At 74.7% G+C, this 56,790-nt stretch carries 47 protein-coding genes (2 of these 47 cut by a window edge); 7 read left to right on the top strand and 40 right to left on the bottom strand.

Going from position 1 to position 56,790, the window contains the following annotated elements; genetic code table 11:
- The 11 genes from IE245_RS07640 to IE245_RS07590 all read right to left on the bottom strand — a co-directional run.
- Positions 1-1,663, bottom strand: the 5' portion of a protein-coding gene (locus IE245_RS07640; protein ID WP_189945984.1) for a non-ribosomal peptide synthetase. Its footprint begins 851 nt before the window's first position; the window shows 1,663 of its 2,514 coding nt (coding positions 1-1,663); it begins with the start codon at positions 1,661-1,663; its stop codon lies off the left edge, out of view.
- Complete coding sequence (locus tag IE245_RS07635; protein WP_189945983.1) at positions 1,660-3,249, bottom strand: AMP-binding protein; 1,590 nt, start codon at positions 3,247-3,249, stop codon at positions 1,660-1,662. Before IE245_RS07635 ends, IE245_RS07640 begins: the two co-directional genes overlap by 4 nt.
- Positions 3,228-4,559, bottom strand: coding sequence for an enoyl-CoA hydratase/isomerase family protein (locus IE245_RS37660; RefSeq protein WP_189945982.1), 1,332 nt, complete (start codon positions 4,557-4,559; stop codon positions 3,228-3,230). Before IE245_RS37660 ends, IE245_RS07635 begins: the two co-directional genes overlap by 22 nt.
- A 12-nt stretch (positions 4,560-4,571) precedes the next feature.
- The gene (locus IE245_RS07625; RefSeq protein ID WP_189945981.1) at positions 4,572-7,772 is read right to left on the bottom strand and encodes a non-ribosomal peptide synthetase; all 3,201 of its coding nucleotides are present in this window, start codon (positions 7,770-7,772) and stop codon (positions 4,572-4,574) included.
- The gene (locus IE245_RS07620; protein WP_189945980.1) at positions 7,769-9,031 is read right to left on the bottom strand and encodes an MFS transporter; all 1,263 of its coding nucleotides are present in this window, start codon (positions 9,029-9,031) and stop codon (positions 7,769-7,771) included. The genes IE245_RS07625 and IE245_RS07620 overlap by 4 nt, the downstream gene beginning before the upstream one ends.
- Complete coding sequence (locus IE245_RS07615) at positions 9,028-13,089, bottom strand: non-ribosomal peptide synthetase (RefSeq protein WP_189945979.1); 4,062 nt, start codon at positions 13,087-13,089, stop codon at positions 9,028-9,030. The genes IE245_RS07620 and IE245_RS07615 overlap by 4 nt, the downstream gene beginning before the upstream one ends.
- Entirely contained in the window at positions 13,086-14,402 is a 1,317-nt protein-coding gene (locus IE245_RS07610; protein ID WP_189945978.1) for a MupA/Atu3671 family FMN-dependent luciferase-like monooxygenase, read from the bottom strand. Before IE245_RS07610 ends, IE245_RS07615 begins: the two co-directional genes overlap by 4 nt.
- Entirely contained in the window at positions 14,395-19,050 is a 4,656-nt protein-coding gene (locus tag IE245_RS07605) for a type I polyketide synthase (protein WP_189945977.1), read from the bottom strand. The genes IE245_RS07610 and IE245_RS07605 overlap by 8 nt, the downstream gene beginning before the upstream one ends.
- On the bottom strand, positions 19,047-20,891 hold the full coding sequence (locus tag IE245_RS07600) for an amino acid adenylation domain-containing protein (RefSeq protein WP_189945976.1): 1,845 nt from the start codon (positions 20,889-20,891) through the stop codon (positions 19,047-19,049). The genes IE245_RS07605 and IE245_RS07600 overlap by 4 nt, the downstream gene beginning before the upstream one ends.
- A complete protein-coding gene (locus IE245_RS07595) occupies positions 20,881-22,530 on the bottom strand; it encodes a condensation domain-containing protein (protein WP_229851145.1) in 1,650 nt (549 codons plus the stop codon). Before IE245_RS07595 ends, IE245_RS07600 begins: the two co-directional genes overlap by 11 nt.
- Before the next feature lie 386 nt (positions 22,531-22,916).
- Positions 22,917-23,693 carry a thioesterase II family protein gene (locus IE245_RS07590; protein ID WP_189945974.1) on the bottom strand — a complete coding sequence of 259 codons (777 nt, stop codon included), beginning with the start codon at positions 23,691-23,693 and terminating at the stop codon, positions 22,917-22,919.
- 130 nt (positions 23,694-23,823) lie between these two features.
- On the opposite strand from IE245_RS07590, the gene IE245_RS07585 reads away from it, so the two are divergent.
- Entirely contained in the window at positions 23,824-24,015 is a 192-nt protein-coding gene (locus IE245_RS07585; protein ID WP_189945973.1) for an MbtH family protein, read from the top strand.
- A 10-nt stretch (positions 24,016-24,025) separates the two neighbouring features.
- Here IE245_RS07585 and IE245_RS07580 read toward each other — a convergent pair whose 3' ends face one another.
- The 7 genes from IE245_RS07580 to IE245_RS07550 form a co-directional block, all read right to left on the bottom strand.
- Entirely contained in the window at positions 24,026-25,039 is a 1,014-nt protein-coding gene (locus tag IE245_RS07580; RefSeq protein ID WP_189945972.1) for a TIGR03842 family LLM class F420-dependent oxidoreductase, read from the bottom strand.
- A 47-nt stretch (positions 25,040-25,086) separates the two neighbouring features.
- Positions 25,087-26,490 carry a dihydropyrimidinase gene (gene hydA / locus IE245_RS07575; protein WP_189945971.1) on the bottom strand — a complete coding sequence of 468 codons (1,404 nt, stop codon included), beginning with the start codon at positions 26,488-26,490 and terminating at the stop codon, positions 25,087-25,089.
- A gap of 19 nt (positions 26,491-26,509) precedes the next feature.
- Positions 26,510-27,790, bottom strand: a complete 1,281-nt coding sequence (locus tag IE245_RS07570; protein ID WP_189945970.1) for an aspartate aminotransferase family protein — start codon at positions 27,788-27,790, stop codon at positions 26,510-26,512.
- Positions 27,787-28,626 (bottom strand): nitrilase-related carbon-nitrogen hydrolase, encoded by an 840-nt coding sequence (locus IE245_RS07565; RefSeq protein WP_189945969.1) that lies wholly within the window; start codon positions 28,624-28,626, stop codon positions 27,787-27,789. Before IE245_RS07565 ends, IE245_RS07570 begins: the two co-directional genes overlap by 4 nt.
- Before the next feature lie 201 nt (positions 28,627-28,827).
- Entirely contained in the window at positions 28,828-30,090 is a 1,263-nt protein-coding gene (locus IE245_RS07560; protein WP_229851129.1) for a UL36 very large tegument protein, read from the bottom strand.
- Positions 30,091-30,282: 192 nt separating this feature from the next.
- Complete coding sequence (locus IE245_RS07555; protein ID WP_189945967.1) at positions 30,283-30,678, bottom strand: PPOX class F420-dependent oxidoreductase; 396 nt, start codon at positions 30,676-30,678, stop codon at positions 30,283-30,285.
- Between the two features lie 69 nt (positions 30,679-30,747).
- Complete coding sequence (locus tag IE245_RS07550) at positions 30,748-31,137, bottom strand: winged helix-turn-helix transcriptional regulator (RefSeq protein ID WP_189945966.1); 390 nt, start codon at positions 31,135-31,137, stop codon at positions 30,748-30,750.
- Positions 31,138-31,203: 66 nt separating this feature from the next.
- On the opposite strand from IE245_RS07550, the gene IE245_RS07545 reads away from it, so the two are divergent.
- Entirely contained in the window at positions 31,204-31,863 is a 660-nt protein-coding gene (locus IE245_RS07545; RefSeq protein ID WP_189945965.1) for an NAD(P)-dependent oxidoreductase, read from the top strand.
- 109 nt (positions 31,864-31,972) lie between these two features.
- Here IE245_RS07545 and IE245_RS07540 read toward each other — a convergent pair whose 3' ends face one another.
- Together IE245_RS07540 and IE245_RS07535 are read right to left on the bottom strand one after the other, a co-directional pair.
- Positions 31,973-32,272 (bottom strand): hypothetical protein, encoded by a 300-nt coding sequence (locus IE245_RS07540; RefSeq protein ID WP_189945964.1) that lies wholly within the window; start codon positions 32,270-32,272, stop codon positions 31,973-31,975.
- Positions 32,273-32,416: 144 nt separating this feature from the next.
- Positions 32,417-32,668 carry a helix-turn-helix domain-containing protein gene (locus IE245_RS07535; RefSeq protein ID WP_189945963.1) on the bottom strand — a complete coding sequence of 84 codons (252 nt, stop codon included), beginning with the start codon at positions 32,666-32,668 and terminating at the stop codon, positions 32,417-32,419.
- Between the two features lie 51 nt (positions 32,669-32,719).
- On the opposite strand from IE245_RS07535, the gene map reads away from it, so the two are divergent.
- Entirely contained in the window at positions 32,720-33,487 is a 768-nt protein-coding gene (gene map / locus IE245_RS07530) for a type I methionyl aminopeptidase (RefSeq protein WP_189945962.1), read from the top strand.
- 120 nt (positions 33,488-33,607) lie between these two features.
- Here map and ggt read toward each other — a convergent pair whose 3' ends face one another.
- Positions 33,608-35,428 carry a gamma-glutamyltransferase gene (ggt, locus tag IE245_RS07525; RefSeq protein WP_189945961.1) on the bottom strand — a complete coding sequence of 607 codons (1,821 nt, stop codon included), beginning with the start codon at positions 35,426-35,428 and terminating at the stop codon, positions 33,608-33,610.
- 116 nt (positions 35,429-35,544) lie between these two features.
- On the opposite strand from ggt, the gene IE245_RS07520 reads away from it, so the two are divergent.
- Positions 35,545-36,279: a hypothetical protein gene (locus IE245_RS07520; protein ID WP_189945960.1), complete on the top strand. Its 735-nt coding sequence runs from the start codon at positions 35,545-35,547 to the stop codon at positions 36,277-36,279.
- On the opposite strand, the gene IE245_RS07515 is transcribed toward IE245_RS07520, so the two are convergent.
- Positions 36,245-37,522, bottom strand: a complete 1,278-nt coding sequence (locus tag IE245_RS07515; protein WP_189945959.1) for a cytochrome P450 — start codon at positions 37,520-37,522, stop codon at positions 36,245-36,247. The two genes, IE245_RS07520 and IE245_RS07515, sit on opposite strands and share 35 nt — an antisense overlap.
- 501 nt (positions 37,523-38,023) lie before the next feature.
- Between IE245_RS07515 and IE245_RS07510 the strand changes: the two genes are divergently transcribed.
- Positions 38,024-39,586, top strand: a complete 1,563-nt coding sequence (locus IE245_RS07510; protein WP_189945958.1) for a CocE/NonD family hydrolase — start codon at positions 38,024-38,026, stop codon at positions 39,584-39,586.
- Between the two features lie 52 nt (positions 39,587-39,638).
- Here the strand turns inward: IE245_RS07510 and IE245_RS07505 are convergent, their stop codons facing one another.
- The 14 genes from IE245_RS07505 to IE245_RS07440 all read right to left on the bottom strand — a co-directional run bounded on the left by IE245_RS07505 (position 39,639) and on the right by IE245_RS07440 (position 52,527).
- Positions 39,639-40,505 (bottom strand): amino acid ABC transporter permease, encoded by an 867-nt coding sequence (locus IE245_RS07505; protein WP_189945957.1) that lies wholly within the window; start codon positions 40,503-40,505, stop codon positions 39,639-39,641.
- Positions 40,502-41,146 (bottom strand): amino acid ABC transporter permease, encoded by a 645-nt coding sequence (locus IE245_RS07500; protein ID WP_189945956.1) that lies wholly within the window; start codon positions 41,144-41,146, stop codon positions 40,502-40,504. The genes IE245_RS07505 and IE245_RS07500 overlap by 4 nt, the downstream gene beginning before the upstream one ends.
- A 31-nt stretch (positions 41,147-41,177) precedes the next feature.
- On the bottom strand, positions 41,178-42,107 hold the full coding sequence (locus IE245_RS07495; RefSeq protein WP_189945955.1) for a glutamate ABC transporter substrate-binding protein: 930 nt from the start codon (positions 42,105-42,107) through the stop codon (positions 41,178-41,180).
- A gap of 14 nt (positions 42,108-42,121) precedes the next feature.
- Positions 42,122-42,865 carry an amino acid ABC transporter ATP-binding protein gene (locus IE245_RS07490; protein WP_189945954.1) on the bottom strand — a complete coding sequence of 248 codons (744 nt, stop codon included), beginning with the start codon at positions 42,863-42,865 and terminating at the stop codon, positions 42,122-42,124.
- A gap of 145 nt (positions 42,866-43,010) precedes the next feature.
- Positions 43,011-43,448, bottom strand: a complete 438-nt coding sequence (locus IE245_RS07485) for a DUF6278 family protein (RefSeq protein WP_189945953.1) — start codon at positions 43,446-43,448, stop codon at positions 43,011-43,013.
- Positions 43,449-43,531: 83 nt separating this feature from the next.
- Entirely contained in the window at positions 43,532-44,311 is a 780-nt protein-coding gene (locus IE245_RS07480; protein WP_189945952.1) for an exodeoxyribonuclease III, read from the bottom strand.
- A gap of 45 nt (positions 44,312-44,356) precedes the next feature.
- Complete coding sequence (locus IE245_RS07475; protein WP_189945951.1) at positions 44,357-44,989, bottom strand: MBL fold metallo-hydrolase; 633 nt, start codon at positions 44,987-44,989, stop codon at positions 44,357-44,359.
- Positions 44,990-45,041: 52 nt separating this feature from the next.
- Positions 45,042-46,310, bottom strand: a complete 1,269-nt coding sequence (gene pcaDC, locus IE245_RS07470; protein WP_189945950.1) for a bifunctional 3-oxoadipate enol-lactonase/4-carboxymuconolactone decarboxylase PcaDC — start codon at positions 46,308-46,310, stop codon at positions 45,042-45,044.
- A 72-nt stretch (positions 46,311-46,382) separates the two neighbouring features.
- On the bottom strand, positions 46,383-47,798 hold the full coding sequence (locus IE245_RS07465) for a DEAD/DEAH box helicase (protein ID WP_189945949.1): 1,416 nt from the start codon (positions 47,796-47,798) through the stop codon (positions 46,383-46,385).
- Positions 47,799-47,833: 35 nt separating this feature from the next.
- On the bottom strand, positions 47,834-48,436 hold the full coding sequence (locus IE245_RS07460) for a hypothetical protein (RefSeq protein WP_189945948.1): 603 nt from the start codon (positions 48,434-48,436) through the stop codon (positions 47,834-47,836).
- Complete coding sequence (locus tag IE245_RS07455; RefSeq protein WP_189945947.1) at positions 48,433-49,596, bottom strand: ROK family glucokinase; 1,164 nt, start codon at positions 49,594-49,596, stop codon at positions 48,433-48,435. Before IE245_RS07455 ends, IE245_RS07460 begins: the two co-directional genes overlap by 4 nt.
- 56 nt (positions 49,597-49,652) lie before the next feature.
- On the bottom strand, positions 49,653-50,450 hold the full coding sequence (locus IE245_RS07450; protein WP_189945946.1) for an ATP-binding cassette domain-containing protein: 798 nt from the start codon (positions 50,448-50,450) through the stop codon (positions 49,653-49,655).
- The gene (locus tag IE245_RS07445) at positions 50,447-51,511 is read right to left on the bottom strand and encodes an ABC transporter permease (RefSeq protein WP_189945945.1); all 1,065 of its coding nucleotides are present in this window, start codon (positions 51,509-51,511) and stop codon (positions 50,447-50,449) included. The genes IE245_RS07450 and IE245_RS07445 overlap by 4 nt, the downstream gene beginning before the upstream one ends.
- Complete coding sequence (locus tag IE245_RS07440) at positions 51,508-52,527, bottom strand: sugar ABC transporter substrate-binding protein (protein ID WP_189945944.1); 1,020 nt, start codon at positions 52,525-52,527, stop codon at positions 51,508-51,510. The genes IE245_RS07445 and IE245_RS07440 overlap by 4 nt, the downstream gene beginning before the upstream one ends.
- Before the next feature lie 161 nt (positions 52,528-52,688).
- Here IE245_RS07440 and IE245_RS07435 point away from each other — a divergent pair, with 161 nt between their 5' ends.
- The gene (locus IE245_RS07435; RefSeq protein ID WP_189945943.1) at positions 52,689-53,681 is read left to right on the top strand and encodes a Gfo/Idh/MocA family protein; all 993 of its coding nucleotides are present in this window, start codon (positions 52,689-52,691) and stop codon (positions 53,679-53,681) included.
- 4 nt (positions 53,682-53,685) lie between these two features.
- On the opposite strand, the gene IE245_RS07430 is transcribed toward IE245_RS07435, so the two are convergent.
- The 3 genes from IE245_RS07430 to IE245_RS07420 are packed head-to-tail and all read right to left on the bottom strand — an operon-like array spanning position 53,686 to position 56,007.
- Positions 53,686-54,102 carry a PaaI family thioesterase gene (locus IE245_RS07430; RefSeq protein WP_189945942.1) on the bottom strand — a complete coding sequence of 139 codons (417 nt, stop codon included), beginning with the start codon at positions 54,100-54,102 and terminating at the stop codon, positions 53,686-53,688.
- Positions 54,103-54,112: 10 nt separating this feature from the next.
- Positions 54,113-54,799 (bottom strand): response regulator transcription factor, encoded by a 687-nt coding sequence (locus tag IE245_RS07425; protein ID WP_189945941.1) that lies wholly within the window; start codon positions 54,797-54,799, stop codon positions 54,113-54,115.
- On the bottom strand, positions 54,796-56,007 hold the full coding sequence (locus IE245_RS07420) for a sensor histidine kinase (protein ID WP_189945940.1): 1,212 nt from the start codon (positions 56,005-56,007) through the stop codon (positions 54,796-54,798). The genes IE245_RS07425 and IE245_RS07420 overlap by 4 nt, the downstream gene beginning before the upstream one ends.
- Before the next feature lie 144 nt (positions 56,008-56,151).
- Between IE245_RS07420 and IE245_RS07415 the strand changes: the two genes are divergently transcribed.
- On the top strand, positions 56,152-56,376 hold the full coding sequence (locus tag IE245_RS07415) for a hypothetical protein (protein WP_189945939.1): 225 nt from the start codon (positions 56,152-56,154) through the stop codon (positions 56,374-56,376).
- A 40-nt stretch (positions 56,377-56,416) separates the two neighbouring features.
- Here IE245_RS07415 and IE245_RS07410 read toward each other — a convergent pair whose 3' ends face one another.
- Positions 56,417-56,790, bottom strand: the 3' end of a protein-coding gene (locus IE245_RS07410) for a DMT family transporter (protein ID WP_189945938.1). 562 nt of this gene lie beyond the right edge of the window; only the last 374 of its 936 coding nucleotides appear in the window; its start codon lies beyond the right edge, outside the window; the stop codon is at positions 56,417-56,419.

Here is a 56,790-nt window from a genome sequence, read left to right as displayed (position 1 = left end):
CGGTCGCGTCGCGGATCTCGGCGACGGTGGCGTAGACGGTGGTCTCGGTCGGTCCGTAGCCGTTGACGACCCGGCGGCCGACCCGCAGCATCCGTTCCGCCAGGTCGGCGGGGAGCGCCTCGCCCGCGGTGAAGACGGTCAGGTCGCGGTCGGCGGCGGGGCGTTCGGCGAGGGCGTCCACGAGCGGCCGCCACGCGGACGGGGTGGCCTGGGCGAGGGTGACCCGGTGCTCGTCGACGAGTGCGGCGAGCGCGTGCGGGGTGTGGACCTGGTCCTTGTCGGCGACGATCAGCCGGCCGCCGGTGACGAGCGGCAGGAAGATCTCGACGTTGGCGATGTCGAAGGTGGCCGAGGTGGCGAAGAGGACGGTGTCGCTCTCCGGCGGCGGGAAGACGGTCCGCATGGCGTGGAGGAGGTCGAGCAGGGCGCCTCGGGTGACGGCCACGCCCTTGGGGGTGCCGGTGGAACCGGAGGTGTGCAGGACGTAGGCGAGGTCCTCGGGTCCGGCCGTGGGCTCCGGGTCGGTCGCCGGGCGGGCGGCGAGGGCCTCGGCGTCGGTGTCGGCGTCCAGGACGACGAGGGTGCGGCCGTCGCCGGGGAGGCGGCCGCGCAGCGCCCGCTGGGTGACGACGACCGGGGCGCCGGTGTCGCGGAGCACGAACTCCATTCGTTCGGCGGGGTGTTCGGGGTCGAGCGGTACGTAGGCTCCGCCGGCCTTGACCACCGCGAGCAGGGCGACGACCAGGGCGGGGCCGCGGTCGAGGCATACTCCGATGGGGACGTCGGGCGCGGCGCCGAGGGCGCGCAGGTGGTGGGCGAGGCGGTTGGCCCGCGCGTTGAGCTCGGCGTAGGTGAGCCGCTCGGTGCCGGACACCAGGGCGATCGCGTCGGGGGTGCGGGCCGCGTGCTCGGCGATGAGCTCGGCCGGCCCCCGGTCGGTGGGGAAGGCGGCCGGGTGGACGCCCCATTCGTGCAGGAGCCGGTGGCGCTCGGCGGGGTCGAGCGGGTCGAGCCCGCCGATCGGGGTGCCGGGCGCGGCGGCCGCGGCGGCGAGCAGGGTGAGGTAGCAGGCGGCGAGCCGCTCGGCGGCCTCGGCGGTGAAGAGGTCGGTGCGGTACGTGAGCCGGGCCGCGAGGGCGCCGTCGCCGTCGGCGACGCGCAGCTCCAGGTCCGGCGGGCGGGTGCCGGCCGGGGCCGGGGCGTCCGCCTCCGTGAACAGGGCCTGGACGAGCGGGTGGTGACGGCCGTCCGGGTGGGGGTCGAGGGCGGCGGCGAGCTCCGCGAAGGGCAGGTCCCGGTGGGGGCGGACCCGCTCCAGGGTCGCCGCGATCCGCCGCACCAGCGCGTCGAAGGGCGGATCGCCGGTCAGGTCGGTGCGGACGACCGCGAGGGTCCCGTCCGGCGCCCGGTGGCCCACGGCGACGTCGCGCCGCCGGCTCCACACGCCCAGCAGCATCTGGTAAGCGGCGAGCAGCGGCACCCGGAGGGTGCCGCCCTGCTCGGCGGCGGTCTTGCGCAGGGCGTCGGCCGTGCCGGCCGGGACGGTGAAGGCGTGGTCGGCCGTGCCGCCGTGCCGCGTCGCGGGCCGGGGCGGGTCGGCCGGCAGCTCCAGCGGTTCGAGGCCGGCCAGTTCGCCGCGCCAGAAGGCGAGCGCTTCGGTCATGATCCCTCCCTGTCACCGAGGATCCGTGCCAGGGCCCTGCGGTCCGTCTTGCCGTTGTCGTTGAGCGGGAGCCCGTCCAGGTGGGTGACGCGGGCGGGCACCATGTGCAGCGGGATCTGCTCGCGCAGCCAGGCGTCGAGCTCCGCCGGGTCGATCCGCCGGCCGGCGTAGGCGGCGATCAGCTCGGTCTCGCCGTCCCGCCGGGCGGGGACGACGGCGGCGTCGACGACGTCCGGGTGGCGGTGCAGGACGGCCTCGACCTCGCCGATCTCGACGCGGTGGCCGCGCAGTTTGACCTGCTGGTCGAGGCGTCCGCGGTGGACGAGGACGCCGTTCTCGCGGCGGACCCGGTCGCCGGTGCGGTACCAGTGCCGCTCGGTGAGGGGCCCGGTGCCGTCGTAGGCCTCGGCCCGACCGCCTTCCTCGTACCGCACGAACCGGCCGGTGTTCTCGTACGGGTCGAGGTAGCCCGCGAAGCGCTGCGGGCCGCGGACGCACAGCTCGCCCTCGTCGGCGGGCCGGCCGTCCTCGTCGAGGAGGACGCCCTCCATGTGCGGGTACAGGGTGCCGATGGGTACCTGGCCGTTGGGGAGTTCCGGCCAGTCGGAGCCGTCGCCGGTCAGGGTGTGGTCGGTGACCGTCAGGGACAGCTCGGTGGGGCCGTACACGTTGTGGATGGCGGTGTGCGGGGCGACCTGCCGCCACAGCCGGGCGTGCTGGAGGGTGACGGGTTCGGCGCCGAAGATGCTGTGGCGGAGGGTGGTGGCCCGGCCCAGGGGCAGGTTGCCGAGCCGCTGTGCCTCGCGGACCACGGAGGGCACGGAGAACCAGTGGGTGAGCCGCCGTTCGACGATGAAGTCGACCGGCGCGTACAGCTCCGCCGGGGTCGGTACGACCAGGGTGGCGCCGCCGCCCCAGGTCGCGAAGAGGTCGAAGGCGTGGGCGTCGAAGGTCAGGCCGAAGACCTGGGAGACCCGGCTGCCGGGACCGATCCCGTACAGCGGGGTGGTGTGGTCCAGGTGGTGCGAGAAGTGGCGCTGGAGGATCGGGACGCCCTTGGGCTGGCCGGTCGACCCGGAGGTGAACAGCAGGTACGCCTCGCGGTCCGGGTCGGCGGGGACCGGCGGGAGCCGCGCGGTGGCCGGCTCCCCGGCGGCGCGCTCGTCCTCGTCGAGCTCCAGGACCGTCGGCCGGTACCGCTCGGGCAGGGCGTGGAAGAGTCCGGCGCTCTTCGGGGCGACGACGGCGGCCTCGACGCCCGCCCGCTGGGCGATGTCGAGGTTGCGCTGCTCCGGGTGGTCCGGGTGGAGCGGGACGATGCCGGCGCCGAGCCGCTGGATCGCCAGGTAGCCGGCGTACGTGGCCACCGTGCGGGAGGCGACGAGCGCCACCCGGTCGGGGACGCCGCCGTGCTTCTCGACGAGGCGCGCCGCGAGGGTGAGGGCGAGGTTCCGCAGCCGGGCGTAGGTGAGGACCTCGTCGCGGAGTTCCAGGGCGGGGTGGTCCGGGAGGCGCAGCGCCGACTCCTCGAACCGCTGGTAGAAGGTGCGGGCGGGGGAGGTGGTCACCGGTTCCTCGCTATCCATGTGCGTTCCAGGTTGTCGACGAGGTCACTGCTGTAGAGGCGTTTGCACTGCTCGACGGCGTACGAGGCGAGGTAGCCGCGGAAGGTGTCCTCGGGCTCCTCGTGCGCGTGGAGGATGCGCCGGTTGCCGACGACGGCCGGGTTGGCGAGCTCGGCGGCCGCGGCGGCGATCGCGTGGTCGAGGCGGGCGGCGGGGACGGTCTCGTCGCAGAGCAGCCGGCCCTCGGGGGTGGCGGCGTCGACGCGGCGGTCGGCGAAGACGGCCTGCCGGGCCAGCCGGGCGCCCGCGGCCCGGGGCATCCGCAGGTTCGCGAGGCCCGGGATGATGCCCTCGCGGAGGGCGGGCAGGGTGAAGTAGGCGTCGTCGGCGGCGATCACCCGGTCGAAGACGAGCAGGATCTGGGCGCCGCCGCCGATGGCGAAGGTGTCCACCGCGCCGATCCACGGCTTCTCGACGGGCTCGGGCAGCCAGGACTCGCCGTCGTCGGGGCGGCTCAGGCCCCGGTAGATCTTGTTGATGTAGCCGAGTTCGCGGGCGAGGAAGAAGTCGAGGAGCGAGATCTCGCCCCGGTGGAGGCGGGTGAGGTTGATGCCGGCGCTGAACACCCGGCGGCCCGCGTAGCGGGGGTGGGTCATCTCGCCGCCGCGCATCACGCCGACGCGGATGCCGTCGTCGAGCAGGACCAGGTCGACGGCGACCTCCAGGGCGGCGACCAGGAGGTCGTCCTCGGCGTTGAGGAAGCGCGTGTTGTGGACGGTGACCTCGCCGATGTCGCCGTGCCGCCGGACGGTGACGATGCCGAGGTCGGCGCTGCCGGTGGCGCGGAAGCCGGGCAGGGCGGCGAGCGCCTCCGGCGTCGGGCGGCGCATCGCCTCGACGAGGTGGCGGCCCGTGCCGGCGGAGCGGAGCAGGTGGGAGAAGAGGATGCCCTGGTCGATCTCCCGGCCTTCCTTGTCCCGCTGCGGCAGCACCCGCTCCTCCTCCAGCTCCTCCTTGGTGGGGACGAGGCCGGGCAGGAGCTCGGAGGCCTGCTGGGCGAGGTCGCCGAGGCGCAGGAACGCCGCGCGGCCGTCGGTCAGTTCGGCGTAGAGCGTCTCCGCGTGCAGGTCGAGGAAGCGCCCGCGGGCCCGGCGGGCCGCCGTGTGCGCGCGCTCGGCCGCGGCCTGCTGCGCCGCGTCCCGCCCGGCCTTCGCCGGCAGGGCGCGGACCGCCTCCGCCGCGCGCGCCAGGAAGGCGACGGTGTCCGCCGCGTCGGCGTCGTACCCCCTGCCCAGCGCGGGGGCGGTCCCCGCGTACCCCTCGTTCCCCATGTCGCCTCCCAGTCAGTTCGTGTGCCTGCGTGCCCGGCCGCGGGCGCGCAGCGCCTCCTGGCGGGCCCGCGCCCGGTCCCCCGCGCCGGTGCCGGGTGCCGTGCCGGTGCCGCCCGCTCCCCCGGCCGTGGTGCCGGCCGCGGCGAGGAAGGCGGCCATGGCCCGCACGGTGGGGTGCCGGAACAGGTCGACGACCCCGACCGGGCGTCCCAGGCCGTCCTCCAGTCGTTCGCGGAGCCGGATCAGCAGCAGCGAGTTGCCGCCGGCGTCGAAGAAGTTCTCGCCGGTGCCGACGGCGCGGCCGAGGACGTGCCGCCAGGCCTCCGCGACGATCCGCTCGGTCTCGCTCGGCGGCCGCTCCTCCGCCGGCCGCGCGGCCGCCTCCGCGAGGGCCCGGGCGACGGCCGCGCGGTCCGGTGCGCCGCCGGGCAGCAGCGGGAGCCGGGGCAGGACCGCGAGCCGGTCGGGCTGGAGGGTGCCGGGGAGCCGCTCCCTCAGGTACGTGCGGAGCGTCTGCTCGTCGGGGTCGGTGCCCGGCCGGGGGGCCACCGCGGCCGCGAGCGCGCCGTCCCCGGCGGGGAACGCGACGGCCCGGGCCACGGCGGGGTGGGCGAGCAGCGCCGCCTCCAGGTCCGTCGGGGAGACCCGGACGCCCCTGACGCGGATCCGGTCGGCCGCCCGCCCCACGTGGACGAGCCGTCCTTCGGCGTCGTGCCGCGCCAGGTCGCCGGTCGCGTAGAGGCGGCCGCCGGGCTCGGTGCCGAAGGGGTCGGGCACGTAGCGTTCGGCGGTCCGCCGGGGGTCGCCGGCGTAGCCGCGGGTGACGGCCGGGCCGCCGATGTGCAGTTCGCCGGTCACCCCGGGCGGGACGGGCGAGCCGTGCGCGTCGAGGACGTACGCGGTGCAGCCGGCGGGCACGCCGAGGGTGACGGGCTCGCCGGGGACGGCCGGGCCGCCGAGGGCCGGTCCCGCGGTCTCCGCGGCGGCGTAGGCGTGCAGGAGCCGCCCGGCCCCGGCCTCGTACGCCTCGCGCACGGCCTCGGGGACGAGGAGCGTGCCGCCGGCGAGCACGGTGCCGGACCGCTTCTCCGCCGGTGCCGCCGGGGTGGTGAGGTGCAGCGTCGGCGCGCCGGGGCCTCCGAGGACGATCCGGCCGCCCCGGGTGAGCGGGGCGAACAGTTCGAGCGCCGAGGCGTACGAGCCGGGCGGGGCGGCCGGGGCCGTGACGGGCGGGGCGTCCTCGGGGAGCGCCCGGTGGATCCAGCGGAGCCGGCCGACGAGGGTGCGGTGCTCGGCGACGACGGGCCGGGGCTCCCCCTCGGTGCCGGCGGTGTGCAGGATCCACGCGGCGTGGCGCGCGGTCACGTCCGTGCGGGCCGGCGCGGCGGCGTCCTCCGGCACCGGGGCCTCGGCCGTCCGCTCGGCGTCCACCACCGTGAGGCGGTTGCGGTCGAAGAGCGAGGCGGCCCGGCGGTCGGTGACGACGGTCCCGATCCCGAGGTCGTCGACGGTCGTGCGCAGCCGGAACGCGGGCAGCGCCGGATCGAGCGGCACGCACGCGCCGCCCGCCTTGAGGACGCCGAGGAGCGCCGCCACGAGGTGCGGCGAGGCGCCGGCGCAGACGCCGACGGGCGTCTCGGGCGTCACGCCGAGCTCCCGGAGCCGGTGGGCGAGGCGGGTGGCCGCGGTGTCGAGCTCCCGGTAGGTCCAGGGCCCGGCGGCCGTGTCGACGGCGACCGCGTCGGGGGTGCGGGCGGCCTGCTCCTCGACCAGGGCGTGCAGGCAGGCGGTGTCGGCGGGCTCGTCGCGGGCCGGGTTCCACTCCTCGGCCAGGCGGCGGAGCTCGGCCCGGTCGGGGGCGCGGAGCGCCGAGGCGCGGGCGTCCGGGTCGGCGGCGGCGCGGGTGAGGACGGTGCGCAGCCGGTCGAGGAGGCGGTCGGCGGTGGCGGCGTCGAAGAGGTCGGTGCGGTGGTCGGCCAGGAGCAGCAGGCCGGCGTCGGTGTCGACGGCGTCGACGGCGAGGTCGGTCTTCATGGTGGGCAGCCGCAGTTCGGTCGAGGTGAGGCGGACGCCGGCCGCCTCGACGGGGGCCGCGGCCCGCTGGTGGGCGAACATGACCTGGTAGAGCGGGTGGTGGCTGGGGTCGCGGGCGAGCCCGAGGGCGTCGATCACCTCGTCGAAGGGCAGGTCGGCGTGGTCGTGGGCGTCGAGGACGTCGGCGCGGACCCGGCCGAGGAGGTCGGTGAAGGCGGGGTCGTCGGAGAGGTCGGCGCGCAGCACGACGGGCCGGGCGAGGTAGCCGATGATCCCGGTGCTGTCGCTGGTGTCGCGGCCGGAGACGGCCGTGCCGGTGAGCACGTCGTGGCCGCCGTAGGCGCTGAGGGCGACGTCGAAGGCGGCCTTGAGGACCATGAAGAGGGTGGACCGCCGGGCGCGGGCGAGGCGCCGGAGCGGCTCGACCACCTCGTGGGGGACGACGGTGCCGCGGCGGGCGCCCCGGTGGTCGCCGTGCACGGGCCGGGGCCGGTCGAGGGGCAGTTCGAGCACCTCGGGCGCGCCGGCGAGCCGCTCGGTCCAGTGGCGCAGACGGTCCGGCCGGGCCCGGTCGTCGGCCTCCGTCCGCCGGGCGAGGAAGGCGGCGTACGGGACGGCCGGGGCGGGCAGCGGGGAGGGCAGGCCGCGGGCGAACGCCTCGTACAGGGCGGCCAGTTCGGCGGTGAAGATCTCCAGGGAGCTGCCGTCGAAGACGATGTGGTGCACGCCGACGAGCAGGCGGTGGGTCCGGTCGTCGATCCGGAGCAGCTCGGCCCGGATCAGGGGGCCTCCGTCGAGGTCGAAGGGGACGCGGGCGAAGGCCTCGGCCCGTGCGTCGGCGGTCTCCGGGCCGCCGGCGCAGTCGACGAGCGGCAGCGGGAGGGGCGCGGGGGCGGTGACCGTCTGGACCGGTTCGCCGCCGTCGTGGGTGATCCGGACGCGCAGGGCCTCGTGGCGGCGCAGGAGTTCGTCCAGGGCGCGCCGCAGCGCCGCGGTGTCCAGCGGTCCTTCGGCGGTGACGGCGAAGGGGATGCTGAAGAAGGGGTCGCCGGGACGCAGGTGGGCCAGGGCCCACAGGCGCCGCTGGGCCGGTGCGAGCGGCAGGACCGTCTCCGCCGCCCCGCCCGCGATCCCCGCCGGCCGGTCCGGGGACCGGGGGGCGAGCTGTTCCGTCGTCACGAGGGCACCTTCGATCCGCTGTTGTCGGCCGCCGGGTCGCCGCTGTCCCGGGCGGCGGGGCGGCGCGGGACGGCGAGGGCCGCGCCGGCGACGAGCAGCACCGCCCCGGAGGCGATGATCGACTCGGCGGTGCCGATGGCTCCGGCGAGCAGTCCGCCGGCCAGGACGCCGAGCACCGTGAAGTTGACCATCAGGGCGTTGGCGAGGCCGACGCCCCGGCCGCGCAGTTCCTCGGGCAGGTCGCGCAGGAGCGTGTGGGCGACCGGGACCTGGAAGAGCCCCGAGCCGAGGCCGGCCAGCAGGCACCAGGCGAGGACGGCGCCGAGGCCGATCCGGTCGTACAGGGCTCCGGCGGGCGCGAGCAGGACGAGCGACAGGCCGAACAGCAGGATCGACGCCACGAGCAGCCACCGGTCGGAGTGGCGGCGCACCAGGCCGGGGCCCACCAGGGCGCCGAGGATCGCGCCGCCGCCGAAGAGGGCGTGCGCGAAGCCGTACGGGAGGGCGCCCAGGTCGAAGACGTTCAGGAGCTGGGTGTTGAGGTTGGTGGTGAAGAGGCCGAGCACGAGCATCACGGGGACGAGGAACACGGCGAGGAAGCGCAGGCTGGGCACCTGGAGCACGCCGCGGACGCCGGTGCGCAGGGCCCGCCAGTACGGTTCGCGGTTCCCGGCGGCGCCGGGGGCCGGGACCTCGCGGAGGACGGCCATGCTGCCGAGCAGGATCGCGGAGAGGGCGAAGGTCGCCGCGTCGAGGACGAAGATGGCGGTCACGTTCCCGAAGGCGAGGAGCAGGCCGCCGAGCGCGGGGCCGACGAGGTTGATGGTGTGGTTGGTGGACTGGAAGAGGGCGACGGCGGTCGGGATGCTGTGCCCACCGACGATCTTCGGGATGGCGGTGATGCGGGCGGTCTCGAAGAAGGCCTTGCCGACGCCGCTCAGCACGGTGAGCAGGATCAGCAGCCAGGCCGAGTCGCGCACGGCGATCATGGCGAGGGCCAGGGCCACCCGGGCCAGGTCGGAGCCGACGAGCAGGCCCCGGGCGGGGAACCGGTCGGCGAGCGGGCCGACGAACGCGCCGAGCACCCCGGAGGGCAGCAGCTGGGCGATGACGACCAGCGACACGAAGAGGACGGGCCGGTCGGTGTGGGTGGCGACCACGTAGATGAGGGTGATCTTGGTGATGGCGTCGCCGAGGAAGGAGGCGACGACGGCGAGCCAGTACCGGAGGTAGGTGCCGTCCTTGAGGAGCTCGATCACGGCGCGATCACCTCGTTGACGACCTCGGCCACGGCCTCGACGTGCGGCGCGCGCATGACGGTGTAGTGGTTGCCGCGGACGGCGCGGACGTCGAGGTGCTCGCCGTGCAGGGCGTGCCAGGTGCTGGTGATGTCGTACTCCTCGTCGGCGGCGCGGACCAGGGTGACCCTGCCCCGCAGCGGTTCGGGCCGGTGGTTCCACAGCAGCCGCAGGTTGGCGACCCACAGGCCGAGGACGTCGGCGATCTGTTCGCGCCCGGCGTCCGGCGGCAGGTAGTCGGCGGCGCGGGCGATCCCGAGGAGGTAGTCGAGGTGCTCCTCGGACGTCATGGCGCGCAGTTCGGCGACGGTCTTGAGCCGGTCGCCGTAGTCCCACTGGAGGTTGGCGGCGACGGCCTCGACGATCTCGGCCCGGTCGGGCTCCTCGCCCTCGGGGACCTCGGCGGGGGCGTGGCTGTCGATCATGACGACGGAGACGTCGGCGCCCGTGCGTTCCAGTTCGTGGGCGACGGCGTAGGCGTTGGAACCGCCGTAGCACCAGCCGACCAGCGCGTAGGGGCCTTCCGGCTGGTGGGCGCGGATCAGCTCGGCGTAGGCGGCGGCGCGTTCCCGGAAGGTGGCGAAGGGCAGCGTGCCGTCGACGGCCGGCGGGGAGGCGAGCGCGTACAGCGGGCGGTCGGGGCCGACGAGCCCGGCGAACGGCATGTAGCAGACGACCTCGCTGCCGGCCGGGTGGGCGAAGTAGACGGGTGTGCCGCTGCCGCCGGAGCCGAGCTCGACCAGGTGGACGCCGGTCTCCTCGCGGTAGCCCTCGCGGAGCATGCGGGCGAAGCGCTCCACGGTGGCGCCCTGGAAGATGGCCGCCATCGGCAGCTGCCGCCCGAACCGCCGCTCGATCTCGGCCATCAGGCGCAGCACGAGCAGGGAGTGTCCGCCGAGGTCGAAGAAGCGGTCGTGCAGGCCGATGGGGCGGACGCCGAGGACGTCCTCCCAGAGGTGGGCGACCTCCAGCTCCAGGGCGTCGCGGGGCGGCGCGTAGGCGGTGCCCTCGCGGTCGGCGGCGGGGGCGGGCAGGGCCCGCCGGTCGATCTTGCCGCTGGTGCCGAGGGGGAAGGCGTCGACGCGGACGAGCGCCGCGGGGACCATGTAGTCGGGGAGCCGGTCGCGGAGGTGCGCGCGCAGGTCCTCGGCGCGCAGCGCCTCGTCGGCGCTCTCCACGTAGCCGACGAGCCGCTTGTCGCCCGGCCGGTCCTCGCGGACGAGGGCGGCCGCGCGGCGGACCGCGGGGTGCTCCTCCAGGCGGGCCTCGATCTCGCCGAGTTCGATGCGGAAGCCGCGGAGCTTGACCTGTCCGTCGCCGCGCCCGAGGAAGACGAGGGTGCCGTCCTCGCGGAGCCGGACCGTGTCACCGGTGGCGTACATGCGGGCGCCGGGGCGGGTGGCGAAGGGGTCGGGGAGGAAGCGCTCGGCGGTGAGGGCGGGCCGGTCGCGGTAGCCGCGGGCGACGCCGTCCCCGCCGAGGTGGAGGTGGCCGGGGACGCCGACGGGGACGGGGCGCAGCCGCTCGTCGAGGACGTACACCCGGGTGTTGGCGAGGGGGCGGCCGATGGAGACGGTGCCGGCGCCGGGCTCCAGGCGGTGGGCGGTGGACCAGACGGTCGTCTCGGTGGGTCCGTACACGTTCCAGGCGCGGGCGGTGGTGGTGGCGAGGCGTTCGGCCAGGGCGGGCGGGACGGCCTCGCCGCCGACCAGGGCCCGGAGGCGGTCGTCGCCCGGCCAGCCGGCCTCGACGAGCAGCTGCCAGGTGGCCGGGGTGGCCTGCATGACGGTGGTGCCGGTCTCGGCGAGCAGGGCGGCGAGCCCGCGGCCGTCCACCGCCTCCTCCTTGCGGACCACGTGCGCCCGCGCGCCGGTGACGAGCGGCCCCCACAGTTCCAGGCCCGCGATGTCGAAGGTGACGGGGGTGACGGCGGCGAGGACGTCGCCCGGTGCGAGGCCGGTCTCGGCGGTCATCGCGAGGAGGAGGTTGACGAGGTTGCGGTGGGTGATCTCGACGCCCTTGGGGCGGCCGGTGGAGCCGGAGGTGTAGATGACGTACGCGAGGCGGTCGTCGTCCCCCGCCGGGGCCGGGGGCGCGGCGGGGGCGGCGGCGATCGCCCCGGCGTCGGCGTCGAGGGCGACGCGACCGCCGGGGCAGTCGGCGAGCGCGTCGAGGAGGGCCGACCGGGTGACGACGAGCGCGGCGCCCGCGTCGGTGACCGTGTCGGCGAGCCGCCGCGGCGGGTGGCCGGGGTCGAGCGGCAGATAGGCGCCGCCGGACATGAGGACGCCGAGGAGGGCGACGACGAGGTCGGTCCCGCGCTCCAGGCACACGCCGACGACCGTCCCGGCCGTGACGCCCCGGTCGCGCAGGTGGTGGGCGAGCCTGCCCGCCCGGTCGACGAGTTCGGCGTACGTGAGCCGTTCGTCACCCGAGGAGACGGCGACGGCGTCGGGGGCGGCCTCGGCCCGGCGGCGGACCAGCTCCTCCAGGCACAGGCCGGGTTCGCGGGCGGCCCCGGTGCGGTTCCACTCGACGAGCAGCCGCTCGGCGTCCTCCGGGCCGAGCAGCGACAGCTCGTGCACGCCCCGGCCGGGGTCGGCGGTCATCTGCTCCAGGATCCGGGTCACCTGGCGGCTCATCCGGGCCATGGTGTCCTCGGTGAACAGGTCGGAGTTGTACTCGAACAGGCCGACGAACCGGCCGTCCCCCAGCATGGGGTCGTCGAAGAACCCCAGGGTCACGTCGTCCTTGGCGGTCAGGTTGTCGAGCAGGAGCTCCTCGACCTCCACGCCCGCCATGGTGGTCTCCTCCTCGTGGTGGAAGTCCACGAGGATGAAGGAGGTCTGGTGGACGGGAGTGCGGCTGGGGTCGCGGGGGACGTCGAGTTCGTCGAGCAGGGTGCCGAACGGGATGTCGTGGTGGTCGAAGGCGCCCATCATGGTGGTCCGGGTCGCCTGGAGGAGTTCGGCCACCGTCATCTCCGGGCGCACCCGGGTGCGCAGCGGCAGCATGGTGAGGAAGTAGCCGACCATCGGCTCGGTCTCGGGCCGGCTGCGGGTGGAGGAGGTGGTGCCGACCACGATGTCCTCCTGGCCGGTGAGCCGGTGGAGGAGCAGCTGCCAGGCGGCGAGCAGCGCGATGTTGACCGTGACCTCCTCGCGCTTGGCGAGGTCGCGGACCGCCTGGGTGAGGGCGGCGGAGAGGGTGAAGCGGTGGCGGGCTCCGTTGAAGGTCTGCAGCGGCGGCCGGGGCCGGTCGGTGGGCAGCTCCAGGATCAGCTCGGCGCCTTCCAGCTGCTCGCGCCAGTACGGCAGGTGCTTGCGCCGCACCTCCTCGCGGAGCCACTCGGGCTGCCACTCCGCGTAGTCCGGGTAGTGCACCTCGACCGGGGGGAGGTCCGGCGCGCGGCCGGTGGCGAACGCCGAGTAGAGCTCGGTGAACTCGGCGTTGAAGATGCCCATCGACTGGCGGTCCCAGACCAGGTGGTCGACGGTGCCGACGAGGACGTGCTCGCGCTCGTCCAGGCGGAGCAGGTCGATCCGCAGCAGCGGCCCGCGGACGAGGTCGAAGGCGGTGCGCAGCTGCTCGGTGGCGCGGCGCAGCAGTTCGTCCTCGCGGTCCCCGGCCGGCACGGAGCGCAGGTCGTGGTGGCGGACGGTGACCTTCATGGTGTCGTGCACGACCTGGACGGGGGCGAGGCCGTCCTGCTCGAAGGTGGTGCGCATCGCCTCGTGGCGGGCGACGAAGGCGTCCACGGCCCGCTGGACGGCGTCCGTGTCGAGGGCGCCGCGCAGCCGGGAGGCGAAGTAGACGTTGTAGACGGGGTCCGTGGGGTCGAACTGGTGGATGAGCCAGATGCGTTCCTGGTCGACGGTGAGCGGGACGCGGTCCGCCCCCCGCCGCCGCGGGATCCGGGTCAGGGCGTCGGGCGTCCGGGTGCGCTCGCGCAGGCGGCGGTCGAGCAGGGCGCGCTGCGCGGGGGTGAGCCCGGCGAGCCGGGCGGACAGGTCGGTCACGGGTGCTCCCCCTCCGGCGCGGGCCGGTAGCGGTCCTTGAGGACGGTGAGGTGGTCCAGGCCGGCGAGGACCCGGTCGGGGTCGAGGCCGAAGTCGACCAGGCAGGCGACCTCGTCGACGCCGATGTCCACCAGGTCCTCGACGAGGGACTCGCAGCTGTCGGGGGTGCCGAGCAGCGCGAGGCCGTCGAAGTAGCGTTCGAAGGTGGCGGCGAGCATGGCGTCCCGCTCGGCGTCGCTGAGCGTGGCGAACTCGCTGTCGAAGCTGTCCTGCTGGGCGAGGAAGGTCTTCAGGTACGCGGTGAGCGGGGCCCGTACGACCTCCTTGGCCTCGTCGACGCGGGCCGCGAGGAAGGTGTGCACCATCGCGGTCACGGTGCCGGCCGCCGGGTCGTGGCCGGCCCCGGCGCGGGCCTCCCGGTAGGCGCCGATCTTGTCCTTGAGGTCGGCGGGGCGCTGGGCGACGAGTCCGGTCAGCACGTGGGCGCCGATCTCGCCGGCGCGGACGAAGGTCTCGACGCTGCCCTGCGCGGACACCCACATCGGCAGCCGGGGCTGGAGCGGCCGGGGCAGGGTGCGGACGTGCTGCGGGGTGCCGTCGGCGCGGGGCAGCGCGACGGTCTCGCCCGCCCAGAGCCGCTGGACGGTGTCGATCGCCTCGAACATCTCCTCCTTGCGCCGCTCGTGGCGCAGGGCGCCGTCGCCGGGCGCGAGGAGGAAGTCGTCCGGGTGCCAGCCGGAGGCGGCGGAGACGGCGACCCGGCCGCCGCTCAGGTTGTCGACGACCGCCCACTCCTCGGCCACCCGGACCGGGTGGTGGAGCGGCAGCACCGCGCTGCCCGCGCGGATCTGCAGGCGTTCGGTGACCATGGCGAGCGCGGCGGCCAGCACGGACGGGTTGGGGTAGAGGCCGCCGAAGTCCACGAAGTGGCGCTCGGGGACCCAGATCCCGGCGAAGCCGTGGGCGTCGGCGTAGCGGGCGCTGTCGAGGAGCAGCTGGTACTTGCCCGGCCCGTCGGCGCTGCCGTCGCCGGAGAAGAAGAAGAGGCTGAACTCCATGGTGCTGCCGGGCCGCCGGGTCCGGCGGGGCGCGGCCGCCGGGGCGCCGGCGGCGCGGGTCGGGGTGCCGAGGGCCTGCGGGGCCTTAGCGTTCCGCCGGCGCAGGGACTGTTCGAGGACGGCGCGCTGGCTCGGGGAGAGGGAGGAGAGCCGCGCCTTGAGCCGCTCGGCCGTCACCTCGTCCCCGGGCGTGCCGGGGCGCGCGGCCGGTTCCGTTGTGTCGCCGGGCCCGGTGGTGCCGACGGCGTCAGGCATGGTCCCCCCTCAGGAACGCCTCGGCCTCGTCGGCGGAGAGGCCTTCCACTTCCCTCAGCAGCGCCTCGAACTCGTCGAGGCCGATCGCCTCCGCCTGGTGCTCCCGGATGGCCGCCGCGAGTCCGCCGACGGTCGGCGCCTCGAAGACGGCGCTCATCGGGAAGTCGCCGTGGGCGCGGCGCAGCCGGCCCACGATCTGGATGGCGAAGAGCGAGTTGCCGCCCAGGTCGTAGAAGTCGTCGTCGGCGCCGATGGGCGAGACGCCGAGCATGTCGCGCCACACCCGGGCGACGGACTGGGCGAGTTCGTCGTCCGGCCACACGGTCGCCGGGTCCCAGTCGTCGTCGCCCGCGGGGTCGCGGGAGGCGCCGAGGGAGTCGGTGAACGAGGAGGCGGTCAGGCCCGACTGGTCGGCGAGGACGTCCTGGAAGTCGACCGGGCAGACGACGACCTGGGGCAGTCCGCCGCCGAGCGCGGCGCGGGCGGCGGCGAGGCCGTCGCCGGCCGGGATGCCCTGCTCGCGCCGGATCCGCTCGTACAGGTCCCGCACCTCGGGCAGGCCCGCCATCTGCCGCTCGAACCAGTCGTCCCACTCCCACTGGGTGAAGTCGACGGTCACGGTGGGGCGGCCGGTGGCGGCGCGCGCGGGGGCGAAGGCGTCGAGGAAGGCGGCGGCCGCGGTGTTCTCGGCCTGGCCGAAGCCGCCGACGATCCCGGTGGTGGAGGAGCCGACGAGGAAGAACGCCGGGTCGTCGGTGCGCAGCAGCGCGTCGAGCAGCAGGGTGGACCGCACCCGCGCGGCGAGGACGGCCGCGAAGTCGTCGCGGGTCTTCAGGGCGACGAGGCCCGAGCCACGGACGTCGGCGAGGTGCAGCACGCCCCGGACCGTGCCCAGGTGCTCCCGGGCCGCCGTGACGGTGCGGCGCGCGTCGTCCGGGTCGGCCAGGTCGGCGGCACGGTAGGCGAGGGCGCCGGGGTGGGCGTCGAGCAGTGCCGCGAGGCGGGCGACCCGGCCGCGTACCCGCTCGTCGTCCCCGGCGCGGCCGGCCCGCCACTCCTCCCACGCGTCCTGGGCGGGGAAGTCCGGGTCGCCGACGAGCAGGAGCCGGGCGCCGGCCCCGGCGAGCTCCTCGGCGAAGGCGAGGCCGGCGTCGCCCGAGGCGCCGGTGAGCAGGTGTCCGGCGCCCGGCTGCCAGGCGCCGGCCGGGAGCACCGCGTCCAGGGGGACGGGGGCGAAGGCCCGGCGCAGCCGGTGCGGGCCGCGGTGGGCGACGAGCGGCTCCCGCTGCGGGGAGGTCAGTTCGGTGAGCAGCCGCGCGGTGAGCCGGTCGCGGTCCCGGGCGTCCTCCGGCACGGTGACGTCGACGGAGCGGCAGTCCAGCCACCCGTATTCCTGGGGCAGGACGGTGACCGCCCCGTACAGGGTGGCCCGTTCGGGGTTCCGTACGGGTGTGCCGTGGGCGTCCTGGAGTTCGTCGGTGAGGACGTCGACCCGGACCGGCCGGTCCTCACCCGTCTCGCCGAGGGCCTGGGCGAGGGAGACGAGGGTGTGGAAGCCGGCGTCGAGGGCGGTGGCGTAGCGGCCGGCCGCGTCGGCCACGTCCCCCTCGTCCCCGGCGGGGGTGTCGGGCGCGTCGGTGACGCTCCAGGCGTGCACGATCCGGTCGGGCAGGCGCCCGGACCGGCGCAGCTCGTCCACGACCCGGCCGAGGTGGTCCGGGTCCGCGGGGTCGGCCTCGAAGGCGTCGTCGGCGGGACGGGCGTAGGCGGCGGCCCGCCGTACGGTGACGACGGTGTGGCCCCGGTCGCGGAGGCCGCCGGTGAGCGCGTCGGTGAGGCCCCGCCGGTCGGCGAGGACCAGCCAGGTGAGGGGCCCGGTGGCGGGGTCCTGGCCGGCCGGTGCCGCCGGCGCGGGGTGCCAGACGGGGGCGTACGTCCAGCGGTCGACGCCCTTGCGGGCGGGGCCGGCCGTGGCCTGCGGCCGGGGCAGCAGGTGGGCACGGCGTTCGAAGGGGTAGCCGGGCAGCGGGACGCGGCGGCGCGGGGCGTCCCCGTGGAGGGCGCTCCACGCCACCGGGACGCCGTGGCGCCAGAGTTCGCCGAGGCCTTCCCGGACGGTACGGGCCTCGGCGGCCGGTTCCCCGGCGCGCGGGCGGCGCAGCAGGGTGACGCCCGGCCCGGTGCCGGGGTGCGCCCGGACCAGGCCGGTGAGCTGGCTGCCGGGGCCGACCTCGACGAGGACGGCGGGGCCGAGGTCGGCGAGGGCGGCGACGCCGTCGGAGAAGCGGACCGGGCGGCGGGTGTGGGCGACCCAGTACTCCGGGTCGGTGGCCTGCTCGTCGGTGATCCACGTGCCCGTCACGTTGGACGCGAAGGGGATCGCGGGCCGGTTCAGGGGGACCCCGCGGAGCACCTCGGCGAGGCCGGGGAGCGCGGGTTCGACCAGCTCGGTGTGGAAGGCGCGGGAGGTCGGCAGCTCGCGGACGGGGACGCCCCGCTCCTCCAGGAGGCGGCGTGCCGCCTCGACCTCGTCGGGGGTGCCGGCGACGACGCAGGACCCGGGGGCGTTGACGGCGGCGACGGTGGCCCGGCCGTCGAGGACCTTCTCCAGCTCGGCCTCGTCGAGGAGCACGGACAGCATCCGGCCCGGGGCCAGGTCCTGCATCAGGCGGGCCCGTCGGGCGACGACGCGCAGCGCGTCCTCCAGGGTGAACACCCCGGCGAGGGTGGCGGCGACGAGTTCACCGAGGCTGTGGCCGGCCATGGCCGAGGGAGTGACGCCCCAGGACATCAGCAGCCGGGCGAGGGCGTAGTCGAGGCTGAAGACGGTCGGCTGGGTGACGAGGGTCTGCCGCAGCCGGGCGCGGGACTCCTCGCCGTCGGCGGCGAAGGCGAGTGCGCGGATGTCCTGGCCGAGGTGGGGCAGGAGCAGCGCGGCGCAGCGGTCGAAGGCCTCGCGGAACACCGGTTCGGTGCGGTGGAGTTCCGCGCCCATGCCGGCGAACTGGCTGCCCTGGCCGGGGAGGAGGAAGACGACGGCGGGTGGCGCCTCGTCGGGGCCGACGGGGGACGTCCGCGCGGCCGGCCGCTCCAGGGCGGCCGCCGCGCCCGCCCGGTCGGCGGCGACGACGGCGCGGCGGTACGGGAAGGCGGTACGGCCCCGCTGCAGGGTGTGCGCCACGTCGGCGAGGGCGGCGGATCCGGTGGTGCCGGCGGTGAGCGCGCGGGCGAGGTCGGCGGCGGCGGCGTCCAGGGCCTCGGGCGAGCGCGCGGACAGCGGCAGGACCTGCCAGGAGTCCTCGGAGGCGTCCTCCCGCCGGCCGCCGGCCGGCGCCGCTTCGAGGACGACGTGGGCGTTGGTGCCGCCGATGCCGAAGGCGCTGACGCCGGCCCGCGGCGGGTGGTCGCGCGCGGGCCACGGCACTCCCTCGGCGTCGACGCGGAACGGGGTTCTGTCCAGGTCGAGTCCGGGGTTGGGGACGCGGAAGTGCGCGGTGGGCGGGATGAAGCGGTGTTCGAGGGCGAGGGCGGCCTTGATGAGGCCGGTGACGCCCGCGGCCGCGTCGAGGTGGCCGACGTTGGACTTGACGGAGCCGAGGTGGACCGATCCGGGCGGGAGGCCGGGGCCGAAGGCCTCGGTGAGCGCCTGGACCTCGATGGGGTCGCCGAGCGGGGTGGCGGTGCCGTGCGCCTCGACGTAGTCGATGGTGGCGGGCTCGACCCCGGCGACCGCGAGGGCCTCGCCGACGACCTCGGCCTGGCCGCGGGCGGAGGGGGCGGTGAAGCCGATCTTCTCGGATCCGTCGTTGTTGACGGCGGTGCCGCGGATGACGGCGTGGACGTGGTCGCCGTCGGCGACCGCGTCCTCCAGGCGCTTGAGGACCACGAGGGCGACGCCGTCGCCCGAGACGGTGCCGGTGGCGTCGGCGTCGAAGGGGCGGCAGTGGCCGTCCGCGGCGAGGATCGCGCCCTCCTCGTACGGGTATCCGGCGGGCTCCAGGGCGCGCACGGCGACGCCGCCCGCCAGGGCCGTGTCGGACTCGCGGGTGAGGAGGGACTGCACGGCGAGGTGGACGGCGACCAGCGAGGAGGAGCAGGCGCTCTGCACGGTGAGGCTGGGTCCGGTCAGCCCGAGCTTGTAGGAGACGCGGAGGGCGAGCATGCCGGGGTCGTTGCCGATGGCCTGCTGGAGCGCGTCGGAGACCCGGCCGGTGCCGCCCCGGCCGGGCGCGATCCGGTCCAGGAGGTAGGTGCTCCCGGAGGTTGCGGCGAAGACGCCGACGCGGCCGGGGACGGAGCCGGGGGCGTAGCCGGCCCGTTCGAGGGCGTGCCAGGCGGTCTCGAGGAGCAGGCGGTGCTGCGGGTCCATGAGGTCGGCCTCGGCGGCGGTGACGCCGAAGAAGCCGGCGTCGAAGCGGTCGAAGCCGTCGAGGGGGAAGCCGGACTTCACGTAGGCGGGGTCGTCGAGGAGCCGCCGGGGGACTCCGGCGGCGGCGAGTTCCTCGTCGGTGTAGGGGGTGCCGCCCTCGCGTCCGGCGGCGACGAGGCGCCACAGCTCGTCGACGTCGGCGGCGCCGGGAAAGCGTCCGCTCATCCCGATGACGGCGACGGACTGTTCGGGCAGCGGCGGGTCCGTTTCGGTGGTCATGCGTCGTTCTCCCCGTGCTCGGTGGTGGCGGCGGTGGCCGTGGTGTCGAGCGCCCGGGCGAATTCCCGGACGGTCGGGGCGTCGAAGATCAGGCGCAGGGTCGCGTGGAGGCCGAGGCGTTCCTGGGTGAGGGCCACGGCCTGGGTGGCGAGCATGGAGTGCCCGCCGAGTTCGAAGAAGTCGTCGTCGAGCCCGACCCGGTCGACGGAGAGCACCTCGGCCCAGATGTCGGCGAGGGCCTTCTCGGCGGGGGTGGCGGGTGCCGCGAAGTCCGCGTCGAGGTCGGGGCGGACGGCCTCGGGGGCGGGCAGGGCGCGCCGGTCGACCTTGCCGTTGACGGTGAGCGGCAGCCGGTCGAGGGCCACGTACACGTTGGGCAGCATGTACGGGGGCAGGGTGCGCCGCAGGTGGTCGCGCAGCTCGGACGGGCCGGCCGGTGCGCCGGCGGCGGGCACCCAGTAGGCCACCAGGCGGGGGTCGCCCGCGGTGTCCCGGTCGACGGCGGCGACGGCTTCGCGGACGGCGGGGTGCCGGGCGAGGGTGGTCTCGATCTCGCCGAGTTCGATGCGGTGGCCCCGGACCTTGACCTGGTGGTCGAGCCGGCCCAGATAGGCGTGGTCGCCGTCGCCGGTGCGCCGGGCGCTGTCGCCGGAGCGGTAGCGGCGGGCTCCGGGCACGGTGGCGTCGGGGTCGGGCAGGAAGCGCTCGGCGGTGAGGGCGGGCCGCCCGAGGTAGCCGCGGGCGACGCCCGCGCCGCCGACGTACAGTTCGCCCGGCTCGCCGTCGGGGACCGGCTCGCCGCGCTCGTCGAGGACGCGCAGCGTCCAGCCGTCGAGGGCGGCGCCGATCATGCTGTCCGTGCCGCCGAGGTCGGCGGCGGTCATCCGGCGGTAGGTGGAGTGGACGGTGGTCTCGGTGATCCCGTACATGTTCACCAGGAGCGGTGCGCGGTCCCCGTGGCGTTCGGTCCAGGGGCGCAGCATGGCCGGGGGCAGCGCCTCGCCGGCGAGGACGACCAGGCGCAGGCCGAGCGCGGGGGCGGCCGGGTGCTCCTCCTCGTACCGGACGAGCTGCCGGAAGGCGGCGGGGGTCTGGTTGAGGACGGTGACGCGCTCGCGGTGCAGCAGCGCGTGGAACTCCTCGGGGGCGCGCCGCACGTCGTCGGGGACGACGACCAGCCGGCCGCCGTGGAGCAGCGCGCCCCACATCTCCCAGACGGAGACGTCGAAGGCGGCGGAGGCGAAGAGGGTCCACACGTCGTCCGGGCCGAAGCCGAACCGTTCGCGGGTGCCGTGCAGCAGGGCGAGCACCTGGCGGTGCTCGATCATGACGCCCTTGGGGGTGCCGGTGGATCCGCTGGTGTAGATGACGTACGCGAGGTTCGCGGGGCCGGTGCCGGGGTCGGCGGGCGGGGTGTCCGGGTGGCCGGTGAGGTCGGTGCCTCCGGGGCCGGTGACGACGGTGTGCCGGGCGCCGAGGTCGCGGCCGGCGGTGTCGGTGAGGAGGACGTCCGCCCCGGCGTCGGCGAGGGTGCGGGCGAGGCGCTCGTCGGGGGCGGAGGGGTCGAGGGGCACGTAGGCGCCGCCGGCCTTGACCACCGCGAGGAGCGCGGTGATCAGGTGCGCGGTGCGCTCCAGGCGGACGGCGACGGGGACTTCGGGGCCGACGCCGAGGGTCCGGAGGTGGTGGGCGAGCCGGTTGGCCGCCCGGTCGAGGGCGCGGTAGGTGAGCCGGTCGGCGCCGGCGGTGACGGCGACGGCGTCGCCGCGTGCGGCGGCCTGCCGCGCGAACCACGCGTGCAGGGTGCCCGGTCCGTCGGTCGCGCGTCCGTCAACGGTCACGGTGGGGGCTCCTCTCGGTGCCGGGTGCGCCGGGCCGGACCGGCCACGGGTCCGCCACGGGGTCGCCGGGGGAGGCGATCGCTTCGCGCAGCGTCCGCTCGTAGGCGGCGAGCAGGGCGGCCGGGGTGTCCGGCGTGAACAGGTCGGTGTCGTACTCGAGGGTCAGGGCGAGCCGGTCGCCGCGTTCCTCGGCGTACAGGCTGAGGTCGTACTTGGCGGTGTCCTCGGGGCCGGTGAGGTCCACGACGCAGGAGTCGAGGCCGGGGAAGCGGGGGTTCTCCCGTTCCCGCAGGTAGCTGAACATGACCCGGAAGACCGGCAGGAAGTCGCGGGTGCGGCGGGTCACCAGGGCCTCGACGAGCTTGTCGAAGGGCAGGTCCTGGTGGGCGGAGGCGTCGAGCACCGCGGTGCGGACGGCGGCGACGAGCTCGCGGAAGGAGGGGGTGCCGTCGAGCCGGACGCGGACCGGCACCATGTTGATCAGGCAGCCGACGAGGTGTTCCAGCTCGGGGCGGGTGCGTCCGGCGACCGGCGTGCCGACGGTGACGTCCCGCGCGCCGGACCAGCCGGCGAGCAGCGCGTCGAAGCCGGCGAGCGCCGCCATGTAGGGGGTGACGCGCTCGTTCCGGCAGAACTCCCGCAGTCGGCGGACGAGTTCGGGGCCGAGTTCGCGGCGGGCGACGGCGCCGCGGAAGCCGCGCGAGGCGGGCCGGGGCCGGTCGGTGGGGACGGCGAGGGCCTGCGGGTCGTCGCCGAGGACGGCGCGCCAGTGACCGACGAGGTCGTCGAGGACCGGACCGTCCAGCCGGGCCCGCTGCCAGGCCGCGTAGTCGGCGTACTGGAGCTCCGGCCCGGGGGGCGCCGGCGTCCGGCCGGTGGCCGCTCCGTACAGGGCGCCGAGTTCCCGGTGGAGGACGTCCAGCGACCAGCCGTCGACGGCGATGTGGTGGAAGGTCAGGACGAGCCGGTGCTCCCGGTCGGCGACCCGCACCAGGCGGGCGCGGAGCGGCGGGGCGGCGGCCAGGTCGAAGACCCGCCGGGCCTCCGCGTCCGCGAGGCGGCCGGCCTCGGCGGCGGGCTCGGGGTGCCCGGAGACGTCGGTGTACGGCAGGGGTACGGGCGCCGGGGGCGCCACCACCTGGTACGGGCGTCCCCCGGGTGCGGCGTAGGTGGTGCGGAGCACCTCGTGCCGGGCCACCAGCGCGTCGAGCGCGGCGCCGAGCGCGGCCGGGTCGAGCGGGCCGCGCAGGTGGAGCACGGTCGGGACGTTGTAGAGGGTGGTTCCGGGGTCGATCTGCTGCATGAACCAGAGGCGCTGCTGGCCGAAGGAGAGCACCGGCCGTTCGTCGCGGGCGCCGGGGCGGGGTCCGGTGGCGGTGGGTTCCGCGCCGGGGACCCGCAGGTTCCGGGGGGCTTCCATGGCGGCGCGGACGAGCGCGCCCATCGCCTCCAGGGTGTCCGCGCCGAGGAGCTCCCCGGCGGGGACGCGGACGCCGAGCTCCTCGTCGACGCGGGCGGAGAGCCGGGCGGCGGTGTCCGCGGTCCCGCCGAGCCGGGCGAAGCGGGATTCCGGTGCCACGGTGGTGACGCCGAGCAGCTCGGACCAGAACAGGGCGATCTCTTCCTCGACGAATCCCATGGTGCTCACGCCCCGCGCGCGACCGGGCGCCGACGCGGCCGTGCCGCTCCCGCGGTACGGCTCCTCGCGCGGACATCACGGTGCGCCCCGGTGGCGCGGAAAAGGCCGCTCAACGAATTCCCCCATAAGCCGGCACCGAACAAGATCGGTTCACCGGGGACGGCGCCCCGACGGGAACGCGCGAACTCCGGCCACCACGATCTTGGTCTCGGCCGCAGTCTTGTTCAGACGACCGGCGTGACGCAAGGGGGAAATCGCCGTCAACTGTCGGCCCGTCACCGGGAATTCACACGGAGAAGGAGGGATCAGACATCCGGCGCATACCCGGTGGAACGCGGTTCGCTTCCCGGGTTCCGACCGGGTGAAACATATGGCCGAAAAGTCTGTCAGATCGCTTCGGATTCCACCGGGGCGATCCCGAGAATCCGCTGCATATGCTCCAGGAAAAGCCGGGGGTGCGTGGCGAGGTAGAAGTGCCCGCCCTCGACGACGCGCACCTCCGCCCCGGCGGTGGTGTGTTCACGCCAGGCCTCCGCTGTGATCCGCGTCACCCTGGGGTCGCCGTCCGGCAGGATCACCGAGACCGGGCAGTCCACCACCGCCCCGGCGCCGGCCTCGTAGGTCTCGACCACCGCGAAATCGTTGCGCATGACCGGCAGGACCAGCCAGAGCAGTTCCGGGTGGCCGCCCAGGCCCGCGTCGGTGCCGCCCAGCGCCATGACCTCGGCCAGGAGTGCGTCGTCGTCGAGGAACCGCAGGCCCGCGTCGGTCCTGCGGGAGGGCGCCGCGCACGCCGACACGATCAGGCGCTCCGGCGGCCGTCCGGTGTCGCGCGCCATCCGGCGGGCGACTTCGAAGGCGACGATCGCGCCCATGCTGTGCCCGAAGAACACCGGCCGCTCCGACAGCTCCGGACGCAGCGCCGCGTAGGCGGCGTCGGCCAGCTCGGCCATCGTCCGGGGCTGCTCCTCGGAAATCCGGTCCTCCCGCCCCGGATACTGCGCCACCAGCGTGTTCGCGTCCCGGCTCAGCGCCTCGGACAGCGGCCGGTAGTAGCTCGCCGAGCCGCCGCCGTGCGGGAAACAGACCACCTGGCGCGCACCTTCCGGACCCGGGTGGAATATCCGGATCCACGGATTCCGGCCGTTGCGGTACTCCCCCATGTGCGCCCTTTCTCTGGTTCCACGAGACCGGCATCCTGCCATACCCGCATTTCCGGGAGAGGTTGACGCGGTGCGGCCGTTTCGATCACCGTAGGGCGCAGTCGGAGTTCATCGAGGATGAAGGCACAGCATGGATGACACGATCTACCGGGTGGTCCTGAATCACGAGGAGCAGTATTCGATCTGGCCGGAGGACCGGGAGATACCGCGGGGCTGGACGGACGGCGGAAAGACGGGCACCAGGGCGGAATGCCTCGACCACATCTCCGAGGTCTGGACCGACATGCGCCCGCGCAGCGTGCGCGACGCGGCCACGGCCTGAGCCGGCCGGGTCAGCGGAGGGCGGGAATGATCTCGCTGCCGTAGGCGTCGATGGTGCCCTCGCGGTGGTCGTGCATGGCGTAGACGGCGAACTGGTCGACGCCGAGCTCCTCCAGCCGGCGCAGCTTCTCGACGTGGGCCTCGGCCGGGCCGAGGAGGCAGAAGCGGTCGACGATCTCGTCGGGGACGAAGGCGGTGTCGGGGTTGTCGGCGCGGCCGTGGTGGGAGTAGTCGTAGCCCTGCCGGTCCTTGATGTACGCCGTGAGCTCCTCGGGGACCAGGGAGGAGTGCTCTCCGTACTTGGAAACCAGGTCGGCGACGTGGTTGCCGACCATGCCGCCGAACCAGCGGCACTGGTCCCGGGCGTGGGCGAGGGCCCCGGGCGAGTCGTCGGCGGTGACGTAGGCGGGGGCGGCGACGCAGACCGTGAGGGCGTCGGGGTCGCGGCCCGCGTCGACGGCGGCCTGCCGGACGGCCTTGACCATCCACTCGGTGAGGAAGGGGTCGGCGAGCTGGAGGATGAAGCCGTCGGCCTTCTGTCCGGCGAGCGCGAGGGCCTTGGGGCCGTAGGCCGCCATCCACACCGGCAGCTTCCCGTTCTTGATCCACGGGATGCGGACCGCGTTGCCGTCGACCCGCGCCTCCCTGCCCTCCGCCAGGTCGCGGATGACCTCGATGGCCTCGCCGAGCCGGGCCAGGGTGTTGGGCTTGCGGCCGGCGACGCGCATGGCGGAGTCGCCGCGGCCGATGCCGCAGACGGTCCGGTTGCCGAACATGTCGTTGAGGGTGGCGAAGGTGGAGGCGGTCACCTCCCACGTACGGGTGCCGGGGTTCGTCACCATCGGGCCGACGTGGAGCTTGGTGGTGTGTTCGAGGATCTGGCTGTAGATGACGAAGGGCTCCTGCCAGAGCACGGCGGAGTCGAAGGTCCAGCCGTAGCGGAAGCCGTTGCGTTCCGCCCGGCGCATCAGGCCGACGACCTGCGAGGCGGGCGGGTCGGTCTGCAGGACGAGTCCGAAGTCCATTTCGGTGGCCTCCCAGTTCGATGCGGTGCGACGGGATCCCGGGCCGCTCAGCCCAGGTACTGACAGAGACCGCGCGGCACGAAGACCCCGTGCCCCGTGCGGCCCACGTACGTCCGCCGGTCGATGACGACCTCGCCCCGCGAGAGGACGGTCTCCACCTGACCCGTGATCGTCTTGCCCTCGTACGCCGAGTAGTCGACGTTCATGTGGTGCGTCCCGGCCGACAGCACCTGGGTGGCGTGCGGGTCGTAGAGGACGATGTCGGCGTCCGCGCCGGGGGCGATGGTGCCCTTCTGCGGGTAGATGCCGAACATCCTCGCCGGCGTCGCGCAGGCGATCTCGATCCAGCGGCGCCGCGAGATGTGACCGTCCACGACCGCCTGGTGCAGCAGGTCCATCCGGTTCTCCACCCCCGGCAGGCCGTTGGGGATCTTCGAGAAGTCGCCCCGGCCGAGCTCCTTCTGGCCCACGAAGCAGAACGGGCAGTGGTCCGTGGACACCACCTGGAGGTCGTTCGTCCGCAGGCCCCGCCAGAGCGCCGCCTGGTGCTCCTTCGGCCGCAGCGGTGTCGAGCACACGTACTTGGCGCCCTCGAAGTCCGGCTCCGCGAGGTTGTCCGTGGACAGGAAGAGGTACTGCGGGCAGGTCTCGCCGAAGACCGGAAGCCCCATGTCCCGGGCGGCCGCCAGCTCGGCCACCGCCTCCTGCGCCGAGACGTGGACGACGTACAGCGGAGAGCCCGCGACGCGGGCGAGCTGGATCGCGCGGTGGGTGGCCTCCGCTTCCAGGAGCGCCTTGCGGACCTCCCCGTGGAAGCGGGGATCGGTCTCCCCCCTCGCCAGCGCCTGCTCGACGAGCACGTCGATCGCGATGCCGTTCTCCGCGTGCATCATGATCAGCCCGCCGGTCTCGCCGGCCACCTGCATCGCCCGCAGGATCTGCCCGTCGTCCGAGTAGAAGACGCCCGGATACGCCATGAACAGCTTGAACGAGGGAACGCCGTGCTCGATGAGCTTCGGCATCTCCTTGAGCGTCGCCTCGTTCACGTCCGACATGATCATGTGGAATCCGTAGTCGATCGCGCAGTTCCCGTCCGCCTTCTCCAGCCAGGCGTTCAGACCGGCCTGCAGCGACTCGCCCTGCGCCTGCACCGCGAAGTCGACGATCGTCGTCGTCCCGCCCCACGCGGCGGCCCGCGTCCCCGTCTCGAACGTGTCCGACGCGAACGTGCCGCCGAAGGGCAGCTCCATGTGCGTGTGCGCGTCGACCCCGCCCGGGATGACGTAGCGGCCGGTGGCGTCGAGGACGCGGTCGGCGGTCAGGCCGGCCGCCGCTCCGGAGCCGTGGGCGGCGAGCACGGCGACGCGGCCGTCCTCGACGAGGACGTCGGCGTGGAGTTCGTCGGAGGCGGTGACGACGAGACCGCCCCGGATCAGGGTTCGGGTGCTCATGGGAGTACTCCCCTGCCAACTAGAGGGACCGGAGGGCCTGTTCGAGGACGGCGGCGCCTTCCTCGGCCTCGGCGACGGTGAGCGAGAGCGGGGGCGCGACGCGCAGTGAGCTGGTGTCGTGGCCACCGCCCTTGCCGATGAGGAGGCCGTTCTCGCGGGCCTTCTCCAGGACGGCGGAAGCGGCCTCGGGGGCGGCCGCGCCGGTGACGGGGTCGGCGAGCTCGATGCCGATCATGAGGCCCCGGCCGCGGACCTCGCGGACGAGGTCGACGCCGGCCGCGGCGGCCCGGAGCCGTTCGATGAGGAGGCCGCCGACGCGCCGGGCGTTGCCCTGGAGGTCGTGGTCCAGGAGGTAGCCGAGGTTGGCGAGGCCCGCGGCCATGGTGACGGGCGAACCGCCGAAAGTGGAGATGGAGTTGGCGTCGAGGCAGTTCATGATCTCGGCCCGGGCGACGACCCCGCCGATGGACATGCCGTTGCCGATGCCCTTGGCGAAGGTGAGCAGGTCGGGCGGGCCGGCCTGGCCGTGCGCCTGCCAGCCCCAGAAGTGCTCGCCGGTACGGCCCCAGCCGGTCTGCACCTCGTCGGAGATCCAGAGGACGCCGTGGCGGTCGAGGACGCGGCGGAAGGCGGCGTACAGGCCGTCGGGCGGGGAGGTGAAGCCGCCGACGCCCTGGATGGGTTCGGCGATGAGGGCGGCGGTGCGGTGGGTGTGGCCGAGGAGGTCTTCGAGGTCGGCGACGGCGGCCTCGGTGAAGCGCTCGTCGCTGAGGCCCGCGAAGGGGCCGCGGCCGCGGACCGCGCCGTGCACGTAGAGGGTCTGGAGCGGGGAGAGGCCGGTGGGCGACCAGGAGCGGTTGCCGGTGACGCCGACGGTGGAGAAGGAGCGGCCGTGGTAGCTGTTGCGCATCGCCAGGATCTGGTTCGAGCCGCGGTACGCGGTGGCGAGGAGCAGGGCCGTGTCGTTGGCCTCGGTGCCGGAGGTGGTGAAGAAGACCCGGGCGTCGGGGATGCCGGAGAGGGTGGCGATCCGTTCGGCGAGCTCCACCATCGGCCGGTTGAGGTAGAGGGTGGAGGAGTGGACGATCCGGCCGGCCTGCTCGGCGACCGCCTTGGTCACCTCGGGGAGGGCGTGGGCGGTCATGGTGGTGAGGATGCCGCCGAAGAAGTCGAGGTAGCGGCGGCCCTCGGCGTCCCAGACGTGGCGGCCCTCGCCGTGGGTGATCTCGATCGGCTCCCGGTAGTAGAGGGCGAGCCAGTCGGGCAGGACGGAACGGTGGCGGGCGTACAGGCTGTTCACGGCCGGACCAGCCCGTCGTACGCGTCGGGACGGCGGTCCCGGTAGAAGGCCCACTGCTGCCGGACCTCCTCGATGAGGCCGAAGTCGAGGTCGCGCACGACGAGTTCCTCCTCCTTGTCGGAGGCGACGTCGCCGACGAAGCGGCCGCGCGGGTCGACGAAGTAGCTGGTGCCGTAGAAGTCGTTGTCGCCGTACTCCTCGACGCCGACGCGGTTGATGGCGGCGACGAAGTACTCGTTGGCGACGGCGGCGGCGGGCTGCTCCAGCTGCCACAGGTAGGAGGAGAGGCCGCGGTGGGTCGCCGACGGGTTGTAGACCAGCTGTGCGCCGTTGAGCCCGAGTTGCCGCCAGCCCTCGGGGAAGTGGCGGTCGTAGCAGATGTAGACGCCGACCTTGCCGACGGCGGTGTCGAAGACCGGCCAGCCGGCGTTGCCCGGGCGGAAGTAGTACTTCTCCCAGAACCCCTTGACCTGCGGGATGTGGTGCTTGCGGTACTTGCCGAGGTAGCTGCCGTCCGCGTCGACGACGGCGGCGGTGTTGTAGTAGAAGCCCTCGGCCTCGACCTCGAAGACCGGGACGACGATCACCATGCCGGTCTCGCGGGCGAGCTCCCGCATCCGCGTGACGGTGGGGCCGTCCGGGACGGGCTCGGCCCAGCGGTAGTGCTCGGGTTCCTGGACCTGGCAGAAGTAGGGGGCGTTGAACACCTCCTGGAAGCCGATCACCTGGGCGCCCCGGCGGGCCGCCTCGCGGGCGTGCTCCTCGTGCTTGGCGATCATGGATTCGGTGTCGCCGGTCCAGGTCGCCTGGACGAGGGCGGCGCGTACGACGGTCATGAGCAGCTCCTTCGGCGCGGCGTCGATGAGCCTCTACGCCCGTAGACACGGTGTGTAGGAGGAGAACGTAAGCCCCGTCACACCCCGGAGCAAGACCGCCGCCCGGAAGCGGCGCAGTCGATCATGTTTCATACCGGAGTGGTCCACACCGGACACGTACCGACACGTGCCGACTGCTCCCGTTCTCGCCGGGGCCGGCCCTCAGGGGCCGAGGACGCCGCCGACCCGCAGCGCGTGCCGCAGCGCCCGGTCGTCGGCCGCCGACAGGGCACGGGCCGCCGCCCCCAGCCGGGGCATGAGGAGGGCCGGGTCGACGGCGGCGAGCCGGGCCGCCTCCTCGGGGGTGCGGACCCGGATGAAGGCGGTGAGCAGGGCGTGGGCCTCGCGTTCGCGGGCCTCCGCGACCAGGGCGGCGACCGCCCCGGCGAGCTCCTCGACCGGCCGGCCGAGACCCTGGCGCAGCAGCTGCTCGCAGTCCTCGGCGCGGCCCGCGTCGGCGAGCGCCCCGGCGACGGCGGCGAGCCGGGCGGGCGGCAGCGAGGCGGCCTCCCAGAGCAGGGTGCCCCAGTCGGTGCCGAAGCCGGCCCGGTGCAGCTCCGCGGCGAGCGCGGGCAGCCGGCCGGGCGGCCCGCCGAGCGCCTCGCAGAGCAGCACGTGCGCCTCGCCGGTGCGACCCTGGGCCCGCAGCCGCCGGAGGGCGTACACGGCGTTGACGGCGGCGCGGGCGGCCTCCTCCGCCTCGTCCGCCCCGTCGGCGGGGACCGCTCCGGCCTCCGGGGCGTCCGACGCGGCGGTACGGGACCCGGTCCGCCCCCGGAACCGGGCGCCGCGCGGCGGCTCGCCCCCGCCGACGGGCAGGGCGGGCGCGCCGACGGCCACGGCCCCCTCGGCGGCGTCGTCCGCCTCCACCCAGGCGTACCGGGCCCCCCGCGGCCGCCGCCGCGCCACCGCGGGCGCGGAACCGTCGGACGCGGCCCGCCCGGGCGGGGCCCCGTCCCGGGCGGTGGCGCCGCGCAGGTTCACGAGGCGGGCGGCGAGGTCGGCGAGGCGGGCGGTGGCGCGGGCGTGGTCGTCGCGGGTCCAGGCGAGGTCGTGGACCAGCCGGGCCGCCTCCTCGGGGCCCGGGGCCGGGTGGGCGCCGAGGCGTCGCTCCAGCTCCTCGATCCGCGCCTCGGCGTGCCGGAGTTCGCGCTCCATCGCGTCGCGGCGGGCCGCCAGGGCCTCGGCCCCGCCGGGCGCCCGGTCGTGCGCGCCGGCGGCGGCCTCGTAGAGCTCGCGGCCCCGGCCCGGGGCCTCCCCCACGTCCCGGAGCAGGGACTCGACGACGTCCCAGGGCAGCAGTTCGGTGCCGTCGAGGCAGGCGCGCAGGCCCTCCGGGTCCCGTTCCGCGAAGACGGCCCACCAGCCGCCGACCCGCTCGGCGCGGGCGGCCAGACCGTTCAGCCAGTGGGTGAAATCGGCCATTCCGGAGGGAATGTGAGGAGCCGTCATCCGCATGCACCTGCCCCGCGCTCAGGAGAAGGGGACCTTCCGGTCCGTCGCAGGGCATTGCACCGCAGTCGTGTTACGGGACGGCTACGGACCGTTTTCCTTTCCGTGCCCCCCGGACCACATCGATCTCGTACCGGCGCGTACGGGCGGGTTCGCGCCGGCGGCTCACAGGGTGACGACGATCCCGGTGTGCGGGCGCTTGCCGAGGCGGACGAGGGTGGCCGGCCAGTCCACCAGCCAGTACTGGTAGGTGTACTTGCGGGACAGCAGGCGGCGGATGCGGCGCAGTTCCTCCCCGGTGACGAGGCGGGCGGTCCCGGCGGTCCGGGCGGCGCCCTCGGGGACGTTGCCGCGCAGGTCGCAGACGGCCAGTTCGACCCGGGGGTCCTTGCGGAGCCGCTTGACCTTCCAGGAGTCGGCGCGGGTCCACACGTACACCCGCTCCTCGTCGACGGCGTACCAGACCGGGGTGGCGACCCCGGTCCCGTCCTTCCGGTAGGTGGTGAGGCTGAGGTAGCGGCCGCGCCGCAGCTCCTCGGGGATGCGTCGGTCGTTCGTCATGACCGCGCAGCCTATGCCGGAGCGGGGACAGGGGCGCGCGTCGGGGTCTCCCGGGCGGCGCGTCCGCCGTCACGGCACCGGGCGGTCCCGCGGATACGCGGCGCGGGCGTCGCCGACCTCGGCGCCGTGGGCGCGGGCCCAGGCGCAGGCGGTGTCCAGCGGGCCGAGGAGGGAGCGGCCGAGCGGGGTGAGGGCGTACTCGACGCGCGGCGGGTTCTCCTCGTACGCGCTCCGGGTGAGGAAGCCGCTGCGCTCCATGGAGCGGAGGGTCTCGGTGAGGACCTTGGGGGTGATCCAGGGGAGGGCGGCGCGGAGTTCGCCGAAGCGGCGGGCGGCGCCGTCCTCCAGGCAGCGCAGCACCACGCCGGTCCACTTGTCGCCGACGCGGAAGGGCTGGACGGTCCCGTCGGCGCAGTCGGGGTCGTCGAACCGGACGCGGATCGGGGGCGGTTCACTCATGGGACCGACGGTAGCGGCGCCGGTTCCCTTGAAGTGACCGGGGGTCGCCGTCCTACCGTCCCGGCCATGGGAAACGAGACGGGCAAGAAGATCATCGTGTTCGGCGCGGGTGGACGGGTCGGCCGTGCGGCCGTGGCGGAGGCGGCGGGCCGGGGCCACCGGGTGACGGCGGTGGTGCGCGATCCGGCGCGTCACCCCGGCCTGGAGGCGCCGGGGGTGTCCGTCGTGCGCGGCGACGTGACGGACCCGGAGTCGGTGGCGGCGCTCGCCGCCGGGCACGACGCGGCCCTGCACGCCTCGGTCCGGCTCGACGTGCCGTCGGAGGAGTACTTCACCGCGACCGCGAAGGCGCTGCTCTCCGGGCTTCCGGCGGCCGGGGTCGGCCGGCTGCTGACCCTGGGGATCGCCACCACGCTGGAGGACGCGTCCGGCGTCCGGCTGATGGACGCGCCGGGCTTCCCGGCGGAGTGGCGGGCCTTCGCCCAGGGTCACGTGGTGGAGTTCGAGCTGCTCACGGCGGGGGCGGGGCCGGCGCTCGACTGGCTGATGGTGGTGCCGCCGCTGGACCTGGACGCGGCGGCGGAGCCCACGGGCGGGTACCGGACGGCGGTCGGCACGGTCGTCGACGGCCCCGGCCGCCTCGCGCACGCCGACCTGGCGCTCGCCCTGCTCGACGAGATCGAGACGCCCCGCCACAGCCGCGTCCCGCTCGCGGTCTCGACGTGAGGGCCGGCGGGCCAGGGCGGCGGGGCCCGGGCCGCGGAGCCGGGCGTCGAGCCTGGACCGGGCCCGGCCTGGCGCCGAGCCGGGTCCGGGCCCGGCTGCTGATCCGGGGTCAGGACCGGCCGCTGAGCCGGCTCAGGCCCTCGGCCAGCTCCTCCGGGTTCATGACCGGCGAGTAGTGGACCTTGGCGCCGAGCCTCATGAAGAAGGGCTCCGAGACGGCCGGCAGGTCGGTGGTCTCGGTGAGGTCGAAGAAGAAGTAGCCGGTGCGGCAGCCGTTCTCGACCGTGAAGAAGGCGGCCTCGGGGCGGATCCGCGCGATCGTCTCCTGCATGAGCCCGGGAATGCTGCCCTGCCTGATGGCCTCGTTGGAGGCCGCGGTGTCCATCTCGACCTTCAGCAGCATGCGCATGGCACAGCTCCGATCCCGGCCGGGCGGGGACGCCGTGCGGTACGCCCTCGGTCCACCCGGACGTACTCCCTTCCAGCGTCCTCCCCCGGCAGGGCGGCGGCCACTCGGTGACCGGGGCCGCGGGCGGGAGCCGGCGGGCGGGGCTCAGGCGGGCAACGGGGCGCTGCGGACCAGCAGGTCGTCCATCGACAGGTCGAGGACGCCGGCGAGGGCCGCGACGGTGAAGAAGGCCGGGGTGGGGGCGCGCCCGGTCTCGATCTTGCGGAGCGTCTCGGCCGAGAGGCCGGCCGCCGCCGCGATCTCCACCATCGACCGCTCGCCGCGGGCCTCGCGCAGCAGCTGCCCGAGCCGCTCGCCGCGCTCGCGCTCTTCCTGAGTGAGGGGGGTGCGCACCATGCCCCCACCATACCCGCCCTCCCCCATTTTCATACCGGTATAGTAATGGGAATGGTAGAGATCAAGACCGACGAGAACATGGACGCGATGCGCGAGGCGGGCCGCGTGGTGGCCCGGGCCCTGGCGGCCGCGCGGGAGACGGCGGCGCCCGGGGTGCCGGTCACCGAACTGGACCGGGCGGCCCGGGAGGTCCTCGCGGAGGCCGGTGCCGGCTCGCCCTTCCTGGGCTACCGGCCGGACTGGGCGCCGACGCCCTTCCCGGCCGTCGTCTGCGTCTCCGTCAACGACGCGATCGTGCACGGCGTCCCGGACGGCTCCCGGCTCGCCGACGGCGACCTGGTGTCGGTGGACTGCGGGGCGCTGCTGGGCGGCTGGGCCGGGGACGCGGCGGTGAGCTTCACCGTCGGCCGCGCCCGCGCCGAGGACACCCGGCTGATCGGGGCGGCCGAGGAGGCCCTGGCGGCCGGCATCGCGGCGGCCGTGGTCGGAAACAGGATCGGGGACGTGGCGCACGCCATCGGCCGGGTGTGCCGGAAGGCCGGGTACGGCATCCCGGACGGCTTCGGCGGGCACGGCATCGGCCGCGCGATGCACGAGGACCCGGGCGTGCCCAACGAGGGGCGGCCCGGGCGCGGGATGAGGCTGCGGCACGGCATGGTCCTGGCGATCGAGCCGATGCTCGTCGGGGGCGGCGGCGACGGGCACTACACGGCACGGGACGGCTGGACGATCCGCACCCTCGACGGCTCCCGCGCCGCCCACGCCGAGCACACCGTCGCCGTCACGGACGCGGGGCCGCGCGTGCTGACGGCGCTGTAGGGCGGAGGGGCGCCGCCGGAGGCCGTTCGCGGCCCCGTGGGGCACGGGGGACGGAGCGGAGACCGGGACGTGCCGCCCCCTGGCCCGGGCGGCGGCGCCGGCACCGCCTGCCGCCGGGCGTCACTTGTCCGGGCGGACCACCATCGCCGAGCCGCCGCCCCGGCGGACGGTCTCGGCGGCGGCGAGCCAGCGCCCGCCGGGGAGGCGCTGGACACCGGTCGCGGCGCCGATCTCCGGGTTCTGCCGGAAGCCGTGCCCTAGGGCTTCGAGCCGGGCCCTCAGGGGGCTGTTCCAGAGGGCGGGTTCGAGTTCGGTGGTCGCCTGGTTGCGCTGGCTGGCGCGCGGGGCGGCGATGGCGTCGACGAGCGGCAGGCCCCGGTCGACGACGCCGGTCAGGGTCTGCAGGACGGTGGTGACGATGGTGGCGCCGCCGGGCGAGCCGAGGGCGAGGACCGGCCGGTCGTGGCGGTCGAGGACGATCGTCGGCGAGATCGAGGAGCGGGGGCGCTTGCCGGGGCCGGGCAGGTTGGGGTCGTGGACGGCGGGGTTCGCCGGGACGAAGGAGAAGTCGGTCAGCTCGTTGTTGAGCAGGAAGCCGCGCCCGGGGACGGTGATGCCGCTGCCGCCGGTGGACTCGATGGTGAGGGTGTAGGCGACGACGTTCCCCCACCGGTCGGCGACCGTGAGGTGGGTGGTGTTCTCGCCCTCGTACGTCGTCGGGGCCGCCGTCCCGCCGGGGGCGCACGGCACCGGGTTCCGGGGGTCGCCGGGCGCGAGCGGGCTGGTGAGCGCGGCGTCGTCGCGGATCAGGCAGGCCCGGGAGTCGGCGAACCGCTGGGAGAGCAGGCCGCGGACGGGCACGGGCTCGAAGGCGGGGTCGCCCACCCAGCGGCCGCGGTCGGCGAAGGCGATCCGGCTCGCCTCGATGAAGCGGTGGAGGTAGCGCTCCTGCGGGGCGACGGAGAGGTCCGTGGTCTCCAGGATGTTGAGGGCCTCGCCGACGGTCGTGCCGCCGGACGACGACGGGGCCATGCCGTAGACGTCGAGGCCCCGGTAGGCGACCTTGGTGGGCGCCCGCCGGACGGTGCGGTACCCGGCGAGGTCCCGCTCCGTCAGGTCGCCGGAGCGGACCACGCGCGACGCGCCCTCGCGGACCGGAGGGGTGCGGACGGTCCGCACGATGTCGCGGGCGAGCGGGCCCCGGTAGAGCGCGCCGACGCCCTCCTTCGCGAGGGTGGCGTAGGTGCGGGCCAGGTCGGGGTTGCGGGCGACCGAGCCGACCTCGGGCAGCCGGCCGCCGGGCAGGAAGAGGTCGGCGGAGGCCGGGAAGTCGCGGAAGCGGGCCTCGTTGGCGGCGGTCTGGGCGCGGTAGGTGGAGTCGACGGTGAAGCCCTTGCGGGCCAGCCGCTCGGCGGGGGCGAGGAGTTCGCCCAGCGGCTTGCTGCCCCAGGCGTCGAGGGCGGTCGCCCAGGTGGCGGGGGTGCCGGGGGTGCCGACCGAGCGCCCGCTGGTCATCGCCTCCTCGAAGGGCAGCGGGGCGCCGTTCTCGGTGAACAGGCCGGTGCCGGCGGAGGCGGGGGCGGTCTCGCGGCCGTCGACGGTGGAGACCGTACGGCTCCGGGCGTCGTAGTGGACGAGGTAGCCGCCTCCGCCGATGCCGGCCGAGTAGGGCTCGGTGACGCCGAGGGCGGCGGCGACGGCGACGGCCGCGTCGACGGCGTTGCCGCCCCGGCGGAGGATCTCGATGCCGGCGGCGCTGGCGTCGGCGTCCACGCTCGCGACGGCGCCGCCGTGGCCGACGGCCACGGGCACCTTCGCCGGGGCGGCCGGTGGGGCGGGGGCGAGCGGTGGAGCGGTAGGCGGCGGGGCCGCGGCCCCCACCGAGAGCACCGTCGTGGCGGCCGCTACGACCACCCCGTACCGCACAGCGAAACGACGCATTCCTGACCTCCCGTCAATGACCGTCCACGCAGCGTAACTTCTGCCCCACCCGGACGTCAGGAGCGCCTTCCGATCCTCTCGAACGGTCACCCGACCCGCCGCTAGCATGCGCCCCTATGGACGAGGACCTGCGCAACATCGTGCTCGGCGTGCTGGCGACCGGGCTCAGCGCCTCGCTGGGCTGGCTGACCCGGACGTACGTGTGGCGTCGGCGGCTCCGCCGCAAGCAGGCGTTCTTCGGCCTGCCCTCCGGCTCCGAGTGCCTGCTCGTGGTGAACCGTATGGCCGGCAGCGAGCGCGGAGTGCACGCCACCGACGTCTCGGCGCTGCTCGAACTCTCGGCGCTGATCAAGGACTGCGGTGCGCGGCCCCGGATCGTGCAGCACGACACTGCCCGTCAGGGGCTCGGCGAGTCGGCGGAGTTCTGCATCGGTGGTCCGTACTCGAACCGGCGCATGGCGGCGCACCTGCCGAACCTGCTGCCGGGGCTCACGATGAACGTCGAGCAGGACCCGCCCGAGGACCGGGGGATGATCACCGTGGCGGGCGAGACCCGCCGACCAGAGTGGGGTGTCAGCGAGTACGTCGCCCTCGCCCGGCTCACTCTCGGCGAGGGCGGCAGGCCGGTGTTCCTGCTGTGCGGCCAGGCCGCGGTCGCCAACCAGGCCGCGGCACGGTACCTGGCCCGCCACCACGAGGCGTTGGCCGGCAAGTACGGCCCGGACGGCACCTTCGTCCTGCTCCTGAAGGTCGTCAGCTCCCAGGCGTACGGTCCCGACGTGGTCGAGCTGGTGGCCGACGTGACGCGGGCGGCGCTCAGGGCTCCCGCAGCCGCACCGGCAGCGACGTGATGCCGTTGATGAAGTTGGAGACGAGCCGCCGGGGTGGCCCGGCGAGCTCGACGCCACCGCAGGCTTCCCGCAACTCCTCGTGGAACACGCTGAGTTGAAGCCGAGCGAAGTGCGCGCCGAGGCAGACGTGCGGGCCGTCGCCGAAGGAGACGTGGGGGTTGGGGCGGCGGCCGAGGTCCAGCCGGTGCGGGTCGGGGAAGACGCGTTCGTCGTGGTTGGCGGAGCCGTGGAAGACGACGACCTTGTCGCCCTCGGCGATCCGGACCCCGGCGAGTTCGGTGGCGCGGGTGGCGGTGCGGCGGAAGGAGAGCACCGGCGGGTGGACGCGCAGGAGCTCGTCCACGGCGGTGTCCGTGCCGACCTCGCCCCGCCACAGCCTCCGCTGCTCGCCGGGGTCTCCGGCGAGGGCGAGCACTCCGCCCGGGGCGGCGGACCGCACGGTGTCGTTGCCGGCGACGGTGAGGAGGAAGAAGAACATCTCCAGTTCGGCGTCGTCGAGTTCGGTGGTGGCGAGGGCGGTCATCAGGTCGTCGGCGGGGCGGGCGCGCTTGTGGGCGGCGAGTTCCTGGGCGTACGCGAACATCTCGGCGAGCATGGCCGGTGACCGGGGGTCGACGGGCCTGCCGTCGGCGTCGAGGACGGCGGGTTCGTCGGGGTCCTGGTAGGCGATGACCCGCTCGGTCCAGGCGTGCAGCAGCCCCCGGTCACCGGCGGGCACGCCGAGCAGGTCGGTGAGGTTGAGCAGCGCGTAGTCGTCGGTGACGGTCCGGACGAGGTCGACCTCGCCGCCCGCCTCCCGGGCCGCCGTCAGCAGCTCCCGGGCCCGGGCGCGGGCGGTCGCCCCGAACCGCGCGATCCGCCCCGGCGTGAAGGCCCTGCTGACCAGCCGCCGCAGCTTGCCGTGCTCCGGCGGGTCCTGGTTGAGCATCATGCGCCGGATGAACGGCAGGTCGGCGGGGTCGGGGTCGCGGATCTGGGTGGCGCCGAGCCACGAGGAGTACGTCCCCGCGTCCTTGAGCACCCGGACGACGTCGGCGTGCCGGGTCACCGCCCAGAAGCCGGGCCCGGCCGGCCAGCCGAGCACCGCCCGCTCCTCCTGCCAGGCGACCGGCGCCCGGTCGCGCAGCTCGCGGAAGGCGTCGTGCGGCGGCCCGGCGGCGTGGACGCGGGGGTCGAAGACATCGGGGAGGTCCGTCGGCTGCTTCACGGCTCCAGCCTGGAGCAGGGGTGGGGGCGTGTCCATCACGACAGGTCGCCGCCGCTTCCCGCAGGGCGGGACGCACGGTTCGCGCGCCCTGCCCGACCCGTCGGCGGACGCCCGGAATCTCCGCCGTCCCACCTGCGGAGCCGGCCCGGCCCCGGGCCCGGGGTCGGGGGCCGGGGTCGGGGGCCGGGGTCGGGGTCGGGGTCGGGGGAGAGTCCGCCGGGCCGCCCCGAGGCGCCGCCCCAGCGCCTCCGGGCCGCGCCCCGGGGGTGTGCGGCACCACCCGGCCCCAGGACCCGGGGGCGTCCGACGGTACGGGGCCCGCGACCCGGGACGTCCGGCGCACCGGGCCTTGACTCCGGCCCCGGTCCCAGCCCGGCCCGGCCGCCCCGAGGGCCGCGCACAACCGCCCCCACCTCCCCCACCCCAATCGTTACTCGCACGTAACTTACCGACCGGTTACCACGGGTAGCACGCTCCGGTTACCGTCGGTCCACCTCGCCGACCCCCCATCGGCGACCCCCCATCGAGGAGTGGCCCGTGCGTACACCCCTGGCCCTCGCCGTCTCGGCCGCGCTGCTGGCCGGGACGGCCTTGTCGCTCTCCCCCGCCGCCCACGCCGCCGCGTCCGGCACGAGCGGGACGACGATCCGGTTCGTCGACATCGCCGGAGACGGCGGCACCGTGCTCAAGGCCAACGTCGTCACGCCCGCCGGGGCGGACGGCTCCGCCCGCTTCCCGGTCGTCGTGCTGCCCACCAGCTGGGCCATGCCCCAGATCGAGTACCTGGCGCAGGCGCAGAAGCTCGCCGACTCCGGTTACGTCGTGGTGAGTTACAACTCGCGCGGCTTCTGGCAGTCCGGCGGGGAGATCGAGACCGCCGGACCGAAGGACGTCGCCGACGCGTCGAAGGTGATCGACTGGGCGCTCGCCCACACGCCCGCCGACCCGGCCAAGGTCGGCATGGCGGGGGTGAGTTACGGCGCCGGCATCAGCCTGCTCGCCGCCGCCCACGACCCCCGGGTCAAGGCCGTCGCCGCGCTCAGCGGCTGGGCCGACCTCATCGACTCCATCTACAGCGGCCGCACCCAGCACCTCCAGGCCGCCGCCCTGCTCGGCGGAGCCGGGTACCTCACCGGCCGCCCGGGGCCCGAACTGGAGAAGGTCCTCGGCGACTTCCTCTCCTCGAACCTCGACCAGGAGGACGAGATGATCGCCTGGGGGCGGCAGCGTTCCGCCGCCACCCACCTGGACCGGATCAACGCCAACGGCACCGCGGTCATGCTCGGCAACGCCTGGGGCGACACCATCTTCCCGCCCAACCAGTACGCGAGCTTCTACGAGAAGCTCCAGGGGCCCAAGCGCCTGGAGTTCCGCCCCGGCGACCACGCCACCGCCGAGGCCACCGGCATCCTCGGACTGCCCAACGACACCTGGACCAGCGCCCACCGCTGGTTCGACCGCCACCTCAAGGGCGTCGACAACGGCGTCGACCGCGAGCAGCCGGTCCGGCTCAAGCCGCGCTCGGACGGCGGCTACGAGGGCTACGCCGACTGGAAGTCCGTGGGCGCCCACCGCGAACGCGTCGCGCTGAACGACTCCGAGCACGTCTGGGCCAACGTGAACTCCGGCGCCGACGGCGGCGTCGTGCTGCTCAGCAACCTCCTCGACCAGCTGGCGCAGACCCCGCCGACCGTCTCCGTCCCGCTGCTCCCCCGCTCCTTCGCCGCCGTCTGGCAGTCCGGGCGGTACGACTCGGGCGCGGCGGTGCGCGGCACTCCGGTGCTGCACACCACGGTCACCCCGACCGCGTCGAGCGGCACCTTCGTCGCGTACCTCTACGACGTGGGCCCGCTGGGCGTCGGGAAGCTGGTGAGCAACGCCCCGTACACCTTCCACGACAAGGCGCCGGGCCGGCCGTTCTCCGTGGACCTGGAGCTGTTCTCCACGGCCTACGACGTGCCGGCCGGCCATCGCCTCGCGGTGGTCGTCGACACCGTCGACCCGCTGTACATCGAACACAACCCGGCCGGCGCGCAGCTGACCTTCTCCTCCCCCGCTTCCGACCCCTCGTACCTGTCGGTTCCGCTGCGGAAGGAGTGATCACGGCTGCTGCCGGGCCGGTTTCAGGCCCGTGCGGGGGCCCGTACGGGGGTCACTCGCGGCCCGGCAGCGTGGTCACCGGTGCGGCGGGAGCGACGTCCACCCCCTTGGTGCGGGGGTCGCGGCGCTCCCGTCGCGCGACCCAGGTCGCGCACCAGGAGAGCAGCATGCACATGCCGATGTAGATCGGCGAGATGACGAGGACGACGGGGATGAAGGGCAGGTCGTAGTCGAGGTTGGAGGCGATCAGCTTGCCCGCGTGGAGGAACTCCTCGTAGGTGATGAGATAGCCGAGCGAGGTGTCCTTCAGCGCGACGACCAGCTGGCTGATGATGGCCGGCAGCATCGCCCGGACCGCCTGCGGGACCAGGACCCAGGTCATGACCTGGGTCTTCCTCATGCCGAGGGCGTACGCGGCCTCGCCCTGACCGCGCGGCACGGCGTGCACGCCGGTGCGGAAGACCTCGGCGAGCACCGAGCCGTTGTAGAGGGTGAGTCCGGCGACGAGCGCGGGCAGCGGATGCACCTTGAGCGCCACGAAGATGAAGAAGATCATCACGAGGACGGGCATGGCGCGGAAGAACTCCACGAGCAGGGTGGCGATCCAGCGCACCGGCCGGTGCTCGGAGAGCCGCCCGGTGGCGAGGACCGCGCCGAGCGCCAGGGAGAGCACGGCGGCGAGCGCGAAGGCCTTGAGGGTGTTGCCGAGCCCTTCGAGCAGCAGTTCCTGGATGCCCTCGTAGAGGAAGGGCCGCCACTTCACGGCGGTGAACTGCCCGGTGTCGAAGAGGAGGTAGAGGATCCAGGCGGCGAGGCCGAGGATCACGACGGTGGAGGCCAGGCCGTAGAGCAGGTGCCGGCGGCGGGCCTGCGGGCCGGGGATGTCGTAGAGGGCGCTGGCCCGCTCGGTCCCGCTCATCGGGCCACCCCCCAGCGCTTCTCCATCACGTTGAAGACCGCGCTGATGGACAGGGTGATGATCAGGTATCCGACGGCGATCCAGACGAAGGTCCAGATGATGTTGTAGCCGAGTTCGCTCAAGGTCTTGTAGGTGCCCAGGAGTTCGGTGACGCTGAAGGCGCCGGCGATGGCGGAGTTCTTGGCGAGGGCGATCAGGGTGGAGCCGATCGGCGGGATCACCGAGCGGAAGGCCTGCGGCAGGACGACCGCGCCGAGGGACTGGGTGAAGCTCATGCCGAGGCTGCGGGCCGCCTCGCCCTGGCCGACGGGGACGGTGTTGATGCCGGAGCGCAGCGCCTCGCAGATGAAGGCGGAGGTGTAGCAGCCGAGCGCGAGGACGGCGAACAGCTCGAAGGGCAGGACCAGTCCGAAGCGGGGCAGGCCCAGCATCACCGCGAAGAAGAGCAGGGTGAGCGGGGTGTTGCGGAGGATGGTGACCCAGACGGTGCCGAAGACCCGGAAGGAGCCGACGGGCGCGACCCGGAAGGCGGCCATGACGAAGCCCAGGACGAGGGCGAGCGCCGAGGCGTAGAGGGTGAGTTCGAGGGTGCCGAGGAAACCCTCGCCGTAGAGCGAGAAGTTCTCTGTCAGTACGTCCATGTCTGCACGTCCATGTCAGCGGTGGGGGTCCTCAGTCGGTCGGGTAGCGGTCGATGGGCGGCGGCGTCGGGGCCGGTACGCCGGAGAGGCCGAGGGTCGCGTCGTACGCCTTCTTCCAGTCGCCGTTCTTCTCGTGCGCGGCGATGGCGTCGTCGAGGGCGAGGCGGAGCGCGGTGTCGCCGCGCGGCACGCCGATCCCGTACGGCTCCTTCGAGAACGGCTTCCCGGCGAGCGCGAGTTCGTCGGGGACCTTGGCGGCGTAGCCCATGAGGATGGTGTCGTCGGTGGTGACGGCGTCGACCTGGTAGGTGAGGAGGTTGTCGACGCAGATGGAGTACGTGTCGTAGGCGACGAGTTCGGCCTTCGGGTACTCCCGCTGGATCCGCTGGTAGGGGGTGGAGCCGGCGGCCGAGCAGACGCGCTTGCCGTCGAGGTCCTGCGGCCCGTGGATGGAGTCCTCGTCGGCGCGGACGAGGAGGGACTGGCCGGCCTCGTAGTAGGGGCCGGCGAAGCCGACGAGCTGCTTGCGCTTGTCGTTGATGGTGTAGGTGCCGACGTAGTAGTCGATCTGGCCGTTCTGCAGGGCGGTCTCGCGGTTGGCGGAGGCGATGGTGCGGTATTCGACGCCGGTCGCCGGGTCGAAGCCGAGGGAGGCGGCCATCATCTTGGCGATCTCGATGTCGAAGCCGGAGTAGCGGCCGGTGGCGGGGTCCTTCTCGCCGAGGTACGGCTGGTCCTCCTTGGCGCCGACGATCAGCCGTCCGCGGGTGCGCGCCCGGTTCCAGGTGGAGGAGTCCGGCAGCCGGAAGCCGGACGCGATCCGGTAGGAGGGGAGCTGGTCGGGCTGCGGGCCCTTCACGGGCGGGCTGCCGGGCCGGCCGCAGCCGGCCAGCAGGGAGCCCGTGGTGGCGAGCAGCAGGGCGAGGGCGAAGGCGCCCGGGCGTCGGTGCGTGCGCTGCATGGTTCCCACCCCGGTCAGTGCGAGAGGATCTTGGAGAGGAAGTCCTTGGCGCGCTCGCTGCGCGGGGCGGTGAAGAACTCCTCGGGGGCGCGGTCCTCCAGGATCCGTCCGTCGGCCATGAAGACGACGCGGTGGGCGGCGGAGCGGGCGAAGCCCATCTCGTGGGTGACGACGACCATGGTCATGCCGTCCCGCGCCAACTGCCGCATGACGTCCAGGACCTCGTTGATCATCTCCGGGTCGAGGGCGGAGGTCGGCTCGTCGAAGAGGAGCGCCTTGGGGTCCATGGCGAGGGCCCGGGCGATGGCGACCCGCTGCTGCTGGCCGCCGGAGAGCTGGGCCGGGTACTTCTCGGCGTGGGCGGCGAGGCCGACGCGGTCGAGGAGTTCGCGGGAGCGGCGGTCGGCCTCCTCCCGCTTCCGCCCGCGGACCTTGATCTGTGCCAGGGAGACGTTGGCGAGGACGGTCTTGTGGGCGAAGAGGTTGAAGGACTGGAAGACCATGCCGACCTCGGCGCGCAGCCGGGCGAGGTCCTTGCCCTCCTCCGGGAGGGGGCGGCCGTCGATGCGGATCTCGCCGGACTCGATGGACTCCAGGCGGTTCATCGCCCGGCAGAGGGTGGACTTGCCGGAGCCCGAGGGGCCGATGACGACGACGACCTCGCCGCGGCCGACGGTGAGGTCGATGCCCTGGAGGACGTGCAACGTGCCGTAGTGCTTGTTGACGCCACGCAGTTCGATCAGCGGATCGACGGTCATGCGCTGCCCTGCCCCATTCCTCAGCGGTGTGCCGATGCGGTGTGTCGATGCGGTGTGTCGAGACAGCGCAAACTATCCGCCGGGAAAAGGGACTTCACGCCCCGACACGCACGAAAGGGGCAATCGGGGATTAGCCGTATTTACGTCACCGCTCGGCGGCTTCGGCGTACACCTGGGAGAGCTCGGGCGCGCCCGTCATCGCCCACTCCAGGCCGTACGCCACGACGGGGACCTCGCGCCCGGACTCCAGGACGACGACCGGACCTCCGTTCGGCCACACCTGCCAGCGGGCCCCCGGCACGGTCCGCACGATGACGGTGCCGAGGTAGAGCCCCGCGTCGTTGCCGAACCACGGCAGCTCCTCGGGGTCGTCGCGCCAGCGCGGCGGGAGCTGGTCCAGCGCCTCGAGCGAGCGCGGGGTGTCGTCGAGCTCGACGCCCGCCGCCTCCACCCGGGCGCGGAGCAGCTCGCACTCGGCGAGCAGCTCCGCCACGCCCTCGGGGTCCCGGTCGTAGGCCGCGACCAGCGGGGACGGCTCGGGCTCCTGCCGCTTGCGCCAGTGGTCGAGAAACGGGATGTTCATCGGAACAGCGTCGCACCGTCACCTGCCGGACCACCACCCGGCGCGCGGAGATCGCCGGGACCGCCCCGGCGGGGCGGCCCGGCTCAGAGGTCGAGGTCGACGACGACCGGCGCGTGGTCGGAGGCGCCCTTGCCCTTGCGCTCCTCGCGGTCCACGTAGCTGTCCTTCACGGCCTCGGCGAAGGGCTTGTTGCCGTACACCAGGTCGATGCGCATGCCGTTGTTCTTGGGGAAGGCGAGCTGGCGGTAGTCCCAGTACGTGTACGGGTGGTCGTACTTGAGGGGGCGCGGGACGACGTCGGCGAGGCCGGCCTCGCGCAGGCCGGCGAGGGCCGCGCGCTCGGGCTCGGTGACGTGGGTGGCGCCCTCGAAGAGGGAGACGTCCCAGACGTCGGCGTCGGTCGGCGCGATGTTGTAGTCGCCGAGCACGGCGAAGGGGCGTCCGCCGGCCGCGTCCTCGGCGACGGCCGCCTTCAGCGCCTCCAGCCAGCGCAGCTTGTACGCGTAGTGCTCGTGGGAGATCTCCCGGCCGTTCGGCACGTAGACCGACCAGAGGCGGACCGGGCCGCAGGTGGCGGAGACGGCGCGGGGCTCCTGGACGCCGTCGTACTCGGGACCGCCGGGCAGGCCGGTGACCACGTCCTCGAAGCCGACGCGGGAGAGCAGGGCCACGCCGTTCCACCTGCCGGTGGCGTTGACCACCGCGTCGTAGCCCCGTTCCTTCAGCGCCTCGGTGGGGAACTGCTCGGCGCTGCACTTGGTCTCCTGGATGCACAGCACGTCGGTGCCGCTGCTCTCCAGCCAGGCCAGCAGCCGGGGCAGCCGGGCGGTGATCGAATTGACGTTCCAGGTGGCGATGCGCATGGGGCCCACCCTACTGGCGGGCACCGACAACGGCCCGGAGCCGGCTCAGAGCCCGACGGAGGCGCCGGACGCGAGCCGCTGGTGGTCGGTGCCGCCGAGCGCCCCGATCTGCCGGTCGTAGATCGGCCGGGCCAGGTCGGTGAGGAGCGCGTCGTGGATGTCGTACGCCCGGCGCGGCTTCACCTCGCGGACGTAGTCGATCACCTCGGAGATCTTGTTCCACGGCGCCATCACCGGCAGCAGCAGGGTGTCCACCGGGCGGCCGGGGACGGTGAGGGCGTCGCCGGGGTGGAAGACGGCGCCGTCGACGAGGAAGCCCACGTTGGTGACGCGCGGGATGTCGGGGTGGATGACGGCGTGCAGCTCGCCGTGGGCCTCGACGTCGAAGCCGGCGGCGGTGAAGGTGTCGCCGTCGCCGACGGTGTGGACGCGACCGGGGTAGGCGGCGGCCAGCTGCCCGGCCACGCTGCGCAGGGTCCAGAGCTCGGTGGCCGGGTGCGCGTCCAGGGCGGCGCGCAGCCGGCCCTCGTCGAAGTGGTCCGGGTGCTCGTGGGTGACGAGGAGGGCGTCCGCGCCGAGCACGGCGTCCTCCTCGGTGAACGACCCGGGGTCGAGGACGAGCGTCCGCCCGTCCTTCTCCAGCCGGACGCAGGCGTGGGACTTCTTCGTCAGCTTCACGGCCACACCCTACGCCGGGCGCGCGGGCCCGGCCCGGGGTGCCGGACGGTCCCTACGCCGGCGGCGTGGTCTCCTCGGTGATGACGCGGCCGACGGTGGCGAGGGCGGTCTCGGCGGCGGGGAGGCCGCAGTAGACGGCGGTGTGGAGCACGATCTCGCGGATCTCGGCGGGCGAGAGGCCGTTGCGGAGGGCGGCGCGGGTGTGGTCGGCGAGCGCCTCGCGGTGTCCGCCGGCGACCAGCGCCGTCAGGGTGACGACGCTGCGGGTGCGCCGGTCGAGGCCCTCCCTGGCCCAGACCTCGCCCCAGGCGTAGCGGGTGACGAGCTCCTGGAAGTCGGCGGCGTCCTCGTCGGCGAGCGCCCGGTCGACGTGGGCGTCGCCGAGGATCTCGCGGCGCAGCCCGAGCCCCTTCTCGTACGGGTCGGGCCGGCCGGCCGGGGCCTCCTCGCCCTCCTCGGGGGCCTCCGGGGCGGGCGCGGGTTCGGCCGGGGCGGTGGTGGCGGGGACGGGCGGCGGTACGGCGAGGGTGCCGCTGGTGTCGTGGGAGATCGCCGCGAAGTGCTCCAGGAGCAGGTCGGTGACGGCGGCCGGCTGTTCGACGGGGGCGAGGTGGGAGGCGCCCGGGACGACGGCGAGCTTGGCGTCGGCGATGCCGGCGACGAGGGTGCGGGCCTCGGCGGGGCCGGTGACCCGGTCCTCGGCACCGACGAGGACGAGCGCGGGCACCCCGATGCTGCCGAGGGCGGCCCGGACGTCGAAGACGGCGAGGGCCTCGCAGGCGGCGACGTAGCAGGCGGCGTCGGTGGTCCGCACCATCTGGACGGCCCAGTCGACGATGGCGGGCTGGTTGGCGGCGAAGTGCGGGGTGAACCACTGCTCGGGCGCGGTGCGGGCCATCGGCTCCAGGCCGTTGGTGCGGACCACGACCCCGCGCTGGCGGAACTCGTCGGCGGTGCCGAAGCGGGGCGCGGTGGCGACCAGGGCCAGCGAGGCGACCCGGTGCGGGGCGCGCAGGGCGAGGTCGAGGCCGACGGCACCGCCGAGGGAGCAGCCGGCGTAGCCGAAGCGCTGGACGCCGAGGGTGTCGAGGGTGGCGAGCAGCCGGTCGCCGAGCTCCGCGACGGAGGTGAAGGGCTGGGCGGGCGCGCCGCCGTGTCCGGGGAGGTCGAAGCGGACCACCCGGCGGTCCCGGATCAGCTCCGGGACCTGGCGGTCCCACATGTGGAAGGTGGTGCCCAACGAGGGGCCCAGGACCAGGACGGGCGCGTCCTCGGGCCCGTCGACGCGGTATTGCAGGGTGTTCGTCGGTGTCTCGCTCACTCGCCCGACCCTCTCATCCCGCCGGATCCGGCACGCCGCCGGGGCGGGAATTCCCCGGAGCCCCGGGGAGGATCAGCGGCCGCGGCGGACCCGGGCGGCCTTGCGGGCCTCGGCCAGCTTCCGCTCCTCCGCCGAGCGGCGGGACTCGTTCTTCGCGCGGCCGGGCTTGCCGGGGACGGTGCCGATGCCGCGGAACTGCGCGCCTCCCCGCTTGGGGCCCTCGGTGCTGGGGGCGCTGCCCGCGACGGGGACGCCGGAGGGGGCCCTGGCGCCGGTGAGGCGGCTGAGCTCGGCCTCGCCGGAGCGGACCTGGGTGACCCGGGGCCGCAGTCCGGCGTCCGCCATGAGGCGCAGGACGTCCTTGCGCTGGTCGGACAGGACGAGGGTGACCACGGTGCCGGAGCCGCCGGCGCGGGCCGTGCGGCCGCCGCGGTGGAGGTAGTCCTTGTGGTCGGCGGGCGGGTCGACGTTCACGACGAGGTCGATCTCGTCGACGTGGATGCCGCGCGCGGCCACGTCGGTGGCCACGAGGACGGTCACCTCGCCGGTGCGGAAGCGCTCCAGGGTGCGGGTGCGCAGCGGCTGCGACTTGTCGCCGTGCAGGGCGGCGGCCCGGACGCCGCTGCCGCGCAGGTGGGCGGTGAAGCGGTCGACGGACGCCTTGGTGGCGAGGAACATGATCGTGCGGCCGTCGCGGGCGGCGATCTCGGTGGCGGTGGCGAACTTGTCGGGGCCGTGCACCTGGAGGACCAGGTGGTCCATGGTGGTGACGGCGGCGGTCGACGGGTCGGCGGAGTGGACGACCGGGTCGTGCAGGTAGCGCTCGACGAGGAGGTCGACGTTCCGGTCGAGGGTGGCGGAGAACAGCAGCCGCTGGCCCCCTTCGCGCACCAGGTCGAGGAGGGCGGTGACCTGGTCGGTGAAGCCCAGGTCGGCCATCCGGTCGGCCTCGTCGAGGACGGCGATCTCGACCCGGTCGAGCCGGGCGTCCTTGCGCTCCACGAGGTCGAGGAGGCGGCCGGGGGTGGCGATCACGACCTCGGCGCCGTCGCGCAGCGCGGTCGCCTGCCGTCCGATGGACATGCCGCCGACGACGGTGGCGAGGCGCAGCCCCAGCGCGGCCGCGTACGGGGCGAGCGCGTCGGTGACCTGCTGGGCCAGCTCGCGGGTGGGCACGAGGACCAGCGCCCGGGGCTTGCGGGCCTCGGCCCGGCGGCCGGCGAGGCGCACCAGGAGCGGCAGCCCGAAGGCGAGGGTCTTGCCGGAGCCGGTCCGGCCGCGACCGAGGACGTCGCGCCCGGCGAGGGCGTTCGGCAGGGTCGCGGCCTGGATCGGGAAGGGGGTGACGACGCCCTGGGCGGTGAGCAGCTCCCGTACCGCGGGGGGCAGCCCGAGCGCGTCGAAGGAGTCGACGGCGGGGAGCGCCGGGGTGCTGCCGGCGTGCTGCGTGAAGTCGTCCTCGGCGGCGGGACGGGGGGAGCTGTTCATGGGGTCCATTGTGACCCGTCGCGGGGCGGGCCCGGTCAGGGGCTGGTGGTGGAGACGGCGAAGACGCGGGGGAACGCCGGGTCCGTGAGGTCGACGGTGATGTCGGTGGACGGGCGGGGGTCCTCGCGGTCGACGGTGGTGCCCGACCAGCTCAGGCCGTCGGGGAAGGTCCAGCCGACGATGTCGGCGTCCCGGTCGGAGACGGTGATCCGGCCCGGGGTGAGCGCGGAGCGGCCGGTGCCGGACTCGGCGAGGAAGGCGTCGAGTCCGGTCGCCGTGGTGGTGAACTGCACGTACAGCCGGCTGGTCCTCCAGTTGCTGGTCTCGTAGTAGGCGACGCCGGAGGCGCCGGACGGGACGGGGACCTCGAAGACGCGGCGCTTCATCAGCGAGGGCCAGTTGTCCTGGAGCCCGACGACGGAGGACTCGCGCTCTTTGTCGAGGCCGCTCTCCCGGCTCTGCCCGGCGGAGATCACCAGGTAGCCGGCGGGGATGCCGACGAGCAGCACGATGATGACCGCCGTCAGCCAGCGGCGGCGCAGCATCCGCCCCCGGTCCTCCGGCAGCCGCGGCCGGTCGTGGCGCTCCTCGGGGAGCCGCTCCTCGGGCGGGCTCGCGGGCTGCTGGTGGACGGTCATGAGCCGGGGTCCTCGGGGGTGCGGGGGGTGCGCCCGTGGGTGCCGGCGCGGAAGGCCTGCGCGTACCGCTCGTACCGCTCGTAGCGCTCCACCCGGCGCCGGTTGGCGCGGCGGAAGCGGCGGGCGACGAGGCGGGCGAGGTCGGCGGCGCCGACCATGCCGGCCTCGGGGCCGAGCTGGGCGCGGGTGATCCGGGCCTCGGGGCGGTAGCCGCGGCCGGTGAGGTGGCGGCGGAAGGCCTCCCGCGCGGGGCCGATGAGCAGGTCGTCGGCGGCGGAGACGCCGCCGCCGATGACGAAGCAGGAGGGGTCGAGGGCGGCGGCGAGGTTGGCGATGCCGACGCCGAGCCACTGCCCGATGTCCTGGAACAGCTCGACGCACATGGCGTCGCCCTCGCGGGCGAGCTCGGTGATGAGGGGGCCGGTGATGTCGGGGACGCTGCCCTTGACCCGCTCGATGATGTTGTACGCCACCGGGGAGTCGGCGGCGGCCAGCTCGCGGGCCTCGCGGACCAGGGCGTTGCCGGAGCTGTACTGCTCCCAGCAGCCGCGGTTGCCGCAGGGGCAGCGGTGGCCGCCGGGCACGACCTGCATGTGGCCGAACTCGCCGGCGACGCCGAACTTGCCCCGCTTGACCTTGCCGTCCTCCAGGATGGCGCCGCCGATCCCCGTACCGAGGGTGATCATGACGAGGTGGTCCTCGCCGCGGCCCGCGCCGAAGCGCCATTCGGCCCAGGCGGCGGTGTTGGCGTCGTTGTCCACCATGACGGGGACGGCGAGCCGGTCCTGGAGGGCGTCCCTGAGGGGTTCGTTGCGCCAGGCCAGGTGGGGGGCGAAGAGGACGCGGGCCCGGTCGGCGTCGACCCAGCCGGCCGCGCCGATGCCGACGGCGTGCACGTCGTGCCGGTCGGAGAGGTCCAGGACCAGCTCGACGATGGTGTCCTCGACGACCTTGGGGCTCTTGGACTTGTCGGGGGTCTCGGTGCGGATCTTCTCCAGGATGGTGCCGTCGGCGTCGACGACGCCCGCCATCACCTTGGTCCCGCCGATGTCGATGCCCACCGTCGGCACCCGGGGCGCCGACAGGTGGGAGCGCCGCTCGCGGGTCCCCACGGTCCGCAGGACACCGCCCCGGGCGGCGGGATCACGGTAGGTACTCATCGGGTCGATTCTGCCAGGAGGGACGTCGGGTCCGTGTGACGAAAGGCCGGGGCGGGTCACGGTCCGGCGGGCCGCTCCAGCTCGTGGCGGAGGTCGTCGAGTTCGCTGCCGCCCGCCATCTGGCGGGTCAACTCGTCGAGCGTCACCGAGTCCTTGGTGTGGCTCGCGGCCGTGACGCCGCGCTTGAGCAGCACGAAGCGGTCGCCGACGAGGTAGGCGTGGTGGGGGTTGTGGGTGATGAGGACCACGCCGAGGCCCTGGTCGCGGGCGGCGGCGACGTACTTGAGGACGACGCCGGACTGCTTGACGCCGAGGGCGGCGGTCGGCTCGTCGAGGACGAGGACCCTGGCGCCGAAGTGGACCGCGCGGGCGATGGCCACGCACTGGCGCTCGCCGCCGGAGAGGGTGCCGATCGGCTGGTCGACGTCGCGCAGGTCGATGCCCATGCGGAGCAGCGCCTCGCGGGTGGTGGTCCGCATCGTCTCGACGTCGAGCCGCTTGAAGGGGCCCTTGCCCTTCGTGGGCTCGGAGCCGAGGAAGAAGTTCCGCCAGACGGGCATCAGCGGGACGACGGCGAGGTCCTGGTAGACGGTGGCGATGCCCCGGTCGAGGGCGTCGCGCGGGCTGGCGAGGGCGACCTCCTCGCCCTCGATGCGGAAGGTGCCGGCGTCGTGCCGGTGGAGCCCGGCGACGATCTTGATGAGGGTGGACTTCCCGGCGCCGTTGTCGCCGAGGACGCAGGTGATCTCGCCGGCCGAGACCTCCAGGGAGACCCCTTCGAGGGCGCGGACGTTGCCGTAGTACTTGGAGACGTCGTCGAGCTCCACCAGCGGGGTCGTCGTCGGTGCCGTCACTTGGTGGCCTCCACGCGCTTGCGGATCCAGGCGTTCAGGAGCGTGGCGAGGAGCAGCATCGCGCCCAGGAAGAACTTGAACCAGTCGGGGTTCCACTCGGCGTAGACGATGCCCTTGCTGGTCATGCCGAAGATGAGGGCGCCGACGGCGGAGCCGATGGCCGAGCCGTAGCCGCCGGTGATCAGACAGCCGCCGATGACGGCCGCGATGATGTAGATCAGCTCGTTGCCGACGCCTTCGCCGGACTGGACGACGTCGAAGGAGAAGAGCAGGTGCTGGCCGGCGATCCAGGCGCCGAAGGCGACGCCCAGGTAGAGGCCGATCTTGGTCCGGTGGACCGGGACGCCGACCGCGCGGGCCGCTTCGGCGCCGCCGCCGACCGCGAAGATCCAGTTGCCGAAGCGGGTGCGGAGCAGGATCCAGGTGGCGACCGCCACCAGGCCGAGCCACCACAGGATGGTGACCTTCAGCTCCACGCTCCCGACGGTGAGGGTCGAGGCGAAGACGGAGCGGGCGGAGGGGAAGCCCTCCATGTCGGCGATCGACTTGGTGGAGACGGTGCCGGCGATCAGCTTGGTGAGGCCCAGGTTCAGGCCCGTGAGCATGAGGAAGGTGCCGAGCGTGATGATGAAGCTGGGCAGTCTCGTGCGGGTCAGCATGAAGCCGTTGAAGGCGCCGACGGCCAGGGTGACGACCAGCGAGACGCCGACGCCGACCCAGACGTTCGCGGTCATCTGGTAGCTGAACATCGAGGAGACCAGCGCGGAGCTGGTGACCAGGACGCCGGCGGAGAGGTCGAACTCGCCGCCGATCATCAGCAGGGCGACCGGCACGGCCATGATGCCGAGGGTCGAGGCCGCGTACAGGACGGTGCCGAGGCTGGAGGGCCGCAGGAAGCTGTCGGCGGCGACCGCGAAGAAGACGAAGACGGCGACGGCGCCGACGACCGAGCCCAGCTCGGGGCGGGCGAGGAGCTTCTTCAGCGGGGTGGTGCGCAGCAGGCGTTCGTCGACGTGGTCGAGGCCTTCGCCCGGTGCGGACGGGGGCGCGGTGGCGCTCATCGGGTCCCCCGCTCCGCGTACCGCTTCAGCTCCCCGGCCTGGTCCTTGGTGACGATCTGCGGTCCGGTGAGGACGGGCTCGCCGCCGCCGAGGACGTCGGCGTTGTAGCGGTACAGCCAGAGCAGGTCGACGGCCTCGTAGCCCTGGAGGTAGGGCTGCTGGTCGACGGCGAAGCCGAGGGTGCCGGCCTCCAGGCCGGCGGCGACCTTGGCGTTGAGGTCGAAGGTGTCGATCTCGGCCTTGCTGCCGGCGCTCCTCGCGGCCTGGACGGCGGCGTCGGCGAAGGGGGCGCCGAGGGTGACGACGGCGTCGACGTCCTTGTCGGACTGGAGCTTGGCCTCGATGGACGCCTTCACGTCGGGCATGTTGGTGCCGTCGACGTAGAGGTCGACCAGCTCGCCGTCGAAGGTCTCCTTCGCGCCGGCACAGCGCTGCTCGTGGCCGACGTTGCCCTGTTCGTGCAGGACGCAGAGGGCCTTCTTCCTCCCCCGCTCGCTCAGTTCCTCGCCGACGGCCCGGCCGGCGACGGTCTCGTCCTGGCCGATGTGGGTGAGGGCGCCGAAGGCCTTGGACTGCTCGGCGCCGGAGTTCACGGTGATCACCGGGATGCCGGCCTTGACGGCCTTCTCCACGGAGGCCTTCATGGCGTCGGGCTTGGCGAGGGTGACGATCAGCCCGTCGACGCCCTTGGCGACGTACGAGTCGATCAGCTGCGCCTGCTGCTGCGCCTCGGCGTCGTGGGCGTACAGGAAGTTGACGTTGTCCTTGGCGGCGGCCTGCTCGGCGCCGTTCTGGACGATGTCCCAGAAGGTGTCCCCGTCGCCCGAGTGGGTCACCATCGCGAAGGTCCAGCGAGGGGTGTCCACGGCCGCCCGGCCCTGGGCCGCGGCCGCCTTGCGGGCGTCCTCCGCCCGCTTGCCGCCCGTGCTGCTGCACCCGGCGAGCGCTCCCGTGAGCGCGAGTGCGAGCACGGCGCCGATCGCGGCGCGTACCCCTCCTGTCCGAAGCCTGGTCACGAGGCCGTGCCCTCCTTTGTGTCCTTCTGCGTGCATTGCAGTATCGGTCATGCGGGTGCCACGGTTCGCCAGGGGGCCTACCCCGCGCCCGCGCGGCCTACGTGCGGGCGGGTGGCGGGACCGCCTTGACACCGCCCGGCGGGGCGGCTCACGGTGGGGCCATGCGCATCGGACTGATCGGTACGGGCCGGATCGGGAGCTTCCACGCGGGGGCGCTCGCCCGGCATCCGGAGGTCGGCTCGCTGGTGGTCACCGACGCCGAGGCGGCGCGGGCCCGGGCGGTGGCCGCGGCCGTGGACGCCGAGGCCGCGCCCGACGTGGCGGCGCTGCTCGGCGCCGGCGTGGACGCGGTGGTGATCGCCTCGGCGACGGCCGCGCACGCGGAGCTGATCGCCCGGGCGGCGCGGGCCGGGCTGCCGGTCTTCTGCGAGAAGCCGATCGCCCTGGACGTGCCGGGCACGCTGGCCGCGCTCGCGGCCGTCGCGGAGGCCGGCACCGAGCTCCAGCTCGGCTTCATGCGGCGCTTCGACGCGGGCTACCGGGCCGCCCGGGAGGCCGTCCGCGCGGGGCTCCTCGGGCGGCTGCACACGGTGCGGACGGTCAGCTCGGACCCGGAGCCGCCGCCCGCCGCGTATCTGCCGCTCTCCGGCGGCCTCTTCCGGGACTGCATGATCCACGACATCGACATGGTCCGCTGGGTGACCGGCCGGGAGGTCGTGGAGGCGTACGCGCGCGGCGCGGACGCGGGCCCCGCGATGTTCCGCGAGGCCGGTGACGTGGACACGGCCGCCGCGCTGCTGACCCTGGACGACGGCACGCTGGTGACGGCGACGGCGACCCGCTGCAACGGCGCCGGGTACGACGTGCGGATGGAGCTGGCGGGCGAGCTCGACCAGCTGGCGGTCGGCCTCGACGAGCGCACCCCGCTCACCTCGCTCGAACCCCACTCCCCCGCGCCCCCGCCCAAGCCGTGGCCCGGCTTCCTGGAGCGCTTCGCCCCGGCGTACGAGGCGGAGCTGGACGCCTTCGTGCGCCTGGTGCGCGGCGAGACCCCGAACCCGTGCGACGGGCACGAGGCGCTGGCCGCGCTGCGGGTCGCGGAGGCCTGCGAGCGGTCCCGGCGGGAGCGCCGCCCGGTGACCGTGGCGGGCTGAGGGGTCAGCCGACGGTGCGGACGGTGCCCTGGGCGAGGGCGCAGAGGGTTTCGCCGCCCTCCCCGTCGACGGCGAGGAGTTCGCAGCGGACGACGGCCTGGCGGCGGCCGGAGTGGAGGACCTCGGCGCGGGCGCGGAGGGTGACGCCGGTGGCGGGACGGACGTAGTCGATGGAGTAGCCGGCGGTGAGGACGGACGGGCCGAGCACGGTGCCGGCGGCGAAGGTGATCGCGTTGTCGGCGGCGTAGGAGAGGACTCCGCCGTGGACGTAGCCGTTCTGCTGGCGCAGGTCCTCGCGGATCGGCAGTTCCAGGGTGGCGCCGCCGTCGCCGAAGGCGCGGACCTCGGCGCCGACGAGGCGGCTGAACGGCTGGGCGCGGAGGACGTCACGCGCCAGGGACAGGGCGTCGGTGTCGGTCACGCGCGTCACCCTACTCGCCGGTACTTCCCGGCGGGTCGTGATCGAGGAGACCGGCGTCGTGGACCAGCAGGGCGATCTGGACCCGGTTGTTGAGCCCGAGCTTGGCGAGCAGCCGGGAGACGTACGTCTTCACCGTGGGGACGCTCATGTACAGCCGGTCGGCGATCTCCGCGTTGGAGGCGCCGCGTCCGACGGCGACGGCGACCTCCCGCTCGCGGTCGGCGAGCCCGGCGAGCCGCGCGGCGGCGGTGTCGCGCCGGGGCCGGGCCTCGGGCGCGCCGGCGACGTGGCTCATGAGCCGGCGGGTGACGGCCGGGGAGAGGACGGGGTCGCCGGCGGCGACCCGGAGGACGGCGTCGGCGATCTCGGCGGGCGCGGTGTCCTTGAGGACGAAGCCGGCGGCGCCGGCCCGCAGGGCGCGCAGCACGTGCTCGTCGGCGTGGAAGGTGGTCAGGACGATCACCTCGGGGGCGCCTGGGCGGGCACGGAGCCGTTCGGTGGCGGTGAGCCCGTCGACGCGTGGCATGCGGATGTCCATGAGGACGACGTCGGGGGCGAGCCGGGCGACGAGGTCGGGGACCTCGCCGCCGTCGGAGCCCTCGCCGACGATCTCGATGCCCCGGGCGCCGCCGAGCATCAGGGTGAGGCCCGCGCGGACCAGGGGGTCGTCGTCGACGAGGAGCAGCCGGATGGTCATGGGGGCCACGGTAGCCAGGCGGTGAGGGCGAAGCCGCCGCCGGGGGCGGGGCCGTGGTCGAGGCGGCCGCCGGCGAGCGCGGCCCGCTCGGAGAGGCCGATGAGGCCCTGCCCCGAGCCGGGGACGTCCGGGACGGTTCCGGCGGGGGCGGGGTTGCGGACCTCGACGGTGAGCCCGTCGCCGGGCCGGCCGCTCAGGGTGACGGTGACCTCGGTGCCGGGGGCGTGCTTGCGGGCGTTGGTGAGGCCTTCCTGGGCGATGCGGTAGACGGTGCGGCCGGTGGCGGCGGGCACGGCGTCGGGGTCGTGGACGGTGGAGTCGAGGACGACCCGCATCCCGGCCGCGCGGGACTCGTCGACGAGCTCTCCGAGGGTGGCGAGGGTGGGCTGCGGCCGGTCGCCGCCGCCGTCCTCGCCGGGGGCGCGCAGGACGCCGATGATCTCGCGCAGGTCCTGGAGGGCGTCGTGGGCGCTGTCACGGATGACGCCGGCGGCGCGGGCGATCTGCTCCGGCGGGGCGTCGGGGCGGAACTCCAGGGCGCCGGCGTGGACGCTGAGCAGGGTGAGCCGGTGGGCGAGGACGTCGTGCATCTCGCGGGCGATGGCCTCGCGGGCGAGCCGCTGGGCCTGCGCGGCCCGCAGCTCGGCCTCGGCCTCGGCGCGCTCGGCGCGCTCGCGCAGGGCCTCGACGAGCTGGCGGCGGGCCCGCACGAGCATGCCCCAGGCGACGACGAGGAGGGTGAGGGCGACGCCGAGGACGATCCCGAGGAGCCGGCCGGTCTCGGGGTCGGGCCGGACGAAGACGGTGACGACGGCCCCGGCGAGGGCGAGCGCGACGGTCCAGGCGAGGTCCCGGAAGGGGCGGCGGACGGCGACGCTGAAGAGGCTCGCGAGCATGGCTCCGGCGGCGGCCGGGACGAGCGCGCCGACGACCGCGAGGACGGCGGCGAGCGCCACCGGCCACCGGCGGCGCAGCCAGAGCGAGCAGCAGGCGAGGGCGCCGACGATCTGGTCCGTGAGGTTCACGGCGTCGCTGTCGTAGCGGGCGCCGGCGTCGATGGCGACGAGGCCGAAGAGGGCGGCGAGCAGGAAGACCAGGACGTCCACGACCCAGTCGCGGACGGTACGGCGGGGCCGGGCGCCCCCGGCCCCGCCCGGCTGGACCAGGTGGGAGGGGAGCAGCCAGCGCTGCCGGTCCGTTCGCGTCATGTCCGCAATGTACGCAGCCGGGGCCCGCCGCACCGGTCCGCGCCGCCCGGCCGCTACCGAAGTCGCGCGGATCGATACTTCGGTCGCACGGCGGTGGACCGGCGGCCGACGCGGCGGGCCGCCGGACGCGCCCATGATCGCCGTATGAAGCGATTTCTCGAGGTGGCCGGTTTCCTGCTCACGGTGTTCGGGGTCTGCGGGGTGGTGCGCGAGCTGACGGACGGCTGGTTCTCGTTCATGGGCGCGACCCGTTTCCTCACCGAGAACGTGTGGTTCCTGGAGGGCCGGGAGGTCTTCGCGAACCTGGTGGTCGCCGCCCTCGGCCTGGTCGTGATGATCGCCTCGGACCGGGTGGAGCGGAAGGGCTGAGCCGGCCGCGGGGCGGGGGCGGGCGCCGCGGCGCCGACGCCTAGGGGGCGGTCGTGTCGGCGCTGCGGCGCCCCCAGGCGGTGCCCGCGAGCACCAGCACCGCGCCGGCCAGGCCGAGGGCGCCGGGCCGGTCGCCGGCCAGGGCGATGCCGGCGAGCGCGGCCCACAGCGGCTCGGTGCCGAGCAGCAGGCTGACCCGGGACGCGGAGGTGCGGCGGACGGCCCACATCTGCACGAAGAAGGCGAAGAGCGTGCAGAAGACGGAGAGGAAGACGAGCCCGGCCCACTCGCGGGGCCCGAAGTCGAGCGCGGCGGCCCACGGGGTCGTCCCGCCCCCGAGGGCGGAGAGCACGGCGAAGACGAGCACGGCGGTGCCGAGCTGCACGGTGGTCAGGGAGAGCGGGTCCGCCGACT

Origin of the sequence: Streptomyces roseolus (assembly GCF_014649855.1) — a bacterium.
Lineage (GTDB): Bacteria > Actinomycetota > Actinomycetes > Streptomycetales > Streptomycetaceae > Streptomyces > Streptomyces roseolus.
This window is presented reverse-complemented; position numbering and strand designations above follow the sequence as displayed.

Coding starts and splice junctions, on each gene's coding strand:
- IE245_RS07520 (WP_189945960.1), top strand. CDS start 35,545: ATGGACGAGGACCTGCGCAACATCGTGCTCGGCGTGCTGGCGACCGGG.
- IE245_RS07580 (WP_189945972.1), bottom strand. CDS start 25,039: ATGGACTTCGGACTCGTCCTGCAGACCGACCCGCCCGCCTCGCAGGTC.
- IE245_RS07605 (WP_189945977.1), bottom strand. CDS start 19,050: ATGACCACCGAAACGGACCCGCCGCTGCCCGAACAGTCCGTCGCCGTC.
- IE245_RS07415 (WP_189945939.1), top strand. CDS start 56,152: ATGAAGCGATTTCTCGAGGTGGCCGGTTTCCTGCTCACGGTGTTCGGG.
- IE245_RS07585 (WP_189945973.1), top strand. CDS start 23,824: ATGGATGACACGATCTACCGGGTGGTCCTGAATCACGAGGAGCAGTAT.
- IE245_RS07595 (WP_229851145.1), bottom strand. CDS start 22,530: ATGGGATTCGTCGAGGAAGAGATCGCCCTGTTCTGGTCCGAGCTGCTC.
- IE245_RS07500 (WP_189945956.1), bottom strand. CDS start 41,146: ATGGACGTACTGACAGAGAACTTCTCGCTCTACGGCGAGGGTTTCCTC.
- IE245_RS07425 (WP_189945941.1), bottom strand. CDS start 54,799: ATGACCATCCGGCTGCTCCTCGTCGACGACGACCCCCTGGTCCGCGCG.
- IE245_RS07420 (WP_189945940.1), bottom strand. CDS start 56,007: ATGACGCGAACGGACCGGCAGCGCTGGCTGCTCCCCTCCCACCTGGTC.
- IE245_RS07435 (WP_189945943.1), top strand. CDS start 52,689: ATGCGCATCGGACTGATCGGTACGGGCCGGATCGGGAGCTTCCACGCG.
- IE245_RS07485 (WP_189945953.1), bottom strand. CDS start 43,448: ATGAACATCCCGTTTCTCGACCACTGGCGCAAGCGGCAGGAGCCCGAG.
- IE245_RS07555 (WP_189945967.1), bottom strand. CDS start 30,678: ATGACGAACGACCGACGCATCCCCGAGGAGCTGCGGCGCGGCCGCTAC.
- IE245_RS07545 (WP_189945965.1), top strand. CDS start 31,204: ATGGGAAACGAGACGGGCAAGAAGATCATCGTGTTCGGCGCGGGTGGA.
- IE245_RS07480 (WP_189945952.1), bottom strand. CDS start 44,311: ATGCGCATCGCCACCTGGAACGTCAATTCGATCACCGCCCGGCTGCCC.
- IE245_RS07560 (WP_229851129.1), bottom strand. CDS start 30,090: ATGGCCGATTTCACCCACTGGCTGAACGGTCTGGCCGCCCGCGCCGAG.
- IE245_RS07460 (WP_189945948.1), bottom strand. CDS start 48,436: ATGACCGTCCACCAGCAGCCCGCGAGCCCGCCCGAGGAGCGGCTCCCC.
- map (WP_189945962.1), top strand. CDS start 32,720: ATGGTAGAGATCAAGACCGACGAGAACATGGACGCGATGCGCGAGGCG.
- IE245_RS07550 (WP_189945966.1), bottom strand. CDS start 31,137: ATGAGTGAACCGCCCCCGATCCGCGTCCGGTTCGACGACCCCGACTGC.
- IE245_RS07610 (WP_189945978.1), bottom strand. CDS start 14,402: ATGCCTGACGCCGTCGGCACCACCGGGCCCGGCGACACAACGGAACCG.
- IE245_RS07465 (WP_189945949.1), bottom strand. CDS start 47,798: ATGAACAGCTCCCCCCGTCCCGCCGCCGAGGACGACTTCACGCAGCAC.
- hydA (WP_189945971.1), bottom strand. CDS start 26,490: ATGAGCACCCGAACCCTGATCCGGGGCGGTCTCGTCGTCACCGCCTCC.
- IE245_RS07590 (WP_189945974.1), bottom strand. CDS start 23,693: ATGGGGGAGTACCGCAACGGCCGGAATCCGTGGATCCGGATATTCCAC.
- IE245_RS07565 (WP_189945969.1), bottom strand. CDS start 28,626: ATGACCGTCGTACGCGCCGCCCTCGTCCAGGCGACCTGGACCGGCGAC.
- IE245_RS07495 (WP_189945955.1), bottom strand. CDS start 42,107: ATGCAGCGCACGCACCGACGCCCGGGCGCCTTCGCCCTCGCCCTGCTG.
- IE245_RS07540 (WP_189945964.1), bottom strand. CDS start 32,272: ATGCGCATGCTGCTGAAGGTCGAGATGGACACCGCGGCCTCCAACGAG.
- IE245_RS07535 (WP_189945963.1), bottom strand. CDS start 32,668: ATGGTGCGCACCCCCCTCACTCAGGAAGAGCGCGAGCGCGGCGAGCGG.
- IE245_RS07515 (WP_189945959.1), bottom strand. CDS start 37,522: ATGGACACGCCCCCACCCCTGCTCCAGGCTGGAGCCGTGAAGCAGCCG.
- IE245_RS07490 (WP_189945954.1), bottom strand. CDS start 42,865: ATGACCGTCGATCCGCTGATCGAACTGCGTGGCGTCAACAAGCACTAC.
- IE245_RS07445 (WP_189945945.1), bottom strand. CDS start 51,511: ATGAGCGCCACCGCGCCCCCGTCCGCACCGGGCGAAGGCCTCGACCAC.
- IE245_RS07455 (WP_189945947.1), bottom strand. CDS start 49,596: ATGAGTACCTACCGTGATCCCGCCGCCCGGGGCGGTGTCCTGCGGACC.
- IE245_RS07635 (WP_189945983.1), bottom strand. CDS start 3,249: ATGGATAGCGAGGAACCGGTGACCACCTCCCCCGCCCGCACCTTCTAC.
- ggt (WP_189945961.1), bottom strand. CDS start 35,428: ATGCGTCGTTTCGCTGTGCGGTACGGGGTGGTCGTAGCGGCCGCCACG.
- IE245_RS37660 (WP_189945982.1), bottom strand. CDS start 4,559: ATGGGGAACGAGGGGTACGCGGGGACCGCCCCCGCGCTGGGCAGGGGG.
- IE245_RS07505 (WP_189945957.1), bottom strand. CDS start 40,505: ATGAGCGGGACCGAGCGGGCCAGCGCCCTCTACGACATCCCCGGCCCG.